45 protein-coding genes (2 of these 45 cut by a window edge) are annotated in these 57,671 nt (G+C 56.4%); 36 read left to right on the plus strand and 9 right to left on the minus strand.

All coding sequences use genetic code 11. From position 1 onward, the window contains the following. From V8J88_RS01365 to V8J88_RS01375, 3 genes are all read left to right on the plus strand, one after another. Window positions 1-9,671 carry the 3' portion of a calcium-binding protein gene (locus tag V8J88_RS01365; protein WP_338847350.1) on the plus strand. 1,318 nt of this gene lie to the left of the window's left edge, so the window shows 9,671 of its 10,989 coding nt (coding positions 1,319-10,989); the start codon falls outside the window, past its left edge; its stop codon occupies window positions 9,669-9,671. Window positions 9,672-10,213: 542 nt separating this feature from the next. After that, window positions 10,214-16,966 (plus strand): calcium-binding protein, encoded by a 6,753-nt coding sequence (locus tag V8J88_RS01370; protein WP_338847351.1) that lies wholly within the window; start codon window positions 10,214-10,216, stop codon window positions 16,964-16,966. A 110-nt stretch (window positions 16,967-17,076) separates the two neighbouring features. Further along, complete coding sequence (locus tag V8J88_RS01375; protein WP_338847352.1) at window positions 17,077-18,348, plus strand: hypothetical protein; 1,272 nt, start codon at window positions 17,077-17,079, stop codon at window positions 18,346-18,348. A 53-nt stretch (window positions 18,349-18,401) separates the two neighbouring features. Here the strand turns inward: V8J88_RS01375 and V8J88_RS01380 are convergent, their stop codons facing one another. Both V8J88_RS01380 and V8J88_RS01385 read right to left on the minus strand, forming a co-directional pair. Further along, window positions 18,402-19,601 carry an acyl-CoA dehydrogenase gene (locus V8J88_RS01380; protein WP_338847353.1) on the minus strand — a complete coding sequence of 400 codons (1,200 nt, stop codon included), beginning with the start codon at window positions 19,599-19,601 and terminating at the stop codon, window positions 18,402-18,404. 63 nt (window positions 19,602-19,664) lie between these two features. Beyond that, on the minus strand, window positions 19,665-20,186 hold the full coding sequence (locus V8J88_RS01385; RefSeq protein ID WP_338847354.1) for a flavin reductase family protein: 522 nt from the start codon (window positions 20,184-20,186) through the stop codon (window positions 19,665-19,667). A gap of 191 nt (window positions 20,187-20,377) precedes the next feature. On the opposite strand from V8J88_RS01385, the gene msrA reads away from it, so the two are divergent. The 3 genes from msrA to V8J88_RS01400 are packed head-to-tail and all read left to right on the plus strand — an operon-like array spanning window position 20,378 to window position 25,454. Beyond that, window positions 20,378-20,908, plus strand: a complete 531-nt coding sequence (gene msrA, locus V8J88_RS01390) for a peptide-methionine (S)-S-oxide reductase MsrA (RefSeq protein ID WP_338847355.1) — start codon at window positions 20,378-20,380, stop codon at window positions 20,906-20,908. A gap of 31 nt (window positions 20,909-20,939) precedes the next feature. After that, on the plus strand, window positions 20,940-21,980 hold the full coding sequence (locus tag V8J88_RS01395; protein WP_338847356.1) for an HD domain-containing phosphohydrolase: 1,041 nt from the start codon (window positions 20,940-20,942) through the stop codon (window positions 21,978-21,980). Between the two features lie 9 nt (window positions 21,981-21,989). Next, window positions 21,990-25,454, plus strand: coding sequence for a PAS domain S-box protein (locus V8J88_RS01400; protein WP_338847357.1), 3,465 nt, complete (start codon window positions 21,990-21,992; stop codon window positions 25,452-25,454). Between the two features lie 334 nt (window positions 25,455-25,788). Here V8J88_RS01400 and V8J88_RS01405 read toward each other — a convergent pair whose 3' ends face one another. Continuing rightward, entirely contained in the window at window positions 25,789-26,151 is a 363-nt protein-coding gene (locus V8J88_RS01405) for a hypothetical protein (protein WP_338847358.1), read from the minus strand. A 6-nt stretch (window positions 26,152-26,157) separates the two neighbouring features. Here V8J88_RS01405 and V8J88_RS01410 point away from each other — a divergent pair, with 6 nt between their 5' ends. The 5 genes from V8J88_RS01410 to V8J88_RS01430 all read left to right on the plus strand — a co-directional run bounded on the left by V8J88_RS01410 (window position 26,158) and on the right by V8J88_RS01430 (window position 29,315). Further along, a complete protein-coding gene (locus V8J88_RS01410; protein WP_338847359.1) occupies window positions 26,158-26,859 on the plus strand; it encodes a hypothetical protein in 702 nt (233 codons plus the stop codon). A 13-nt stretch (window positions 26,860-26,872) separates the two neighbouring features. Next, the gene (locus V8J88_RS01415; protein ID WP_338847360.1) at window positions 26,873-27,673 is read left to right on the plus strand and encodes a hypothetical protein; all 801 of its coding nucleotides are present in this window, start codon (window positions 26,873-26,875) and stop codon (window positions 27,671-27,673) included. 48 nt (window positions 27,674-27,721) lie between these two features. After that, window positions 27,722-28,015, plus strand: coding sequence for a hypothetical protein (locus V8J88_RS01420; protein WP_338847361.1), 294 nt, complete (start codon window positions 27,722-27,724; stop codon window positions 28,013-28,015). A 194-nt stretch (window positions 28,016-28,209) separates the two neighbouring features. Then, window positions 28,210-28,800, plus strand: a complete 591-nt coding sequence (locus V8J88_RS01425) for a hypothetical protein (RefSeq protein ID WP_338847362.1) — start codon at window positions 28,210-28,212, stop codon at window positions 28,798-28,800. A 20-nt stretch (window positions 28,801-28,820) separates the two neighbouring features. Beyond that, on the plus strand, window positions 28,821-29,315 hold the full coding sequence (locus V8J88_RS01430) for a hypothetical protein (RefSeq protein WP_338847363.1): 495 nt from the start codon (window positions 28,821-28,823) through the stop codon (window positions 29,313-29,315). Between the two features lie 115 nt (window positions 29,316-29,430). Here V8J88_RS01430 and V8J88_RS01435 read toward each other — a convergent pair whose 3' ends face one another. Then, a complete protein-coding gene (locus V8J88_RS01435; protein WP_338847364.1) occupies window positions 29,431-29,826 on the minus strand; it encodes a YciI family protein in 396 nt (131 codons plus the stop codon). A gap of 230 nt (window positions 29,827-30,056) precedes the next feature. Here V8J88_RS01435 and V8J88_RS01440 point away from each other — a divergent pair, with 230 nt between their 5' ends. The 11 genes from V8J88_RS01440 to V8J88_RS01490 all read left to right on the plus strand — a co-directional run bounded on the left by V8J88_RS01440 (window position 30,057) and on the right by V8J88_RS01490 (window position 41,047). After that, the gene (locus V8J88_RS01440; RefSeq protein WP_338847365.1) at window positions 30,057-31,037 is read left to right on the plus strand and encodes a DUF4214 domain-containing protein; all 981 of its coding nucleotides are present in this window, start codon (window positions 30,057-30,059) and stop codon (window positions 31,035-31,037) included. Next, the gene (locus tag V8J88_RS01445; protein ID WP_338847366.1) at window positions 31,037-31,534 is read left to right on the plus strand and encodes a TlpA disulfide reductase family protein; all 498 of its coding nucleotides are present in this window, start codon (window positions 31,037-31,039) and stop codon (window positions 31,532-31,534) included. The genes V8J88_RS01440 and V8J88_RS01445 overlap by 1 nt, the downstream gene beginning before the upstream one ends. Then, the gene (locus V8J88_RS01450; protein ID WP_338847367.1) at window positions 31,531-31,740 is read left to right on the plus strand and encodes a DUF4266 domain-containing protein; all 210 of its coding nucleotides are present in this window, start codon (window positions 31,531-31,533) and stop codon (window positions 31,738-31,740) included. The genes V8J88_RS01445 and V8J88_RS01450 overlap by 4 nt, the downstream gene beginning before the upstream one ends. Continuing rightward, window positions 31,727-32,887 (plus strand): DUF3570 domain-containing protein, encoded by a 1,161-nt coding sequence (locus tag V8J88_RS01455; RefSeq protein ID WP_338847368.1) that lies wholly within the window; start codon window positions 31,727-31,729, stop codon window positions 32,885-32,887. The genes V8J88_RS01450 and V8J88_RS01455 overlap by 14 nt, the downstream gene beginning before the upstream one ends. Further along, complete coding sequence (locus tag V8J88_RS01460; RefSeq protein ID WP_338847369.1) at window positions 32,887-33,906, plus strand: FAD:protein FMN transferase; 1,020 nt, start codon at window positions 32,887-32,889, stop codon at window positions 33,904-33,906. The genes V8J88_RS01455 and V8J88_RS01460 overlap by 1 nt, the downstream gene beginning before the upstream one ends. Window positions 33,907-33,951: 45 nt before the next feature. Further along, complete coding sequence (creB, locus tag V8J88_RS01465; protein ID WP_338847370.1) at window positions 33,952-34,650, plus strand: two-component system response regulator CreB; 699 nt, start codon at window positions 33,952-33,954, stop codon at window positions 34,648-34,650. A 15-nt stretch (window positions 34,651-34,665) separates the two neighbouring features. Then, on the plus strand, window positions 34,666-36,126 hold the full coding sequence (gene creC, locus V8J88_RS01470; protein ID WP_338847371.1) for a two-component system sensor histidine kinase CreC: 1,461 nt from the start codon (window positions 34,666-34,668) through the stop codon (window positions 36,124-36,126). 153 nt (window positions 36,127-36,279) lie between these two features. Further along, window positions 36,280-37,656 (plus strand): cell envelope integrity protein CreD, encoded by a 1,377-nt coding sequence (gene creD, locus V8J88_RS01475; protein WP_338847372.1) that lies wholly within the window; start codon window positions 36,280-36,282, stop codon window positions 37,654-37,656. 159 nt (window positions 37,657-37,815) lie between these two features. After that, the gene (locus V8J88_RS01480) at window positions 37,816-38,727 is read left to right on the plus strand and encodes a DMT family transporter (RefSeq protein ID WP_338847373.1); all 912 of its coding nucleotides are present in this window, start codon (window positions 37,816-37,818) and stop codon (window positions 38,725-38,727) included. Between the two features lie 7 nt (window positions 38,728-38,734). Further along, window positions 38,735-39,664: a helix-turn-helix domain-containing protein gene (locus V8J88_RS01485; protein ID WP_338847374.1), complete on the plus strand. Its 930-nt coding sequence runs from the start codon at window positions 38,735-38,737 to the stop codon at window positions 39,662-39,664. Between the two features lie 63 nt (window positions 39,665-39,727). Beyond that, window positions 39,728-41,047: a M48 family metallopeptidase gene (locus tag V8J88_RS01490; protein WP_338847375.1), complete on the plus strand. Its 1,320-nt coding sequence runs from the start codon at window positions 39,728-39,730 to the stop codon at window positions 41,045-41,047. 16 nt (window positions 41,048-41,063) lie between these two features. Here V8J88_RS01490 and V8J88_RS01495 read toward each other — a convergent pair whose 3' ends face one another. Beyond that, window positions 41,064-41,654: a putative adhesin gene (locus V8J88_RS01495; RefSeq protein WP_338847376.1), complete on the minus strand. Its 591-nt coding sequence runs from the start codon at window positions 41,652-41,654 to the stop codon at window positions 41,064-41,066. A gap of 452 nt (window positions 41,655-42,106) precedes the next feature. On the opposite strand from V8J88_RS01495, the gene V8J88_RS01500 reads away from it, so the two are divergent. The 4 genes from V8J88_RS01500 to V8J88_RS01515 all read left to right on the plus strand — a co-directional run bounded on the left by V8J88_RS01500 (window position 42,107) and on the right by V8J88_RS01515 (window position 47,361). After that, a complete protein-coding gene (locus tag V8J88_RS01500; protein WP_338847377.1) occupies window positions 42,107-43,315 on the plus strand; it encodes a ferritin-like protein in 1,209 nt (402 codons plus the stop codon). A 21-nt stretch (window positions 43,316-43,336) separates the two neighbouring features. After that, on the plus strand, window positions 43,337-45,226 hold the full coding sequence (locus V8J88_RS01505; RefSeq protein ID WP_338847378.1) for a LodA/GoxA family CTQ-dependent oxidase: 1,890 nt from the start codon (window positions 43,337-43,339) through the stop codon (window positions 45,224-45,226). A gap of 1 nt (window position 45,227) precedes the next feature. Beyond that, complete coding sequence (locus V8J88_RS01510) at window positions 45,228-46,376, plus strand: FAD-dependent monooxygenase (RefSeq protein ID WP_338847379.1); 1,149 nt, start codon at window positions 45,228-45,230, stop codon at window positions 46,374-46,376. 88 nt (window positions 46,377-46,464) lie between these two features. Next, window positions 46,465-47,361 carry a heme-binding protein gene (locus V8J88_RS01515; protein WP_338847380.1) on the plus strand — a complete coding sequence of 299 codons (897 nt, stop codon included), beginning with the start codon at window positions 46,465-46,467 and terminating at the stop codon, window positions 47,359-47,361. On the opposite strand, the gene V8J88_RS01520 is transcribed toward V8J88_RS01515, so the two are convergent. Next, entirely contained in the window at window positions 47,294-47,866 is a 573-nt protein-coding gene (locus tag V8J88_RS01520; protein WP_338847381.1) for a hypothetical protein, read from the minus strand. The genes V8J88_RS01515 and V8J88_RS01520 overlap by 68 nt on opposite strands. On the opposite strand from V8J88_RS01520, the gene V8J88_RS01525 reads away from it, so the two are divergent. Continuing rightward, entirely contained in the window at window positions 47,849-48,505 is a 657-nt protein-coding gene (locus V8J88_RS01525; RefSeq protein WP_338847382.1) for a hypothetical protein, read from the plus strand. The genes V8J88_RS01520 and V8J88_RS01525 overlap by 18 nt on opposite strands. A 167-nt stretch (window positions 48,506-48,672) precedes the next feature. On the opposite strand, the gene V8J88_RS01530 is transcribed toward V8J88_RS01525, so the two are convergent. The 3 genes from V8J88_RS01530 to V8J88_RS01540 are packed head-to-tail and all read right to left on the minus strand — an operon-like array spanning window position 48,673 to window position 49,593. Continuing rightward, the gene (locus V8J88_RS01530; protein WP_338847383.1) at window positions 48,673-48,852 is read right to left on the minus strand and encodes a hypothetical protein; all 180 of its coding nucleotides are present in this window, start codon (window positions 48,850-48,852) and stop codon (window positions 48,673-48,675) included. A 1-nt stretch (window position 48,853) separates the two neighbouring features. Then, a complete protein-coding gene (locus V8J88_RS01535) occupies window positions 48,854-49,078 on the minus strand; it encodes a hypothetical protein (protein WP_338847384.1) in 225 nt (74 codons plus the stop codon). A 2-nt stretch (window positions 49,079-49,080) separates the two neighbouring features. Next, complete coding sequence (locus tag V8J88_RS01540) at window positions 49,081-49,593, minus strand: hypothetical protein (protein ID WP_338847385.1); 513 nt, start codon at window positions 49,591-49,593, stop codon at window positions 49,081-49,083. Window positions 49,594-49,952: 359 nt separating this feature from the next. Here V8J88_RS01540 and V8J88_RS01545 point away from each other — a divergent pair, with 359 nt between their 5' ends. From V8J88_RS01545 to V8J88_RS01585, 9 genes are all read left to right on the plus strand, one after another. Beyond that, on the plus strand, window positions 49,953-51,212 hold the full coding sequence (locus V8J88_RS01545; RefSeq protein ID WP_338847386.1) for an acetylornithine/succinyldiaminopimelate transaminase: 1,260 nt from the start codon (window positions 49,953-49,955) through the stop codon (window positions 51,210-51,212). Window positions 51,213-51,327: 115 nt separating this feature from the next. Further along, entirely contained in the window at window positions 51,328-52,344 is a 1,017-nt protein-coding gene (locus V8J88_RS01550; protein ID WP_338847387.1) for an arginine N-succinyltransferase, read from the plus strand. Window positions 52,345-52,374: 30 nt separating this feature from the next. Continuing rightward, window positions 52,375-53,415: an arginine N-succinyltransferase gene (gene astA, locus V8J88_RS01555; RefSeq protein ID WP_338847388.1), complete on the plus strand. Its 1,041-nt coding sequence runs from the start codon at window positions 52,375-52,377 to the stop codon at window positions 53,413-53,415. Further along, window positions 53,408-54,877: a succinylglutamate-semialdehyde dehydrogenase gene (gene astD / locus V8J88_RS01560; RefSeq protein ID WP_338847389.1), complete on the plus strand. Its 1,470-nt coding sequence runs from the start codon at window positions 53,408-53,410 to the stop codon at window positions 54,875-54,877. Before astA ends, astD begins: the two co-directional genes overlap by 8 nt. A 27-nt stretch (window positions 54,878-54,904) precedes the next feature. Continuing rightward, entirely contained in the window at window positions 54,905-55,387 is a 483-nt protein-coding gene (locus tag V8J88_RS01565; RefSeq protein WP_338847390.1) for a hypothetical protein, read from the plus strand. Between the two features lie 8 nt (window positions 55,388-55,395). Then, on the plus strand, window positions 55,396-55,581 hold the full coding sequence (locus V8J88_RS01570; RefSeq protein WP_338847391.1) for a hypothetical protein: 186 nt from the start codon (window positions 55,396-55,398) through the stop codon (window positions 55,579-55,581). A gap of 128 nt (window positions 55,582-55,709) precedes the next feature. Next, window positions 55,710-55,940 (plus strand): hypothetical protein, encoded by a 231-nt coding sequence (locus V8J88_RS01575; RefSeq protein WP_338847392.1) that lies wholly within the window; start codon window positions 55,710-55,712, stop codon window positions 55,938-55,940. 172 nt (window positions 55,941-56,112) lie between these two features. Then, window positions 56,113-56,880: an ABC transporter substrate-binding protein gene (locus V8J88_RS01580; protein WP_338847393.1), complete on the plus strand. Its 768-nt coding sequence runs from the start codon at window positions 56,113-56,115 to the stop codon at window positions 56,878-56,880. A 24-nt stretch (window positions 56,881-56,904) separates the two neighbouring features. Beyond that, window positions 56,905-57,671 carry the 5' portion of an amino acid ABC transporter permease gene (locus tag V8J88_RS01585; RefSeq protein ID WP_338849980.1) on the plus strand. Its footprint extends 7 nt past the window's final position, so 767 of the gene's 774 nt are visible here — the first part of the coding sequence; it begins with the start codon at window positions 56,905-56,907; the stop codon falls past the right edge of the window.

Genomic DNA, 57,671 nt, shown 5'->3' on the forward strand with positions numbered 1-57,671 from the left:
CTTCAAGCATGAGCAGTTTGCGCGCACAGGCGCAAAGCTTGAGCGCGAATGGCGTCACCCTCACGTATCAGCTGGATGGCATGACGGCGGGTTCAGACGCCGCCAACGCCTTCCTGCGTAAGTTGGGCGTGCTGGAACGTTTCATGGGCTTTACCTATGCCGGCCCGGAAGGCGAAATGCGCCTCACGCCTTTGGACGCCAATGCTGGCCTTTTGAATGTGCATTTATCCGCCGCCCAAATCAAAAATATTGAAGAAGCGTATACCCTGCTCAAATCCGATGTGCATGAAGGCTTGTTCAGCGCCGGGCGCATGCACACCTATCTTGATCTGATCCGTTCAGACATGGTGGATGGCAAGTTGAAGCATGATTTCAGCGCTATGGAGCAGGCCCTGAGCGACGCCTTGCATTTCAACCCGCGCGAAGCAGCGCTGGACGTGACAGAGCTGGTCAGTGTGCTCGGCGTTCAAAATCCATTGTTGGGCTGGGATGGCAAGAGCTTTCTGGCGCAGCAGTTGAGCAGCGTGCCGGCGCTGGAGCCGGGCCGGCAAATCTTCAGCGCCTGGGACATGTCATTTGTCGCGCAAAAAGAAAATCAGTCCATCAATGGTAATTATCTCAGCGAAATCCTGATGGGCAATGACGCTGCCGGTTATATCAACGGCGGCGCCGGCGATGATATGTTGTACGGCTTGGGTGGCGACGACAATTTGCAAGGCGGGGCCGGGAATGATTGGCTGGACGGCGGGCGTGGCAATGACAACATGAACGGCGGTAGCGGCCACAATCAATACCTTTTCTATCGTGGTGCGGGACGGGACACCATCGTCAGCGGCAACCAGCCGGACTCCTCGCAAACGGTGCGCATGGCAAACGATATCAAGGCCAGCGACCTGCGCTTCTTCCAAGTGGATGATTCATCCTTGCGCATGGTGCTGAAAGACAGTGGCGACAGCCTCACCATCAGCAGCTTTTTTTTCGATAACGTCAACAGCCAGTTCAAGATCGTGGCAGGCGATGGCCATGTCTTTGGCTTGCAGGAAATTTACGCATTGGCGTTGCAAGAAACCAGCACGGGTAAAGACAGATTGTTTGGCAGCAGCGCCGATGATACTTTAGCCGGTCTGGCTGGCAACGACATGCTCGATGGCAAGGCAGGTAATGACCAGATCAGCGGCGACGAAGGCAATGACAGCTTGCTTGGCGGCGAAGGCAATGACAGTTTGCACGGCGGCGCGGGCGATGATGACTTGAGCGGTGGCGATGGCGCTGATGTGTTGCAGGGCGGCGGCGGCAAGGATGTGTTGCGTGGCGAAAAAGGCTCGGATACTTACCTGGTGTCCAAGGACTGGGGGACGCTGACCATTCAAAATGTCGATGTGGACGGATTTGGCGTCAACCCGGACGGCATTGTTTTCACTGACCTGGCCAGCACCGACGCCAGCTTTACGCGCAACGATAATACCTTGCTCGTAACCAGCATGACCGGCAATGATGTGCTGCGGGTAGAGAATTTCTTTACGGACGATAAGCGCGCCGCCGTGGAAAACTTCATTTTTGCCGACAAACAGAAGTGGACGTTTGAGGATGTGCGGCTAAAAGTGCTGCAAACCAGCGCCGGCGCGGATTATGTGGTGGGCTATGAGACTGCGCAAAACATGGATGGCGGCGGCGGCGATGACTCCTTGCATGGCTTGGCTGGCAATGACACCCTGTCCGGCGGCAGTGGCAATGACAGCCTGTATAGCGGCGACGGCGATGATGTGCTGAGCGGCGGGGCGGGCGACGATGCCTTGCTGGGCGGCCCAGGCGCCGATATCTTTAAATTCGGCATCGGCTATGGGCAGGACAGCATATTCATCATTGGCAATACTGAAGACGCAGTAAACGACGTAATTCAGCTTGAAGCAGGCATCAGCAGTGCGGATGTCACCATGTCCAACTTCAATGGCGGCATCTTGCTGCAGCTGAAAACAGGTGACATCTTGACCGCGAGTGGCGCATTGGGCGCCCCCCCGCCAGTCATCTCCGGCCTGCGCTATGCTGATAACAGCTTCATATCGTGGCAAGACATGCTCAAGCAAGCGCTGCTGCCAAGCAATGAGCGCAGCGCGCTGCCTGGCACGAATTTTGCCGACAATATTAGCGGCCAACAGGAAAATGACGGAATTTATGCTTACGGTGGCAATGACATTGTGCAAGGCAATCTGGGCAATGACACCATCGACGGTGGTGCGGGCAATGACACCTTATATGGCGGCGCCGGGAATGACAGAATCACCGGGGAATTGGACCAAAATTATGGTGTGGCGGAGCGCAATGATTTGATTGATGGCGGCGCCGGCAATGATACGCTGTATGGTAATTGGGGTGACGACACATTGGACGGCGGCGCTGGCGATGACAGCCTGGTCGGTGGCGATGGCAACGACGTCTATCTGTTTGGCTTGGGTTCCGGGCGCGACTATGTGGATAATTATGGTGGCGGGACAGACACTATCCAGCTTGGCGTTGGCGTTACGCCCGCCAACCTGCTCATCTATAAATCCTACGATACTCTCATTTTTGGCATAAATGGCGCGACTGACACCCTGCGCACGAAATTTTACGACTCATTTTTCGGCAACGTGCTGGGGGAGGCGATCAAGCAACTGAAGTTTGCCGATGGCACAGTGTGGGACCAGGCTGCAATCCAGTCGCACATACAGGCCTATCCTGATGCGCAATCGCAGACCGGCACGAATGCAGCGGACACCATTCTTGGCGGCGCCGGTAATGACGTCTTAAATGGCCAGGATGGCGCGGATGTGTTGCAAGGCAAGGCTGGCAATGATTATTTGTATGGCGGCGCCGGCAATGATGTGTTTGTGTATGAGCTTGGCGATGGCGACGATTACATTGCCGCCGATGATAGTGCGCAGGGCAGAGTTGATGAATTGCGCTTGGGGGCGGGCATTGCGCCGGCGGATGTGCGCTTGAGCATGCAAGATGGCTCCAATGCGCTGCTCAGCCTGAATAACGGCGCGCGCATTAACCTGGACATGTATTTCAGCAGCGGCGAGGCGGCGGTGCAACGCATCCGTTTTGCCGACAATACCGTGTGGGACAGCGCCACCATCAAAACCAAATTGATGCAGGCAAGCGAAACCGATGATGTTATTTTCGGGACGGATATTGCAGACAACCTGAACGGCATGGCGGGTTCCGACCGGATCAACGGCAAAAACGGCGCCGACACCCTGGCAGGTGGGGCAGGCGCTGACAGCCTGAATGGCGGCGAAGGCAACGACCTGCTGGATGGCGGCTCGGGGCACGACGTATTGTCCGGCGGCGATGGCAATGACAGCCTGCAAGGCCAGAGTGGCGACGATCAGCTGATAGGCGAAGCTGGCAATGACACAATTGAGGGCGGCAGCGGCAGGGATACGCTGATTGGACATGATGGGGCAGACGTGCTGCGTGGCGGCTACGGCGACGATTCTTTGCTGGGTGGTCTGGGCGATGATGTGTATGTATATGAGCTGAATGAAGGCAAAGATACGATTGACAACCTGGGCGCCAGCAATGCCGATGTGGATACCTTGCGCCTGGGCGCCGGCATCAGCACTGGCGATGTGCTGCTCAAGCGCGATGGCTTTGATTTCCTGCTGCAAATCAAAAACAGTGACGGGCTGGTGTTGGTCAAGGATTATTTCAGTGGCGCGGACGGCGCGCAAGCCATTCAGAAAATCCAGTTTGCCGATAACACCGTGTGGGACAAAGCCGGCATTGCCGCGAAATTAAACGCTGATAAGTGGCAGAATGAAAACCTTACCGGCTTGCGCTATAGCAGCAATCAACTGTCCGGTTTGGGCGGCAATGACTCCATCAGCGGTGGCGACATGGCCGACACGCTGGACGGCGGCGATGGCAACGACACTATGTTCGGCGCCGGCGGGCAGGATAAATTGCTGGGTGGCGCGGGCGCAGATTACCTGTGGGGCGGGGATGATAGCGACACCCTGGACGGCGGCGCTGGAAATGACACCATGCAGGGTGGCGTCGGCCAGGACATCTATATGTTCAATATCGGCAGTGGCGACGATTACATCCAAAGCAATGGTTACGACATCCTGCAATTTGGCCCGGGCATTACGCCTGCCGATATCACCTTGACCGATTTGTTTTCATCCAACCTGGTGCTGCAACTCAATAACAGCAAAGATCGGGTTGCCGTCTCGGGGTATAACAACCATTACGGCCAATTTGAAGTCCGTTTTGCTGACAGCACGGTGTGGAACCTGAAAGCGATTGGCGACATGCTGACGCAGGCCAAGACCAAGCAAATCGGCGGTCCTGGCAATGACAATTTGATGGCGATTGATACGCCCAGCTTGTTGCAAGGCGGCGCTGGCGACGACACTTTGCGTGGCGGCAGTGCGAATGACACATTGCAGGGCGGCGCCGGTTTCGACAGCCTGAACGGTGGCTCTGGCAACGATGAATTGATTGGCGGCGACAATAACGACTGGTTGGATGGCTATTACGGCAATGACTTGCTGCAAGGCGGCGAGGGGTCAGACACCATGACAGGTTTTGTCGGCAATGATACCTTTATCGGCGGCCCCGGCGATGACTGGTTATCAGACTACAGCGGCAATAATGTCTATATTTTCGGGCATGGCGACGGTGTGGATTATGTCAGCCCGGCATCGATTGATGGCGCGCAGGATACCGTGCAATTCAAAGCCGATGTCAAACCGGAAGATCTTGTGCTGCGCATGGTGAATAATGATTTGCTGATCCAATACCGGGACAGCGCCGACCAGATCAAAGTCACCTCATTCTTCGGGGATTGGTACAACGTCAGCCTGCGCTTTGACGATGGTCAGATCTGGAATCGCGCACAAGTGCAATCCAAACTGATCGACAATGACCCGAATTATGGCGACAATCTGCGCTATGGCGACGGCGCGAATAACAGCCTGGACGGTGGCGTAGGCAACGATACATTGAATGGCGCGGCGGGCGATGACAGCCTGATCGCAGGCCCCGGCTCTGATTGGCTGGATGGCGGCGCAGGCAATGACGTGGCGATTTTCAGCGGCAAACTGGCGGACTATCAGCTGGCCGGGCGGGATAACGTGATCCGCGTCAGCGCCAAGGGCGAGACTGACCATTTGACCCGCATCGAACAACTGCAGTTCGCCGACCGCACTCTGGCGGTGAGGGTGGGGACAGAGCAAAATGATACGCTGCAAGTCGTCAGTAATCAGTTCATGCTGGGCGGTGCGGGCGACGATAAAGCGCTCTTCAGCGGCAAGCATGGCGACTATAGCTTCAACTACAGCAATGGCGTCATCACCGCCACCAACGCCAATGGCGTCAGCTATTTGAACAGCATTGAAAGCCTGCAATTTACCGACCGCAACATCACCATGGTCGATGGCTTGCGCTACCTGGCCAGCAATGTCGATTTGCTGCAGCTCTACAAAACAGATGTGAACGCCGCACTGACGCACTATCTGAATACCGGCGCACTGGAAAATCGCAGCGCGACTTTTGACGCGGCAGTGTATGTGAATAAATATGCCGACGTGCGCGCGGCGGTGGGCGGCGACATGCAAGCCGCCACCCTGCATTTCATTAACACCGGCTTTGGCCAGGGCCGCAGCGATAGCAAAACCAGCGCCGATACTTTGTATGGCACAGCGGGGGCTGACAGCATTCTGGCGTATGGCGGCAATGACACCCTGTGGGGCGGCATGAGCAATGACGTGCTGGATGGCGGCGACGGCGCGGACATCGTGCTGTATGAAGGTAAGAGCACGGAATATCTGTTCAGTGTCAAAGCGGGTGTCATCAGCGTCGGCGACCTCAACGGCGACAATGGCAATGAAGGCGCAGACATTGTGCGCAATGTGGAAACGCTGCGCTTTGCCGACCGCGACATGAGCGCCACCACCTTGACCGCCCTGCGCTATGTGGCCTCGCACGCTGATCTGATCGGCGCCTTTGGTGTGAACACCGACAATGCTTTGTCGCATTACCTGAACAGCTCGGTCAAGGAAAAACGCGCGGTCACGTTTGAGCCGCAGGTGTATATCGACAAATACGCTGATGTGCGGGCGGCGGTTGGCAGCGATCTGGAAGCGGCCACGCGCCATTTCATCACCACCGGCTTTGGCCTGGGGCGCAGCGACAGCAAACTCAGTGCGGATAATCTGAGCGGGGCTGATGGCAATGACAGCGTGCTGTCCTACGGCGGCAATGACACCCTGTATGGCGGCCTGGGCAATGACGTGCTGGATGGCGGTGACGGTGTGGACATCGTGCGCTACGACGGCAAGCAGGGCGAATATTTATACAGCGTGAAAGCCGGCGTCATCAGCGTCACCGACAACAACGGCGCCAACGGCAACGAAGGCGTGGATGCCGTGCGCAACGTGGAAACCTTGCGCTTTGCAGATCGGGACATGAATGTCTCCACCTTGCACACCTTGCGCTATGTGGCTTCGTATGCTGATTTGATCGGCGCGTTTGGCGTGAATGCAGATAAGGGCATGGAGCACTATTTGAACACTGCGAAGAGTGAAAACCGCCCCGCCACGTTTGATCCGCAAGTCTATATCGACAAATACGCCGATGTGCGGGCTGCAGTCGGCAGCGACCTGGAAGCCGCCACCCGTCATTTCATCAGCACTGGATTTGGCCAGGGCCGCAATGACAGCAAACTCAGCGCGGACAATTTGAGTGGCACGAGCGGCAATGACAGTATGTTGTCATATGGCGGCAATGACACCCTGTATGGCGGCCTGGGCAATGACGTGCTGGAGGGCGGCGACGGTGTGGATATCGCACGTTATGACGGCAAACAAAGCGAGTATTTATACAGCGTGAAAGCCGGCGTCATCAGCGTCACTGACAACAATGGCGCGAACGGCAATGAAGGCGTGGACGCGCTGCGCAATATCGAAACCCTGCGTTTCTCAGACCGCGACATGAGTGTCACGACTTTGAACGCCTTGCGCTATGTCGCTTCGCATGCTGACTTGATCGGCGCGTTTGGCGTGAACACCGATAGCGCCACCGCACATTACCTGAACAGCTCGGTGAAAGAAAACCGGGGCGTCACGTTTGATGCGCAAACCTATATCGACAAATACGCCGATGTGCGCGCAGCGGTTGGCGGCGATCTGGAAGCGGCCACGCGCCACTTCATTACCACCGGTTTTGGGCAAGGCCGCAATGACAGCAAACTCAGCGCCGATAATTTGAGTGGAACCACCGGCAATGACAGCGTGCTCTCCTACGGCGGCAATGACACGCTGTGGGGTGGTTTGGGCAATGATGTGGTGGACGGCGGCGACGGGACGGACATCGCGCGCTATGACGGCAAACAGGGCGAATATTTGTACAGCGTGAAAGCCGGCGTCATCAGCATCACCGACAACAACGGCGCGAACGGCAATGAAGGCGTGGACACGCTGCGCAATATCGAAACCCTGCGTTTCTCAGACCGCGACATGAGTGTCACGACTTTGAACGCCTTGCGCTATGTCGCTTCGCATGCCGACTTGATCGGCGCGTTTGGCGTGAACACCGATAGCGCCACCGCACATTACCTGAACAGCTCGGTGAAAGAAAACCGGGGCGTCACGTTTGATGCGCAGGTGTATATCGACAAATACGCCGATGTGCGTGCAGCGGTGGGCGGCGATCTGGAAGCGGCCACGCGCCATTTCATCAGCACCGGTTTTGGCCAGGGGCGCAATGACAGCAAACTCAGCGCGGACAATTTGAGTGGCACGAGCGGCAACGACAGCGTGCTGTCCTATGGCGGCAATGACACGCTGTGGGGTGGTTTGGGCAATGACGTGCTGGACGGCGGCGACGGCGCAGACATTGCGCGTTATGACGGCAAGCAGGGCGAATATTTGTACAGCGTGAAAGCCGGCGTCATCAGCATCAGCGACAACAACGGCGCGAACGGCAATGAAGGTGTGGATGCTCTGCGCAATATGGAAACCCTGCGTTTCATTGATCGAGACATGAATGTCACGACTTTGAACGCCTTGCGTTACGTCGCGTCGCATGCTGACTTGATCGGCGCGTTTGGCGTGAACACCGACAACGGCATGGCGCATTACCTGAACAGCTCGGTGAAAGAAAACCGGGGCGTCACGTTTGACCCGCAAACTTACATCGACAAATACGCCGATGTGCGTGCAGCGGTGGGCGGCGATCTGGAAGCGGCCACGCTCCATTTCATCAGCACCGGCTTTGGTCAGGGCCGCAATGACAGCAAACTCAGCGCGGACAATTTGAGTGGCACGAGCGGCAACGACAGCGTGCTGTCTTTTGGCGGCAATGACACCCTGTATGGCGGCCTGGGCAATGACGTGCTGGACGGTGGCGACGGGGCAGATATCGCACGTTATGACGGCAAACAGGGCGAATATTTATACAGCGTGAAAGCCGGCGTCATCAGCATCAGCGACAACAACGGCGCCAACGGCAATGAAGGCGTGGATGCTTTGCGCAATATGGAAACCCTGCGCTTTGCTGATCGCGACATGAGTGTCACGACTTTGAACGTGTTGCGCTATGTGGCCTCGCATGCCGACTTGATCGGCGCCTTTGGCGTAAACACCGACAATGGTATGGCGCATTACCTGAACAGCTCGGTGAAAGAAAACCGCGCCGTGGTGTTTGATCCGCAAACCTATATCGACAAATACGCCGATGTGCGCGCGGCAGTCGGCAGCGACCTGGAAGCGGCTACGCGCCACTTCATCAGCACCGGCTTTGGCCAGGGCCGCAGCGACAATAAATTCAGCGCGGATAATCTCACCGGCACGAGCGGCAATGACAGCGTGTTGTCGTATGGCGGCAATGACACCTTGTGGGGCGGCCTGGGCAATGACGTGCTGGACGGCGGCGACGGCACAGACATTGCGCGTTATGACGGCAAGCAGGGCGAATATTTATACAGTGTGAAATCCGGTGTCATCAGCATCACCGACAACAACGGCGCCAACGGCAATGAAGGTGTGGACAGTTTGCGCAACATCGAAACCTTGCGTTTCGCCGACCGTGACATGAGCGCCACCAGCTTGCAAGGCTTGCGCTACATCGCCTCGCATGCTGACTTGATCGGCGCCTTTGGCGTGAACGCCGACTCTGGCCTCACGCACTATCTGAACAATGCAGTGCGCGAAGGGCGCGGCGTGACGTTTGACCCGGATATTTATCTGGCCAAATACGCCGATGTGCGCAGCGCGCATGGCGTGGATCAGGAAGCGGCGACGAAGCACTTCATCAGCACCGGCTTTGCCGCAGGGCGTAATCTGAACCTGAATGGGAATGATGTGTTGGGCGGCAGCGCGCTGGCTGATACGCTGGACGGCGGGGTTGGCAATGACACCATCACAGGCGCCGGAGGCGCGGATATCTTCCGCTTCAATGCCGCCTCAGGTCAAGATGTGTTGACCGACTTCAATCGCGCGCAGGGCGACAAGATCTGGCTCAAGAGCAATCTGAACAGTTCCGGCATTGTGAACGCGGCGGATGTCTTAAGCCGCGCCAGTGGCGTCACGAATGCCGTGATTGATCTGGGCGGCGGCCACACCATCACCCTGACCGGGGTGGCGGCGGGCAGTTTGATCGCGAGTGATTTTGTGATTTTCTGATCTGAAAATCTGTAGGCGCTTTTTTTCCAGGCCGGCATGTAAATGCCGGCTTTTTTATTGATTAAACGGGCGAGGCGGCAACTTATTTGGGCTATGTTGCTACACCCCGGAATGCTGCTGTATGGCCTTGCGTTGGCCGCATGCATGGATCTGGAGCTTGGCATTATCCCCGGCCGGCTATGCAACATCAGTCTGAGCGGAAGAGTGGAGACGCGCACATGAAGGCGGCAATGAAAGCACGCCATCTTTCTGCTCATGCATGAGGTTGAAATAATATGTTTCAAAATAGAGATTGCATGCAACTTTAAAATTGCCATTTTGGCATGATATAATAATATAAATGCTTTGCATTTTTGGCGTTGTATTATAATTTTGCATGGCATTTTTCTTCTGTGTCGCCTCACGTCCCTTAAGGTGCTGGCGACCCTCTTCCTTTATTTCTTGCTTACTTCAGGCCGAGTCAGATGACGACAACAATCTCCAGCATTCATCAGTCACAGATCAGCAGCATGCAGGCATTTGCACAAGCGCCCGCACACACAATGAACGCAACCGCTGTGCTTGCCTCAACGCCAAGCACATGGAGCGGCTATATCCAAAGCAAAATCGTGGATGGCAAGGTGGTGACGGATTACAGTCAAATGGAACGCGCAATCAGCGAGGATGTACGCTTGGATCCGGTGCAAACGCTGCCTTTGCTATTGCAACATCTTGACAGCATGGGCGTTACGCCTGGCAAGGTGGGCAGTTGGGATGGGCGCAATTTCATCAGTCAAACTCTGGCGCAGCTGCCTGATATGGATGCCAGTGTGTTGAGTACGCCTAATTGGCATGTGAAACTGTTTGCCCATTGGGCGAAAGGGGATGATGGAAAAGTCAGCAGTGATTTGATGATTGGTGAAGGTCAGAGTGATGCACTCTCAGGCTTATCTTCGCACGACTGGCTGCTGGGGCGTGGCGGCAATGATTATCTGTATGGCGGGGCAGGCAATGATTGGATAGATGGCGGTGCAGGGAATGACTATCTTGTTGGCGAAAGTGGGGCGGATGTGTATTTCTTCGGGCGCGGTGATGGGCGCGATGTGATCCCGAAACCGGCCAATGGGCAAGACTCCAGCGAGGATTGGGTGCAGTTTACTGCAGGTGTGCAGATACAAGATCTGGTGATGCTGCGCGATGATCGCGCCTTAACAGTCGGCATTCGTGGCAGCTTGGATCAACTCAGTATCGAAGAATTTTTCAGCGGTGGAGATAAAACCAATCCGGATTTTGCGATTGGGCGTGTGGCGGGTATTCGTCTTGCCGATGGCTTGACATTGAGCAATATACAGATCGAGGACTTGGTTACCAGGGAAGCGCAAATTAATGGCAAGTTTATCGGCCGGAATGTCGCTGATCAGATGCTGGGCGGGGCTGGTCATGACAGTATGGAAGGATATGACGGAGATGACTTTTTATCCGGCAGCAGTGGTGATGATACCCAGTCAGGCGGCAATGATAACGACACTTTGCTGGGCGGCAGTGGCGATGATTGGCTCTCAGGAGAGGATGGCAACGACAATGTCCAAGGTGGCGCAGGCGATGATCAGCTGGATGGCGGTGATGGCGAAAATCTCTTGGATGGCGGCAGCGGCAATGACACGATTTACGCCAGTGGTGTGAACGACACAGTGTATTTCAATCAGGGCTGGGGGACTGACTATTTAACGCCTTCTGCAAGCACCAGCTTGGTGATGGGAGACGGCATCAGTCCGGAAGACATACAAATCAAACGAGTCAGCGCAAGCACCGTGATTTTTTCCACCCTGGATCAAAAGAATCAAATTGTAATAGATCGATTTTACAATTATGAGGATTACAGCCAGCCTTTACATGCGTTTGGCAGCATGCAGTTTGCTAATGGCGTAGTGTGGAATCAAAGCGAAATTTTGCAAAAATTGGCCCAGGGCAGCAGCGCTGCGGATCTGATCTATGGCCCGGCGCAAGGGGCGCAGTTGAATGGCAATGCAGGCAATGACGGACTGTATGGCGGCGCCGGCAACGATACATTGCAAGGCGGGCAAGGCAATGATTCATTAAATGGCGGCGCTGGCGCCGATCTTTTTCTGTTTGGACGTGGAGATGGTCAAGATCAGATTTCTCTGAATTGGGATCAGACTGATCAGCGCGGTGAAGACATCTTGCAATTGGCGGCAGGGATTGAAACTGCTGATGTGTCATTGCAGCTTGTGAACTTTTCTCATCGTGACTTGCTTGTGAAAATTGCGAATAGCGATGATCAAGTATATCTGCAGAATTATTTTGAAGGAAGTCCCTTAATCAAAGGCATCCGCTTTGCTGACGGCGCATTTTGGGATGATGCGAAGGTGCGCGAGAAATTATTTCAAGGCGGCGCTTCGCATGAGAGGATTCATGGGCTGGTGATGGGCGACGATTTCTTGCAAGGCGCTGCCGGGGATGACATTTTGATTGGCTATGATGGGGCGGATACCCTGGATGGCGGTTCAGGTTCTGATTTATTGGATGGCGGTGGTGGCGCCGATGTGTTTTTGTTTGGACGAGGTTCCGGGCAAGACTGGATTCCTTCCGGATGGCGTGATTCGACTGGCGTTCGTGGCACAGTTGTACTGCAGACGGGCATCGCTGAAAGCGATGTCTCATTGTGGAAAGAAGGCAATGATTTATGGCTGGAGCTGGCTGGAGGCGCGGATCGGCTGCGTATTCAACAATTTTATGTTGAAAACGCGCGGCAAGCTGACCAGGTCAAATTCGCTAATGGCGTGATCTGGTCGGCCAGTGATATGAGTGCGAAAGCAAAAGTGCTGTCCTACCAAGATGTGGTTGGCGATCTGCAGGGGGAGGCGCTGGTCGGCGGCAGTGGCCATGACAGGATGTCGGTGAATGGCGGCAAGCATTACCTCAAAGGCTTGGCTGGCAACGATCTCTTGTACGGCGATAGCGGAGATGACACTTTGGAGGGCGGCCAGGGTAGCGACCAATTGCAGGGCGGCGCAGGCAAAAATGTTTACCGCTATGTTGCCGGGGATGGTTTTGATGAGATCCGCGTTGCCGATGGCGCACAGGATGCGGTCGAATTTGGCGCGGGCATCAAAGCAGATCAACTGCGCATCTGGCAAACCGAAGATGATCACCTGGTATTGAGCATTAATGGCGATAAGGGACGGGTGACGCTGCGCAGCTTTTTCCAGCAGAGCTGGTCCGATTCGCAGACCTTGTTGCGCTTCGCCGATGGCGGCAGTCTTACTGTGGGACAGATTAAAAATAATCTGATGCAAACCACTGAAAGCCGGGATGCAGTGATTGGCGGCAATCTTGCCGATTTGATCAATGGCAAGGGCGGTGATGACGTTTTGGATGGTCGCGGCGGTAATGACAGCGTGCAAGGCGGGGTTGGCAATGATCAAATTCTGGGCGGGCTGGGGGATGACCTCTTATCGGGACAGACTGGTGATGATACCTTGGAAAGCGGCGGCGGCAATGATACCTTGGAAGGCGGCTCTGGTAATGATTTGTTGATTTTGGATAAGGGCAAGCCCATCTATCGTTTCGCGCCAGGCGATGGCAGAGATGCGATTCAATTACAAGCCGGCGTCGGCGCTGAAGATGTGCAAGCCGTGCTGCAACTGGCGGCAGGGTTCAAGACTGAAGACGTGATTATTGTGGCGGATGGGTCAAATTTGCGCCTCACCTTTAAAGGCGGCAATGACAGCATCAGCTTGAAAAACTACCTCTACCCGGATAATAAAGGCAGCTATGCCTATCAAGGCATGCTGCAATCTTTGCGCTTTGCTGATGGACAGATCTGGAGTGCAGCGCAGATCAGGGAAAAGGCCTTGCAAGGCGGAGTCGGGGACGATATTTTTGACTTCCATTATGGCCCGGCCATGACCATCAATGGCGGCGCCGGGAATGATTCGATTTCAGGTTCCTACTTTGATGACCGTTTGCTGGGCGGCGAAGGGAGCGACACGCTGGCGGGAGGCGTGGGAGATGACAATCTGTCCGGCGCTGCAGGCAATGATGTGCTGTACGGCGGGGCCGGCAATGACACCCTGTCCGGAGGCGCCGGGAATGATATTTTGGGAGGCGAGGCAGGCAGCGACAGCTTTGAATTTGGCGCGGGTTTCGGGCGCGACACGATTGATAATGCGGATGCGCTGGACAGCATTATTCTGGGCGCGGCAGTGACGCCTGACGTCGTCCATCTCAAGCTTAATAACGGCAGCTTGCTTATTTCCTTTGAAGGCAATGATCGTGATGTGCTGTACTTCAATGGCGGGCAGAATACTTTGCCACAGGAAATGCGCTTTGCCGATGGCAAGGTGTGGCAGCGCACTGAGATCGTGCAAGCGATTTTGCAGGCGGGCAATGGCGGCAAGTTCACGCTGACCGAGCAAAACGATCAGATCAGCGCGGGCGCCGGAGCTGATACGCTGTTTGGCGCTGGCGGCGACGATACGCTCAGCGGCGGCGCCGGCAATGACCAGTTGGATGGCGGGGACGGTAATGACAGCTATCTGTTTCAAACCGGGTTTGGCCAAGATGAAATCAAACACAGCCTGACGCAAGGCTTGAATGAGCAGGATGTCTTGCAATTCGGCGCAGGCATCATCCCGTCCCGGATGGTGTTGCAAAGAAGCGGACAGGATTTGCAGATCAGTCTGCGCAACAGCAGTGACAGCATTTTGTTGCGCGATTATTTCAACTTTGAAAGCAATCCGGCTTACCGCCCTGAGTTATTGCGCTTTGAACGCGGGTTTACCTTGGATAAGCAAGCGGTGCTGGCGCGCTTGCAAGGCACCGGCAAGAACGGTAATGACATTCTGTATGGCACGGATGGAGCGGATCTGCTCGACGCCGGCGGCGGCTTGAATGTTGTCAATGGCGGCGGGGGTAACGATACCCTGGTTTCCGGCTTTGAGGATGACGCCATGGATGGCGGCGCCGGTCTGGATCGCGCGATTTTCCATGGAAAGTTGAACGATTACAACTTTGACTGGTGGCGCGATGTGTTGACGGTCAACAGCGATGCGAATGGCAAAGACATTTTGCGTGGCATCGAAACGTTGCAATTCACAGACCGCAGCGTGATGGTGGTGGATGGTTTGCGTTATATCGCTTCCTACGGTGATTTAATTCATGCATATAAAGGCAATGCCCAAGCCGGCTTGACGCACTATTGGACATGGGGGGTGTTCGAGGGGCGCACGGAAAGCTTCAATCCGCAAGTTTATCTGGACAAATACGCAGACGTGCGCGCAGCCGGAGGCAATGATCTGCAAGCGGCAACCTTGCATTTCATTAACAGCGGTTTTGCGCTTGGCCGTAATGACAGCATGAGCAGCGCGGATAATCTGAATGGCACGGCAGGCAATGACAGCATCCTCTCGTATGGCGGCAATGACACGATCCGGGGCGCTGGCGGCAATGATGTGCTGGATGGCGGCGCAGGCGTGGATCTGGTGCGCTTTGATGGCAAGCTGGGCGAATACAGTTTTAACGTTAAGGCAGGTCTGATCAGCAGCCGCGATATCACGCTCAGCAATGGCGATGAAGGGGCTGACAGCCTCAGTAATATCGAGATTTTGCGCTTTACGGATCGTGATGTGACGGTCAATATGCTGAATCACTTGCGCTATATCGCTTCGTATGGCGATTTGATCAATGCGTTTAAAACCGATGTGGATGCCGGCTTTACTCATTACTTGAATAATAGCGTCAAGGAGGGGCGCAGCATCACCTTTGATCCGCAAACCTATTTGGAAAAATATGCGGATGTGCGCGCCCTGGCCGGGAATGATTTGGAACTAGCGACCCGGCATTTCATCAGCGCGGGCTTTGCTTTGAATCGTAATGACAGCAAAACCAGCAACGATGATTTGCGTGGCACAGACGGAAGCGACAATATCCTTGCATACGGGGGTAATGACACCGTACAAGCCGGCGCCGGCAACGACAGTATCACCGGCGGTTTGGGGAATGACCAGATTCATGGCGGGACAGGGGTTGACACTGCGGTTTATCAAGATCATTTGAGCGACTACAGCTTCAGCGTCAGCAAAGGCGTGATCAGCGTGACTGATAACTACCTCAAAAATGGCGATGAAGGGACGGACAGTGTGAGCAGTGTCGAATTCCTGAAATTCGGCGACCGCACAATGGATGTCAGCGCCTATAACACGCTGCGCTATGTGGCTTCATATAGCGATTTGATCAGTGGCTTTGGCGTCAATACGGACGCCGGCCTGCAGCATTATCTGGGCAGGTCGGTCAAAGAAGCGCGCAGCATAAGCTTTGATACCCAGGTGTATATCGATAAATATGCCGATGTGCGTGCGGCAGTGGGGGCGGATCTTGAAGCTGCCGTGCGCCACTTTATCGCGCTTGGCTACAATCAAAACCGCAATGCCAGTATGAACAGTGCGGATAGTTTGAGCGGCACAGCCGGCAATGACAGCATCCTCTCGTATGGCGGCAATGACACGATCAACGCCGGCCTGGGCAATGACGTGATTGATGGCGGCGCCGGTATCGATACGGCAGTGTATAAGGATAATTTGCTGGATTATTCGATCAGCGTCAGCAAAGGGGTGATCAGCATCAGCGATAATTATTTGCCGAATGGGAATGAAGGACTGGACAGCGTCAGCAATGTGGAGCGCTTGCAATTCGGCGACCGCACCATGGATGTCACCAATCTGAACGCCTTGCGCTATGTCGCTTCGTATGGTGATTTGATCAATGGAATCGGGGTGAATACGGACGCTGCACTAACCCACTACCTGGGCCGTTCCTTGAAAGAAGGGCGCACAATCAGCTTTGACCCGGATATTTATCTGGCCAAATACGCCGATGTGCGCAGCGCGCATGGCGTGGATCAGGAAGCGGCGACGAAGCACTTCATCAGCACCGGCTTTGCCGCAGGGCGTAATCTGAACCTGAATGGGAATGATGTGTTGGGCGGCAGCGCGCTGGCTGATACGCTGGACGGCGGGGCTGGCAATGACACCATCACAGGCGCCGGAGGCGCGGATATCTTCCGCTTCAATGCCGCATCAGGGCAGGACGTGTTGACCGACTTCAACCGCGCGCAGGGCGACAAGATCTGGTTGAAGAGCAATCTGAACAGTTCCGGCATTGTGAACGCGGCGGATGTCTTAAGCCGCGCCAGCGGCGCCACGAATGCCGTGATTGATCTGGGCGGCGGTCATACCATCACCCTGACCGGGGTGGCTGCTGGCAGTTTGATTGCGAGTGATTTTGTGATTTTCTAAAGCGCCATGCCATACGCCAGCTGTCAGCTGTGACAGCTGGCGCACTCCCGCAATTTTCATAGAATGCCCGGCAACCCGGCCATGTTGGCCGGCTTTTTCCGGGAGTTCACATGGCTGATACGTATGATCTGGCGCAGACGGTTGAGTTATTGAATTTTGCCGCGAATGGCGCATCCAGTATTTCCGCCACACAAAGCCAGTTGCAAGGCTATTTGCAAACTTATTTAAATGGCGGCACGACACCGATTAACACCCCATTTGCCGGTTTTTTCCCGCAGATGAACAGCCAATTGGCCGGCGGCGACTGGCGCGTGGTGTGGGGGCCGGTGGTGTATTCCACCAAGCCGGACAGCGAGGCGGAAGCCGCGAATGCGATGTATGTGGCCTACAGCGCGAATCTGGCCATGTATGTGGTGGCGATTGCCGCCACCAATCCGGCTTCGATTTACGATTGGGTGGCGGAAGACGGCGATGTCAGCCCGCTGCGCATGGCGGAATGGCCGCCCAGCCTGCCATTCAGTGTCAGCACCCACTTGCCGCCACTGGGTTTCAAGCCCTATATCTCCGCCGCCACCGCGCGCGGTTTGAGCAATCTGCTCACGCAAATGAGCGATCCTGCCAATCAAGGCACATTGCAAAGCTTCCTCAAGAGCAAAACCGACGCCAACGCCACCCTGGTGTTTACCGGACACAGCCTGGCGGGCGCACTCTCGCCCACGCTGGCTTTGTATCTGTACCCTGATCCGCCTTCCAGCGGCTGGAAAAATGTGTTTGTGCTGCCGACGGCTGGCGCCTCGCCCGGCAACGCCAAATTTGCGCAATTATTCGTCAGCGCGTATCCGCAAACCGCGATTGAGGGCGTGAATCAGCCTTACGGCTTCTGGAATGTGGACTTTGCCAATCAGAATGATGTCGTGCCGCATGCCTGGAACCAATTGAGCAATGTGGTGCAGCCGCAGGACGAAGCCGGCAATTACCCCTCTTTCTTTGGCGTCTTGAGTCAAGCGATCGGCAGTAAATTGCGCGATGCGGTGATTGCGGCAGAAGCCTTGTCCGGCGGCAGTCTGGAATATCAAAATCTGACGCAAAGCGTGTTTGCGCCGCAATGGGGAACCTGGCAAAACACCTGGGACGCGACGACGCAGCAATACCAATATCCGGCAGAATGGGTCAGCTTCCCGGTGTACACCGATCAAAATCCGCTGAGCACGGTGGAAGAATTGGGCGCGGCCCTGGAAGCCACCCATATCTCGCAATACTTCCGCTTTTTCAATATGGCGCCGCCGCCCAAGATGGCGACCAAACAGCCGCAAGCGCAAGATGGCGCGATGAGTTTGCAAAAACGTCTGCTGCTGGCGGCAGCGGCAATTTCGCACGCCTGAAATAAAAAAGCCGCATGCGTGTTTGGCGCATGCGGCTTTTTTGAGGGCGTCAATCAGAAGGCGGCGATGCCGGTCTGCGCACGGCCCAGAATCAGGGCGTGAATATCATGCGTGCCTTCATAGGTGTTGACCACTTCCAGATTCACCATATGGCGGGCGATGCCGAATTCATCGGAAATGCCGTTGCCGCCCAGCATATCGCGCGCCATGCGCGCCACATCCAGCGCCTTGCCGCAGGAATTGCGCTTCATCATCGAGGTGATTTCGACAGCGGCGGTGCCGGCGTCTTTCATGCGGCCCAGTTGCAGACAGCCTTGCAGGCCGAGCGTGATCTCGGTTTGCATATCGGCCAGCTTCTTTTGAATCAGCTGATTGGCCGCCAGCGGCTTGCCGAATTGCTTGCGGTCAAGCGTGTATTGGCGTGCGGTATGCCAGCAGGCAGTGGCGGCGCCCAGTGCGCCCCAGGCGATGCCGTAACGCGCCGAATTCAGGCAGGTGAACGGGCCTTTCAAACCGCGCACATCAGGGAAGGCGTTTTCTTCCGGCACAAACACATTATCCATCACGATTTCGCCGGTGATCGAGGCGCGCAGACCCACTTTGCCGTGAATCGCCGGCGCGCTCAGGCCAGGCATGCCTTTTTCCAGCACAAAGCCGCGAATCGCGCCTTCATCGTCCTTGGCCCACACCACAAACACATCCGCCACCGGCGAATTGGTAATCCACATCTTGCTGCCGGTCAGGCTGTAGCCGCCATCGACTTTGCGCGCGCGCGACACCATCGAGGCCGGGTCGGAGCCATGATTCGGCTCGGTCAGACCAAAGCAGCCAATCCATTCGCCAGTGGCTAATTTGGGCAGATATTTTTGTTTTTGCTGCTCTGTGCCGAATTCATAAATCGGCACCATCACCAGAGAAGACTGCACGCTCATCATGGAGCGGTAGCCGGAGTCGATTTTTTCCACTTCATAGGCAATCAAGCCATAGCTGACATAGTTCAGACCAGGGCCGCCATATTGCTCGGGAATGGTGGGGCCGAGCAAGCCCAGCTCACCCATTTCGCGGAAAATTTCCAGATCGGTCTGCTCATTGCGGAACGCGTTCAACACGCGCGGCGCCAGGCGGTCCTGACAGTAGGCGGCGGCGGCGTCGCGCACCATGCGCTCGTCTTCGCTCAATTGCTGCGACAACAGCAGCGGATCTTCCCAGTGAAATGGAATTTTGCCTACGGGGGTGTTATGCAAGTTCGACATGTCTATCTCTTTCTGTTTTCCTGATACGGGGGGAACAGCTCAAAAGCGGCTGCTTAGCGTTTGCTAGGGTTGCTCAAGGTTGCATTGGGTGCTGCTGAATTGGCCGCCATGATATATCAGAGCCGGCTGCGGCGAAACGGCAAAATTCTCAACTTCGCCGACAAAAATCACATGATCGCCTTCCGGGTAACGCGAACGGTTATGGCACTCAAACCAGGCCGCCACGCCATCAAGCACCGGAATCCCGGAACGGGAGAGGGAATACGGCACGCCTTCAAAACGGTTTTCAATCCGGGCGGCAAAGCGTCGCGCCAATTCCTGCTGATGCCCGGCCAGAATATTGATGACATAGTGCGAATTGCCGGAAAACACCGGGAAGCTGTTGGCGCTGTTGGCCAGACTCCACAACACCAGCGGCGGGTCCAGGGACAGGGAATTGAAAGAATTGGCGGTCAGGCCGAGAAATTTTTCATCGCTGGTGCGGGTGGTGATGATGGTGACGCCGGTGGCGAATTGCGACAGCGCATGGCGGAAGGCTTGGGAATCGGGATTGAGCGCGGGCGCGCGCGGCAGGCGGATATTCATGGGATATACAACAAAGCAGATCGGCTGATCGCACATTATCCCGCAAATCAGGGCCGGCGTGCGGTTTTGCATGTGATTGCGTATTCTATTGAGTCAGGCCGCCGCCAGGCGCACCGAGCCGGATTCCGGGGCGGGCTTGGGTTTTTGCCTATGTGCTAGAATTGTAACAATTCGGCGAAGGGGGATAACTGATGGCAATCGAAGAAGTGGTATTGGGCGGCGGCTGCTTTTGGTGCCTGGAAGCCATTTTTCAGGAAACCCGTGGCGTGCTTGACGTGCAGTCCGGTTATAGCGGCGGCGCCTTGGACAATCCGGATTATCACAGCGTCTGCAGCGGCGCCAGCGGCCACGCTGAAGTGGTGAAACTGCGCTTTGATAATGAGTTGATTACTTTGCGCGAGTTATTGGAAATCTTTTTCACCATGCACGATCCGACCACCTTGAACCGCCAGGGCAATGATGTCGGCACGCAATACCGTTCCGTGGTGTATTACTGCCAGGCCTCGCAATTGGCCCAGGTGCAAGCGGTGATGGCGGCCATGGCCGGCGTATGGGATGCGCCGCTGGTGACCGAAGTCAAAGCGCTGGAGAACTGGTATCCGGCAGAGGCGCACCACCAGAATTACTTCCGCCGTCATGCGGAGCAGGGATATTGTGCGATTGTGATTGCGCCCAAGGTCGCCAAATTCCGTCAAATCTTCGCTGCCAGAAGCAAGGTTTGAGCAGGCTTGTCAAACAGAATCCGGGGCCATCATGCATACCGTAGTCGTCGTCGATGATACCCATATCAACCTGGTGCTGATGTCGCGCCTGGTCAGCCAGCTCGAAGATGTGCGGGTGGTGGCCTTCCAGCATGCGCGCGAAGCGCTCGAATTTTGCCGCAAAGAGCGCTACGACCTCTTGATCCTGGACTATATGATGCCGGATCTGAACGGACTGGACTTCATCGCCGAATTGCACTATCCCGGCGACGATCCGAACTTGCCGCCGGTCTTGATGGTGACCGCCAGCCAGGATATCGAAGTGCGCCACCGCGCGCTGGAGAGCGGGGCCAATGATTTCCTCATCAAACCCATCGATAAAGTCGAATTTTTGGCGCGCACCCGCAATATGCTGCAATTGCGGCGCGCCAATCTGGGCTTGCAAAGCCGCGCCAGCTGGCTGACCGAAGAAGTGCGCAAAGCGACCCAGGAACTGCGCGAGCGCGAGCAGGAAACCATCATGCTCTTATGCCGCGCTTCGGAATACCGCGATCCCGAAACCGGCGCCCATATTCAGCGCATGGCGCATTACTCCGCCCTGATCGCGCGTGAACTCGGGCTCTCCGAGCAAGAGCAGGAAATGGTGTTAAACGCCGCGCCGATGCACGATATCGGCAAAGTCGGCACGCCAGACCATATTCTGCTCAAACCGGGACGCTTGACCGATGAAGAACTGGTGATCATGCGCCAGCATGCGCAAATCGGCTATGAACTCTTGAAAAGCAGCCGCGCCGATATGCTGCAGCAAGCCGCCATCATCGCGCGGGCGCACCACGAACGCTTCGACGGCCAAGGCTATCCGCAAGGACTGGCGGGGGAAGCGATTCCGCTGGTCGGGCGCATCGTCGCCGTGGCCGATGTGTTTGACGCCCTGACTTCCGCGCGCCCCTACAAACAAGCCTGGAGCTTGCAGGCGGCGCGCGATTATCTGGAGCAGAACCGGGGCAGCCATTTTTGCCCGCGTTGTGTGGATGCGATGCTGGGTTGCTGGGATGAAGTGCAGCAAATCCGCCAGCGTTTCCAGGATGAATGAGCGCAGCCGATGTCTTTCCCTCCGCAACTGCCGGCGCAACCGATACAGCATCCTTTATTGCTGCAGCATTTGCGCACCGCCCTGGGCATCCAGGGGCATGCCCAATTACAGCAAAAACTGAATCAATTACGTCTAAAAGGCGAGGGCGGCCTGGCCGATGGCCTGCAGTCGCTGCTGCTGGTGATGGAGCAATCGCTGCATCTGTTTGAGCGCCAACTGCAGGCGCAGCAACGGCGCGCCGACAGCCTGCAAGCCGAACTCGACGCCGGCATGCAGCAATTAGCGCATCTGGCGCGCAGCCTGGGTGAACAAAATTTGCAGGGCGACTGCCAGCACCGCATCAGCCAGCTCGAACACGGCTTGCTCAAGCGCGAAACCGAGCAATTGGCCCTGCTCGCAGCCGAAGCGCGCAACCGGCGCATGCTGGAAGGCTTGCGCGAAATCGTCTTTCAAGCCAATGCGCGCGGCCATTGGACTTATCTGAACCCATCCTGGTTTGACATCACCGGCTTCACCATCAAAGAAAGCCTGGGCCAGCGCGCGCTTTCCTTTGTCCATCCGGAAGACCGCAAATCGCATCAAGCGCATTTGCAAGCACTGTTCCAGCGCGAAACCGACATGATGCGGCTGCACGTCCGCTTCGTCACCTACAAAGGCGATTACCGCTGGCTTGAAGTCTCGGCGCGCAGAATTGAAGATGAACGGGGCCGCATCACCGGCTTCACCGGCTCGCTTGTCGATATCACCGAGCAAAAAATGGCGCAAGACCAGCTCAAAGAAAGCGAAGAGCGCTTGCACCAGGCTCTGCTGGCCACCAACAGCTGCTTATGGGATTGGGATTTGGCGCAAGACGCGCCGTATGTCGATCCGCGCTGGTGGAAAAACCTGGGATACAACGCCCAGCATGCGGCGGAATTGCACTGGCGCACCCAGATTCACCCGGAAGATTGGCCGCGCTGGCAACAGCATCTGGATGAACACTTGAAGCGCCAGCGCAGCGAGCTGGATCTCGAATTGCGCTTCGCCAGCCGCGATGGCGGCTGGCGCCATGCCTCCCTGCGCGGCAAAGTGGTGCAATGGCGCGCCCGGCGCGCCTTGCGCCTGGCCGGCACCCTGCTCGATATCACCAGCCGCAAACAGGCGGAAGAGGCGGCCCAGCGGCAGCGCGAATTATCTGAACAGATTCTGGATCAATTGCCGATTTCGGTCTTTTTGAAAGACCGCGAAGGGCGCTTCGTGCGCATCAACCGCGCCTTTGCCGAACTCTCCAAATTGCAACGCGAAGAGATTCTCGGCAAACAGATAGATGAATTCAGCGCCCCGGCCTGGGCCAGCGCCTCACGCGATGAAGATGAGCAAGCCTGGCGCACGCGCCAACTGGTGACCACCGAGCGGCGCTTCCGCAATACCGAGCCGCCGCTGGATTTGCAAATCAACCGCATCGTGATCGATATTGCGCCGGGCGAATCGTATCTGCTGGGCTTTTCGATTGATGTCACGGAACAGCGCGCGGTGCGCGAAGCGCTGCAGCGCGCAGTCGAAAACGCCCAGGCCGCCAGCCACGCCAAGAGCGAATTTCTGGCGAATATGAGCCATGAGATCCGCACCCCGATGAATGGCATCATCGGCATGACCGAGCTGGCGCTGGAAACCACCCTGACGCGCGAAGTGCGCGAATATCTGACCCTGGTCAAAGGCTCCGCCGACGCCTTGCTGATCATCATCAACGACATTCTGGATTTCTCCAAAATCGAAGCCGGCAAACTCGATATCGAAGACGTCGCCTTTGATTTAAAAAAGCTGGTGATGGAAAGCGCCAAAACCATGTCTTTGCGCGCGCACGAAAAAGAACTCGAATTGCTGTGCGAATTTCCCGACACCCTGCCCAGCCATGTGCGCGGCGATCCGGGCCGCTTGCGCCAGGTCTTGTTAAACCTGCTCGGCAATGCGGTGAAATTCACCCATCGCGGCGAGATCGTCCTGTCACTGCGCCCGGCCCTGAGCGCAGATGGACGCAACTTGATCGAATTTGAAGTGCGCGACAGCGGCATCGGCATCGCCCACGATAAACAGGAATTGATCTTTGAAGCGTTTTCCCAGGTGGACGGCTCCACCACCCGGCAATACGGAGGCACCGGGCTGGGGCTGACCATTTGCAAACGCCTGGTCAAACTGATGCAAGGCAATATCGAAGTTGAAAGCGAACCGGGCGCAGGCAGTATTTTCCGCTTCACGATTCCGCTGCACTATGTGGGCGAAGCCGGCGGCATGCTGCCTTTGGAGCAGCTGCAGGGACAGGCCGTGCTCATCATCGATAGCGACAGCAAACAACGCCGCTTTGCCGCCGACACCCTGACCGATGCCGGGCTGGTGGTGTCGGAATGCGCCAATATCGCCGCCGGCCTGACCTGGCTGTCGAGCCAGCCGCCGCCCGCCTTCATCCTGCTGGGACACAGCGAAGGGCAGGATGGGATTGCCCATGCGCAGCAAATTTTGCGCAGCAATCACCCGCCGCCGCTGATGATTGAGCTGCCGGACTCTGAAGAATACGACCGCGCCGAACTGGCCGGGATCGATATGATTTTGGTGCGCCCGCTGCAAGGCGGCGAATTGCTGGAAGGCGTGCGCCAATTGCTGGGCCGCGTCAACCAGGCCAACGCCGCCGGCGCAGGCCATAGCGCGCAGCTGGAAAACGCCGCGCATCAGGGCGCCAGCATGCAAATTTTGCTGGCTGAAGATAATCTGGTGAATCAGCGCCTGGCCTTGCGCCTGATCGAGCGGCTGGGCCACCATGCGACCCTGGTTGATAATGGGCTGGCGGTGGTGCAGCGCGCCACCAGCGAACGCTATGACGTGATTTTGATGGATTTGCAAATGCCCGGGCTGGATGGTTTGGCGGCGACGCGCCAGATCCGCGCCTGGGAAGCGCAACATGGCGGCCATGTGCCCATCATCGCCATGACCGCGCGCGCCATGCAGGGCGACCGCGAACGCTGCTTCGCCGCCGGCATGGATGACTATCTGTCCAAACCGGTGCACAGCGCGCGCCTGCGCCAGATGCTGGAACACTATCAGGGACAGGCGCAGCGCTGCGCCCCGGATCAGGTGCTGCAATGGCGCCATGCTTTGCAAAGGTTGGATGGCGAAGCCGAATTATTGCTCGAATTAGCCGCGATCTTTTTAAAAGACGGCCCGCAACTCTTGCTGCGCTTGCAGGAAGCCCTGATGCGCGGCGAACACGCCACCGTCTCCGCAGAAGTGCACAGCCTGCGCGGCGCACTGGTGAATTTCGGCGCCCAGCAAGCGCTGGCGCAAACCGACCGCCTGGGACAGGCCATCAAGCACGGCGAAAATATCGACGATTTGCTGGAAATCACCGATGAATTGGAAGTCGCCCTGCACGATGTGTACAGCGCCTTGCAAAGCCTGATCGAAAGCGGGGCGCAAGCGCTGTTGCGCGATGTGCGTCACTGAGAAGAATCGGCAGGTAACAGGCCTATTTCAGCACTTGTTTGAGTGCATTGACGCTGTTTCGTTGACAAAAGCTATCCGGCCCCTGCAGTTTTTTCGCGGCAAATCTCTAAGTAAAGCAAGTTGCTGGCAAGCGATTGCCGAGGCGGGGATGAATGCGCCATTTCCATACGGAAAGTTTAAAAATACAAATAACCGCGCTGTTTGATTATGTTATGATGCCCGCTTTCATGGCATTTTATTCATTTTTTCAAGCCATAACTTGTCTTTTAATCCCTTCCACATAGACGCCTGTTTGGAGCGTGTTATGCAAGCAGATTTTCATGCAGATTCCATATTAACCCGCAGTTTTTCCCAGGAAATGAGCGACGCCGCCGCCTGTTTGAAAGCCGGCGGTTTTGATCCCGGCCAACAAGACCTCATCAAGCGCCTGGCCAAAGCGCTCGCTGATGACGGCCCCCACCCTGCCTACGCCGGCGCATTCGACGATTGGCGCAAGCGTAAGCATTACCACTACAAACGGAATTTTTTGCTGCGTTATCAACCGCATTTGGCGCATGGGGCAGATGGCGTGTTGATCGCAACGGGCGAGCTGAAATCTGGCAAAGCGCCGAAAGATGACCGCAAGTTCCGCCGAAAAATCGCTGCGCTGTGCTTTGCCCAGCATTTTTTTCTGGAAGCGCGCTATGGCGATCATCATATTTGGGTGTTGGATTTGCCTTTCATTTACAAAGACTGGCCCAGCATACAAATTGCAAAAGCAAATCCCGGACAAATTGATACCTTGATCAAGTTAAGCGAGGGGCGTCTGGAAGAAAAACACCGTGAGCAACTCGGCCAAGCTGTCACCCATGCCGCCGCCTATACCGAAAAAGCACACGCCATGTTGTCACAAGCCCAGCCCGGCAATCGGGCATGGGAAATCCTCAAGTGCTGGTTTGCCGATGAAGAAACCAGCGACGCCATGTTGCAAAAATTCATTGGCGAGATGATGAGCGGCTTGCGTAAGTTCATTAATGTCTTGCGCTCGAACAAGATTGTGTTGTTGGATCATCCACGTTTACGCGGTGAGGTGCAGACTGAATATGATCAGCAATTTTTTAATGCGGAAGCCTTTGTTTTTAAGGGCAATGATCCGGTATCAGCTATCTACATCCAACAAGTGTTGTTTAAAGAAAACCCAATCGTCAAAGGGCCGCGCAACTTCGCCCGTTTGCTGATTCATGAAATCGCTCACCGGGAGTTAAAAACTGCAGACCATAAATCCGCAGTAGATGGCATCAAACCGACGAAAAGCCGCTTGCCATTTGTAAAAACCAGCACCAATAGTGACAGCTGGGCCTATTGTGTGATGAATTTAGCGGATATGCTCACGCCACTGGAAATCGCCCGGGCGCGGATTAATTGAGAAGGGAAAAGATATGGTGAGCCGAATCAGCCGGGAAATCGCTCCTTTGGAGAAGGACGGGATACGTTATGAAGAAATCCGCATTGAGTCCTATGAGCCGCTTGAGCGACGCAGCGGCTGGATGCGCGCCAGAGACATCGCCAGCGACAATGTGCTGTGGGAAGTGCAGGTTTATGCCGTCTCATATGATGAAACATTGAGCGAAGCTTTAGGGCTTCCCACAGGGCCGGCCATCCACGATTGCTTCTTTGAGCGCTTTCGCTGGATGACGGATCAACAACACATCTTGATTGAAAACCAATTCCATCGCCGCTATCTGGTCAACATCCACACACGCGCAGTGCGCCCGGCGACGGATGATGATTTTGCGCCAGAGCAAATTTATCAGCGCCGCAAACCAACGTGGGTTGCACCGGTTATTTGCAGAAATACAATGTATTACCACGACTTGCAGATGTTTTTTTACGACTATCCGGCGCCTGACTATAGTGTTTTAATAGGCATAGATATTAAAACTAATAAGCGCGTTGTATATGAAAAAATATACACCATCCCTTTGCGGGACGACCTCGAACATCACGTCCCTGAATCGTATTTTGTTGCACTGGATGTCATGCCAGGAGGACGTGATTTGTACATCAAAAACCAAGACAATGAAGCGTACTTCTTCGATGTTCGCGAACGCCGTGTGTGGGCTTGCCCTTCCGATGTTTTACCTAGCTTTTATTACGATCAAGTGCGCCGCCACTGGCGCGCACGCCTGCGCTTTTTCTTCATCGACATCTGGGATTGGATCACGCGGCGGCGCTATTGATTTGAGCGCCAAGTCCTGGAAGGCGTTTACTTATTCACCCCTGAAAACATGATGCGTGCGTTCCGCGATCAACGTGACGCAATACCGGTCATGCATGCGAGCGAAGTGAAGATTTTGGATCTCTTGATGCGTGAGCCGGATATGGAAAACAGCGAACTGGCGCCGCGCGTGAAGCTTTCTTACGGACGGGTGAAAAATGTGATGACGGGCTTGCTCAATAAGTTTGGCGTCAGTAACCGGCATCAATTGGTGTATGAGGCAAAGCGGCGCGGTTACTTCCCCGGCATGCCGCTTGAAAAATTGTACCAATATACCGGCGTGCAGCGCACCAGGCAGGCATGAAGGAGCAAATCCAGTATGGCAGATGGGGGAGAGCAGTACAGCAGCCACTGTACTGCTCTCCCCACATCACTTGTAGCCAGGTGTAATCATCTGTATTGGCCGGTAATGGCAATACAGTTTGCGGCTGATGATAATGGCAACACTTCGCAAGCGCCTATGGCTTGTGAGCAATAGCCCAAACTGGAGAAGCATAGATGACAACCCTCGCCTCACGACAAACCGCACTTGGTGATTATGTGTATTTTTTTACCAGCCCGCAGGAGAATACGCGCGATTGCGCGATTCTGGCGCATGCCGCCTGTGTGCAGGGGCGTTATTTCGATTTGCCAGTCGGGGTGACGATGAAATTCGCCGTGGCTGCAGGCCAAAAGAATGGCATGCCTCAGGGGCCGATTGGCAGTGCGATGGGCATCACGCCATCGCCATTCACGAAAGACCGGCTCAATCTTACCGCTGGCGGTCACCGCTGCCTGGATCAGGTGCTGGGCAAAATTCTGGGTTCGCACTGGTCTGATGAAAAAACCCGCGCAGATGGGGAATATTATGAGTTGCTGCAAGACCAAATGATGGACAACGCCAGGCAGGGCAAATTTTGGACGCCGCATATTGTCGTCATCCGCAATCGCAAAAAACTCTTCAGCAATGACTATATCTGGCTGAGCAAAGTCATCAGCCTGGTGCGGGCGCATGACGCCAACGTCTCCCAATTCTATTCCCTGGGTTGCCGGGGCTATGAAGGGGGGCGCACGGCGCGTCAGGCGGGGGCGCAAGCCTATCAGGGTTAAGGCAAGCACAGGAGCCAGTCATGGAATGCAATCTCATCAATGCGTGGACGGCGTTGGGCAATGGCGTCTTGTTTTGTGCAAGCCCGCAAGCGCAGGTGGAGTCTTGCGTCATCATGGCGCATGGCGTCAGTCTGGCCGGCCACAGTTTTCATGTGCCAGCCGGCATCCGCCTGCAATTGCCGGATGGCGCCGGCGGGGCTTCCGGTCTGTGTCCCGATTTGATCTTGTCCGGCGGAATTGGCAATGCGCGCGCAGCATTGCCATCGTATGCCAGCCTGCTGCAATTATTTCGCGCACTGAATTTGTGTGCGCAAGATGAATTGCCGCATCTGGTGCTGCTGCGTCCGGTTGACAGCGAATATGGCAGGGAATATGTCTGGCTCAGTGAATTGCTGCGCCGCCTGCGCACCCAGGCGCTGCAGATCCATCGCATCAGCGCTTTGCTGTGCGACGATTTGCCCGCCTCCAAGGCGCTGGCGCATTACGCCGGGCGGCAGGCGTATCAAGCGGCATGAGCCGGTCAGCATGGGCGCGGCAAGCGCAGTTGCCGCCGCCACCATGCAAGCGGCGGCGGGCAATGCATGGTTTGCCCGGCGGCTCAAGCGCTATGATTCTCTGCGCGGCAAAGATTTATGCGCCATCCTGCATACCGATCAGCCATTGCTTGACTTCAAAGGTCAGCAAACCGCTTTGCACAGCCGGATCTGCGGCGGCAAACGCCTTCATTTCGGCCTCATTCGCGCCACGCCGCGCAATCATCATGCCGCCGCTGCCATCCAAAAACGGGCCGCCTTGCGCCAGCTTGCCTTGTTGCAACAGCTGGCGGTAATGCTGCACATGAGCGCCAATCCCCGTTTGTTCAAACACACTCTTGCCGGCAACCCAGGCCGGGCCGGGGCGATGCAGAATCACCATGCGCACATCTTTGACCTCTTTGGCCGGCGTTGGCGCGCCTTCTGCCGCATGGGCCGCGCAACTGCAGGCCACAGCCAGCGCGACAAGCGCGCCCGGAAAAAAATTCATCATCAGCTTATCTCCCCAATCAGATGCACGGCGCAGGCGTGCGCATGCGGCTCTGACCGGGGCCGGCGGGGCAGGTTCCACCTGTGCCAAATTCCGCAGCGCGGACGTGTAACCCGCACTTTTCTTGTGCTTTGTCGTCCCTGCGCGACATGCAGGAACAGATTCCGCCGCCGCTGCGCCAGCCCGCACTATACTGAGTGACGCAATATCAAAAATACAAAAGGAGGCGGGGGATGAAGCAAAAACAGTATATTGTGCGGCGCGCTGCACAACTTGGCGTATTGTCAGCAGTGTTTGCCTTAAGCGCCTGTGGCGGCGCCAGTCCTGAGAGCCAGCCGGGGCCAAAGCTGGCGGCAAAAAGCGTCAGTCTGGCGGCCCAATCCGGCACGCAGTTATCGGATTACCAGGATGCTGTGCAGCGTATTTTTGTGGCGTATTTTGGCCGTCCGGCGGACACCTCCGGCCTGCCATTTTTTGAACAGCAACTCTTGAATGCCGGCGCCCCGACCACCGTGCAAGGCATTAATCAAGCGTATCTCACCAATCCCAATGTCAAAGCCCTGATCGATTTTTTCGGCACAAGCGCAGAGTCGCAAGCGCTGTATCCCGGCACGACAGAAGAATTTTTGACGGCGGTGTATCAAAACCTGTACAACCGCGCGCCGGATGCCGGCGGTCTGGCCTACTGGTCAGCCAAAATCAACAGCGGTGAGTTGACGCGCCCGAATGCGGCAGTGTCCATCATGGCCGGCGCGCAATCGACTGATATCGACATCATCAGCAAGAAAACCGCAGTCGCCACCAGTTTCACCAATTCGCTCGACAGCGCCGCCAAGATCGAAGCATATGGCGGCTTGAGCGCTAACGCCACCGTGCGCAGCATGCTCAATCAGGTCAGCAACAGCACCGATTTGCAGGCCTTTCAAGCCACCCTGACCGCCACCATCACCTCGCTGGTCAACAGCAAATTATCGACGCAGGCGCAAAGCATCGTCACAGCGCGCTGCACACCCTGCCATTCCGCCTCGCCCACCATCAGCGGTTTTCCGGCGGCGCGCATCATCAAATATGACAGCGCGAGCGATATCAAAAACGGCGCCAGCGGCATTGCCCTCACTGTTTCGCTGCAATCCATGCCGCAAAATAATATGACCGGCATGACCGATGCCGAACGCGCCACGATTGCCGCCTGGTTTGCGGCGGGGGCGCCGTGATGCGGCGGCTGTTGAGTTGCGCTGCGCTGTGCGTCGCACTGCTGCCCGCTGCGGTGATGGCGCAAAGCGTGGGCGACGCCGCGCCGGCGTTTGATTTGCCGGCCTTGAGCGGCGGCGAGCAAACGCACAGCCTGGCGCAATATCGCGGCCAATGGCTGTATCTGGATTTCTGGGCTTCCTGGTGCGGCCCTTGCCGCCGCTCCTTTCCCTTCATGAACAGCTTGCGCGACAAATGGCCGCAATTGCAGATTCTGGCGGTCAGCGTGGACGCCAACGCCAGCGCCGCGCAAGAATTTTTGCAAAGCAATCCGGCGAAATTCGCTCTGGCCCTCGACGCCGGCGGCAAGCTGGCGGCGCAATACAAATTGCCCGGCATGCCGACTTCATTTTTGATCGACCCGCAAGGGCGCATCGTGCAGCGTCATGCCGGCTTCAATGAAGCGCATGCGAGCAAGCTGGAAGCGCAATTGCAGCAAATTTTCCCCAAAGGCCCATGATGAAAAAAATCCTTGGTCTGGCCCTGTTATTGAGTTTGGGCGCGTGCGCCGATGTGCAGCCCTGGCAAAAAGGCATGCTGGCGCGCCAAGCCATGCAGCTTGAACAAGACGGCATGCGCAGCCGCCTGCAGCAGCATGTGTATGTCAGCAAAGAAGCCGCCGCCGGCGGCGGCGCGGTGGGAGGAGGCGGCTGTGGTTGCAACTGAAGGCGCGGCTGCGCGTTTATTGGCGGCGGCCCTGGCGCTGCCCGGGATTGCTGCGCCGGTGCAGGCGGAAGAGGCGCCAGAGCAAGCCAGCATGTCCCTGCATTGGCTGGATTACCGCGACCGCCAGCCGGGTTTCTCGCGCGTGCATGTGCGCGTGCCGGCCATCAATCTGACCCTGCCGCTGGGCAGCGCCTGGTCTTTGCAAGCGAATGTGATGCAAGACGCCGTGTCAGGCGCGTCGCCGCGTTATCACACCGCAGTTTCATCGGCTTCGCATTTTGAAGAAGAGCGGCGCGCCGCTGACCTGACTATCACGCGGCATTTTGCGCGCGGCAGCCTGGCGCTGCAGCTGGGGCGTTCCGGTGAAAACGATTATGTCTCTCGCTTTGCCGCCATCCAGGGCAAATGGGCGAATGAAAACCAAAACCGCACCTTGCTGTTTGGAACTTCGCTGGCGCTGGATGAAATCAACCCTGTGAACGGGGTGGCGAAAAATCAGAGCAAGCGACAGCAGGATTTTTTGCTGGGCCTGACCCAGATCATGACGGAGCGCGACCTGCTGCAAGTCAGCTTCACCCGCAGCTTGGGACAGGGCTATTACTCGGATCCGTATAAGCGGCTGGACTTTCGCCCGCGCACGCGCAATGCCTCGATTCTGATGCTGCGCTGGAACCACCAATTCGGCGCGCCGGACGATAAGCTGGCGCCCACCTTGCGCACCTCCTGGCGTTATTTCGGCGACAGCTTTGGCGTGCGTTCGCACACCTTGCATGCGGAATGGGTGCAGCCGCTTGGGGCCGGCTGGCAAATCACCCCCAGCTTGCGCTATTACAACCAGGGCGCGGCGGAGTTTTACGCCGACGCGGTGTACGACCCCAAGCTCAAAGCGCCATTCCCGCTTGGCTTGCCGGTGTTGGATCTGCTGGCCGGCAAATTGAATATCTCGCTGGATCAGCGCCTGGCCGCGTTTGGCGCGCTGGGCGCCGGCCTGCTGGTGGAAAAAGAATTGCCCGGCAATTGGCATCTGCAAGCCGGTGTTGAATATTATCGCCAGCGCAGCGACTGGGCCTGGTTCAATCATGGCAGCGTGAACCTGGATCCATTTTCCTCCCTCACCTGGCAATTCGGCGTGCGCAAGAGCTGGTGATGGCGGCTGTGTCACTGGAACAGATCCAGCCCTTGCCGGCGAATGGCGCGCAAGCGCAGTTTTGCTACGCCTTTGCCGCCATGGCCTGCCGCTGTGAAGTGGTGTTGGCCGCGCCATCCGCTGCGCAAGGATTACAGCTGGCGCAGCTGGCGCAGGCCGAAGTGCAGCGCATCGAAGCCAAATATTCGCGCTACCGCGCTGACAGCGTCTTATCCGGCCTCAACGCCAGCGCCGGCGGCGCGCCCTGCGCACTGGATGCGGAAAGCGCCGCCTTGCTGGATTATGCCGCTGCGCTGTATCAGGAAAGCGGCGGTTTATTTGACATCAGCGCCGGCGTGTTGCGGCGCGCCTGGGATTTTCGCAGCGGCCGCAGGCCGTCGCCGGACGCTTTGCAAGCGCTGCTGCCCTTGGTGGGGTGGCCGCGCATCCAGCGTTTTGTTGAACAGGGACAGCATTGGCTGCAATTGCCGGCGGGGATGGAAGTGGACTTTGGCGGTTTTGGCAAGGAGTACGCCGCCGACCGCGCCGCCGCCATCCTGCAGCAAGCCGGGGTGGCGCATGGCTATCTGAATCTGGGCGGCGATATGCGCATCCTCGGCCCGCAAAGCGATGGCCAGCCCTGGCGCATCGCCATCCAACACCCGCGCCAGCCGCAGCAAAGCATCGCCAGCCTGGCGCTGGCCGGCGGCGCCTTGACCACCAGCGGCGATTACGAACGCTTTTTGATCGAAGACGGGCAGCGCCATTGCCACATTCTGCTGCCGCACAGCGGGCAAAGTGTGCGTTATTTTCAATCCGTGTCAGTCATCGCCCCCTTGGCGATAGTGGCCGGCAGCGCCTGCACCCTGGCCATGTTGATGCAGCAGGACGGCGAGGCGTATTTACAAAACAGCGGCCTGGCCTGGCTCACGGTGGGGCCGTCAGGGGAGGTTAAGCGCTGTGATTTGCCGGGGGAAGGGGCTGGTGTGATAGGCGCGACACACACAAAATCTGATAAGCTCAACGCCTGCGCGTCTTGATAAGCTATAAACACAGCCCGACCTCTGCTCTCGGCATCAATGTTCATGTCACAAAAAATACTTTTAGTAGAAGATGAAGTCGCCATCGCTGATAATTTGGCGTATGCCTTGGCTACCGATGGTTTTACCCCTCATCATGTGCCGCTAGGCCAAGCCGCACTCGATGCCTTGCAAGCGCCCGATCATCCTTACAGCTTGGTGGTGCTCGATGTTGGCTTGCCTGATCTCAATGGTTTTGAGGTTTGTCGTCGGCTGCGTCAACACAGTAATATTCCTGTGATTTTCTTAACTGCTCGAAGCGACGAGATTGACCGTATCGTCGGTCTCGAAATCGGCGCAGATGACTACGTCACCAAGCCCTTTTCCCCGCGTGAACTGGTGGCCCGGGTACGTGCAGTCTTACGTCGTCACATGGCGCCGGGCGCGACAATCAAACCTGAATGCCAAGACGTTCCAGAACGCTTTGACTTACGCGAAGAAGAAGGTCGCATTTTATATTACGGGCGTCTCTTGAACTTGACGCGCTATGAATACCTGCTGCTCAAGACTTTGATCCAGCGCCCTAATCAATTATTTTCACGCGCGCAGTTGATGGATAAAGTGTGGGCCGACGCTGCCAACACCATGGATCGCACCGTCGATACACACATTAAATCTTTGCGCGCCAAGCTCAAGGCGATCAACGACAAGGATGACCCTATCCAAACCCATCGTGGTATGGGCTATAGCATTGACGTAACCTAGAGATCGGAACAGGTAATGAAGATTGGCTTGCGCATCTTACTTGGCTATTTCTTGATCCTCGGTCTCGCTGCTTGGTTCGTGCTGAATGTATTTGTGATGGAAGTGCGCCCTGGCGTACGAGCGACTTTAGAAGATGCACTGGTTGATACCACACAGTTACTTGCCCGCATGGTAGCCGAAGATGTCAAACAAGGAGATTTAGTCCATGCCGAATTGCTTAAACGTATAGGACGCCATGCGCAAGGAAGCGCTGATGTAAAAAGTAGCGACGCACAAAAAATCAAATCGCAACTGGGTTACCGCATCTACATCACAGATGCCAGGGGGATTGTGATTTTTGACTCCGACAATAAGGACATCGGAAAAGATTACTCGCGTTGGAATGATGTGTATCTGACTTTGCGCGGCCAATACGGCGCGCGCAGCACGCGACTTGATCCTGAGGATGAAGGCAGTACCGTTATGCATGTGGCCGCACCCATTATGGACAATAGCAGCGACGGTAAGCCGCAACGTCTTCTCGGCGTGCTGACAATCGCCAAACCAATCTCAACCATCAAACCGTTTATTGAGCGCAGCCAAAAGAAAATTTTGCAACGCAGCTTCTGGGTTTTATTGATTTCATTATTGATCGGGATTGGATTTTCATGGTGGCTCAGTCGCTCACTGAAGCGCCTGCAGGACTATGCCAAGGCGGTCAGTGTTGATGCCAAAACAAGTCTGCCCAAACTGGGTAACAATGAAATCGGCGAGCTCGGTCAAGCACTCGAAAGCATGCGCGCTAAGCTCGATGGCAAGGAGTACGTTGAAACCTTGATGCATACCTTAACGCATGAATTGAAGAGCCCGATCGCTGCGATACAAGGTTCGGCGGAATTGCTTAAAGAAGACATGCCGGAATCGGACCGTCAACGTTTTTTGAACAATATCATCGAGCAAAATCAACGACAGAAAAATTTAATCGATCGTCTGCTACAACTGCTGCGCCTGGAAAAGCAGCAACGCTTGGATAATATTGAAAGCATAGATATCGCCCAACTTTTCAGAGAAATTGCGAAGGACAGCCAGACCGCATTACAAGCTAAGAGGATTCGGCTTGAAATCCATTGCGGCGATATCAAACTGCGCGGTGATCATCTTCTGCTGCGCCAAGCGTTCGGCAATTTAATCGATAACGCCATCGCTTTCAGTGCGCCAGAAAGCGCCATCTTGCTGTGTGCGGAAGTCGCCGAGGAAAAACTCTGCATCCGTATTGATGATCATGGCGTCGGCATTCCCGACTATGCCATCAATAAATTATTTGACCGCTTCTATTCCTTGCCTCGTCCTGACAGTGGCAAGAGTACCGGATTAGGCCTGCCTTTCGTCAAAGAAGTTGTGAGTTTACATGGCGGAACGGTGGAGTTAAGCAATCGTTACGCAGAAAATAATAAGAAACCTATTGGCGCCAGAGTGGAATTACGTTTGCCGATTTAGGCGACCAATCATCACTCTCGTGATGGCGATCAACTTCACATAAAACACACAAAACGTCAAAAAAGAGCTTAGCCCCTTCACACAGACCTCATTCAAGCCTCACACAGGCCGCTTACAGTGGATGCTCCTTAGAACTGATTCATGGAGCACTGCATGCAAAAAACCTTGCTACTCAAAGTGTTGAGTATTTTACTACTCGTCGCTTTGATTACGATTCCTCTCATGATGGTCGAGGGGATCATTACATCCCGTATCCATTACCGTGACGAAGCGGTGAGCAGCATTGCTGCGGATTCCGTGTCGAAACAGACTTTAGTCGGCCCTTTGCTCGTCATTCCTTACACGGAAACTTATCAAGAAGAACAGATCGATGACACCACCAAACAAAAGGTGGTACGTAATCTAAAACTCAATCGTCACGTATACATCTTCCCGAATGAACTGACACTTTCCGCCAATATGGAAACCGCGCAGCGCTATCGTGGCATGTACAAAATCTTAGTGTATAGCGGACAGCACAAGATTACTGGAGACTTCGACATTCCCGTGCTGGAACAAATTGCTCCTGAAAAACCGAATTCGCACATCGCGCTGGGACAGCCTTTCCTTAGTCTGGGCCTCAGTGATACCCGTGGCCTTAAAAACGTTCCGCATATTACGCTCGCAGGTGAGCGTTACGAATTCAAACAAAATAGCGGGCTTACTCAGCTCACTCAAGGTTTGCATGCACCTATCACGCTGGCCAAGCTTAAACAAGGCAGTAAAATGAGTTTTGATCTGAATCTCATGATCGACGGCATCGAGCAAATGGCTTTCGTCCCGATTGGCAAAAATAACCAATTCACGGTTCAATCGAAATGGCAACATCCACATTTTTTCGGCCGTTTTTTACCCTCGGCCAATCCGCAGGAACGTAAAATTGATGGCGACGGTTTCAATGTTGTATGGAAGATTTCCTCGCTCGCCAGCAATGCACAACAACAAATAACGGACGCCGAACTATCAGCAAAACAGGCTGCGCCGCAAATTGATAGCTTCGGTGTTGGCTTTATCGAGCCAGTCAACACCTATACGAAAACGCAACGCGCAGCAAAGTATGGCTTGCTGTTCGTCGCCTTGACATTCGCCGCCTTCTTCCTTTTTGAAGTCTTGAAGCAACTGCGGATTCATCCTGTGCAATACATTTTGGTTGGTTTGGCTCTGGTGATTTTCTTCCTGTTGCTGTTAAGCTTGTCCGAGCACATCGCCTTCATCAAAGCTTACTTAGTCGCCAGTGTTGCCTGTATCAGCCTGATTGCCTTCTATCTCGCCCATGTACTGCAAAATTGGAAACGCGGGCTGGGATTTGGTTTTGCATTGACGGTTCTGTACGCAGTGCTCTATGGCCTTTTACAGTCGGAAGATAACGCCTTGATTATGGGTAGCACCTTATTATTCGCAGTCCTCGCGGCCATCATGCTGGTCACCCGGAAAGTCGATTGGTACCAGATCGGAAAACACGTTGAAGTCAGCCCCGAGCCACAGAATTAGTGCTGCAATTGTCAAACTTAAGCCATCAGGCACTGCCGGCAGTGCCTGATGGCTTTGTTGATACGCTTCCCCAAACTTGCCAAACCACCCCGCCAGCGCATACCATTACCGCCTTTGCCCTGCAGCGGCAGCCCACCTCACAACTACCGGAAGTTATACATGTCCAAGCACATGCGCGGCATTTTCGCGCTTTTGTTCGTTACCCTGGCCTGGGGCACCACCTTCCCCGCCATGAAAGATCTGACCACCAGCATGACTCCGGTGTGGATTATTTTTTCCCGTTTTTTTTTGGCGGCCTTGCTGTTAATCCCTTTTCTGCGCGGCTTGCAGTGGCGCGATGTGAAGATAGGTTTGCTGATGGGCGGCATGCTGTTTCTCTGTTTTATTTTGCAAGTCGAAGGCTTGGCGCGCATCAGCTCCAACCGCAATGCCTTCATCACCGGTTTAAATGTCTTGATCGTGCCGCTGCTTGGCATCTTGCTGGGGGCGCTGCCGAATCGTCGCATCATGCTCGCGGTCGCTATGGCGATGCTGGGTTTATACCTCTTGTGCTGGGAAGATGCGGCCTGGTCGTTTGGCGACACCTTGACCTTGTTGTGCGCCTTGGCGTATGCGGTGTATATCAAAATGATGGAAATCTACAGCCGCAAAGTGGCCAGCCTGATGCGCTTCACCGCCACCCAGATCTGGGTCGTGATGCTGTCCGCCTTGCTGTATCTGTTAATCGTCGAAGCGCCCACGCTGGCGGTGGAAAAACATATCGACAGCCTGAATTATTTTCAACATCAATGGGCGGTGATTTTGCAAAACTGGCCGAATCTGCTGTACCTGGGCGCGTTTTGCACCGCCGCCGTGATTTCGGTGCAATCCTGGGGCCAGCAAAACACCAGCGCCAATGAAGCCGCCGTGATTTACGCCTTTGAACCGGCGGCGGCGGCGATTGTCGGTTTTTTCTGGTTGGGCGAAACCATGTCGCAAGCGGCGATTGCCGGCGCGCTCTTGATGATTGCGGGTATGATTGTCAGCCAATGGCAACGCACCCAAGCCAAGACTTTACTGACCCCGGATTGAGGCAAGCATGAGTTTTCCCCTGGCGCATCTGGCCGTCGCACCGCTTGCTCTGCATGTGATGGAATGCGGACAGGAAGCGGGCGCGGGTTTTGGCGCGCAAATGCTGGCCAGTTTGCTGCAGCAGGGCCAGCGTTTGCTCGGGCCGGGGCGTTTGCAAGTGCGCCTGGCGCATGCCGATGATGCGGCGGTGGAATATGCGCCCGCCACCCGCCTGCTGATTTTATGTGCGGATGCTGAAGCGGCCCCGGCTGCCGGCTTCGCTGCGCAACTGCAGCAGGCGCGCCAGACTGCGCCGTGGGGCGTGTGCGGCGGCGCTATCGCCTGGGCCGCGCACGCCGGCGCGCTGGAGCATTGCCGGGTGGCGCTGCCCTTGGCTTTGCATGCCGATTGGGAGGGCGAAGATGGCTTGCTCAGCGCCAATTTGTTTGAATATGAACACGGGGTGCTGAGTTGCTGCGGCGGCGTGGCCATGTTGGACTTTGGCCTGTGTTTATTGGAAAGCATCTACGGCCCCGCACTGGCGCTGCGCTTGCGCGAACAGCTGTGCATCGAACATGTGCGCGCCGCGCATACGCCGCAGGTGCAAATCCAGGGCAGCCGGCAATTGCCGCCCAAGCTGGTGGAAGTGTTGGAATTGATGCAGGCGAATATCGAAGAGCCGCTTTCATCCGACGATCTGGCGCAATTGGTCGATATCTCGCGCCGCCAACTCGAACGGCTGTTTAAACAATATCTCTCCAATCTGCCTTCACGTTACTACCTGGAAATGCGCTTAGCGCGCGCCCGCACTTTGCTGCTCGAATCGCATCATTCCATCGTGCAAGTGGGTTTGATGTGCGGCTTTTCTTCCGGCTCGCATTTTTCCACCGCCTTTTCCGCGCTGTATGGTCTGACCCCGCGCGAAGAACGGCAAAGAAAATTGCGGCAAAGCGCGTAAAAACATTCACCTGCATTCTTGCCATGTAGAATCGCCCTTCCATTAAAAAAAAGGGGGCATGTGGTGCAAAAAATTTTCTGGCCGTTTTTAATCCTGATGCTGCTGGCGGCGGCCTTGCTTGCCTGGTTCGCGCCGGCTGGCGACAATGCGCGCTTGATGGCGCAGATTCCCGCCGTCGATGATGCCTGGCGCGCCGCTTTGCCGCGCGACCCGGAACAGGCCACCGCCGCCTATCTGGCGCGCGTACCGGCGGCGGCGCTGGCGCGTTCGGATGCGTATTTTGAAGGCGGCTATTGGCTGCGGCTGTGGAATGTGCTGTCCACCATCGGCGCCTGTCTGCTCTTGCTTGGCGCGCAAATCCTGCCGCGCTTGCATGCGCGCCTGACGCGCCGCCTGCCGGGCGCCCTGGCCACCTTCATCGCCTCCTTTGTGTTTTTGATCTTACTGGCCTTGTTGCAAGCGCCGTTGACGGTGTACGAGGGGTTTTACCGCGAACATGCCTATGGCTTGTCAAATCAAAGCTTTGCCGCATGGCTGCATGAGGTGGCGATGGGCATGCTGATTTTCAGCATCATTGGCGCCATCCTGCTGGGCAGTTTGCTGTGGCTGATCAAGCGCAGCCCGCAGCAGTGGTGGCTGTGGGGCGCGGGCGCCTGTTTGCCTTTGCTGGCGTTTTTTATCTTGCTGGCGCCGGTGTATCTCGATCCGGTTTTCAATCAGTACAAGCCGCTGGCCGAAGGGCCATTGCGCAGCAAGATTTTAGCCATGGCGCGCGCCAACGGCGTGCCGGCGGATAATGTGCTGCAGTTTGACGCTTCGCGCCAATCGAATCGCATCAGCGCAAATGTCAGCGGCATCGGCAATACCGCCGCCATCCGCTTGAATGACAATCTGCTGAAACGCTGCTCCCACCCCGAAATCGAAGGCGTGATGGGCCATGAATTGGGACACTATGTCTTGAACCATGTGTACCGTGCGCTGCTGATTTTGTCGCTTTTGGCGTTGTTGGCGTTCGCCTTTGTGCATTGGCTGGCGCGCAGTCTGCTGATGCGTTATGGCGCAGCATGGAGCGTGCGCGAGATGGCGCAAATCGGCAGTTTGCCGCTGATCATGCTCTTGATATCCCTGTATGGCTTACTGACCACGCCGCTGCAAAGCAGCGCCATCCGCGTTGCGGAAATCGAAGCCGATCTGTTTGGTTTGAATGCCGCCGCCCAGCCGGACGGGGTTGCGGAAGTGCATTTGAAATTGCTGGAATACCGCAAAGCCAATCCGGGTTATTGGGAAGAAGTGTTTTTTTATGATCACCCGGCGCCGCGCCAAAGAATTTACGCGGCGATGCGCTGGAAGGCGGAACATTGGCCGCCTGCCGTCAAACCCTGAGACCTCAGCCCGGCAATCAGGTGGCGATATAGGCGCGATTGCCGGCGCGTCTGGCCAAGGCGCCGGAAGTATCGTAATTGCGGCAGCCATACGAATAGATATTGGTCACAGCAGGTTTGTGCGTCCTGAGTAAGCGCACCACCTCGCTGAGCCAGACAAATTCTTTGCTGAACAGGCCTTTGCGATTGCGAATGGAGATAAAATGCGGCGCCCAATTGCCCAAACCGTGTCCGGTAGTCATGGCCTGTTGTACGAAGCGGTAGTAGTCATTGCCATCGCGCTGACCCGGATCATCCCAATGCTGGCCCAAGGCCTTGCCCAGGATTTGGTCTGGACATCTGGCGCCGCCCTGATAACGGTTGCGGTGAGGGATTGCCGGCGCCTGGGGCAATCCCAGGCGGCTGCGGATCGAACCTTGATGATTGACCACCGCCTGCCCGGCGTCAGCCTCAAATAAAATCGTGACGTTGGCGGGCACGATAAAGGCGTTGCCGGCCACTGTGGCGCCATGCGCCATGATGATGCAATCCGCCGTATTGGGGGCGGGGCTTTCAAAAAAATACACATTGCTGCCAAGTTCGGTTTGATTGCTGGCTAAAGCGGGCATTTGATTCTCCAGAAAAAGTGGGGCGTTCCTGTGTGCAGATATTGCTGCTGATCAAGAACCGATGCGATATTATTGTGGATTACCCAAGGCTGGCCAATTACAGAGAATTACTTGGCATTACATGCTTGCCGCCACAGCCGTTTTCATTTCTAGTACTGTCCCGGAAAATAAGGTTGAATTCGCCGTGCCGTTTTTCCCTGGTGTAATCAATTGCCGCTTTTTAGCCACGCAAAACAGCAAATCAATATATTTATGCAGCGCGCCGGGCTTTGCTTTGCCGTCTGCTCTTACAATCCGAACGCCACCGCATCAGTACAAGCGGGAAGTAAGTGGATTGCAGAGACCAGCCGCAAGCGCATCGCCAGCACGCCGTTAGATCCATCTTCACCGCGCTGGCGGCTTTGCGTCCGTTCTCCGGCGTCCGCCATTTGGGTTTGCGCAAAGGAGAAATAATGGCTACACCGAACCACCGTGTGAGCGATTTGTTTGCACGCATACGCAGCACCACTGATGACCGTATCGCGCTGCAGGAAGCGGCGCAATTGGCGATTGAAGTTGAATTCACCACCATTCCCGCCTATCTGACTGCGCTGTATTCGATCAGCGATGTCAATTCCGAAGCCTACCGCCTGCTGCGCAGCGTGGTGATGGAAGAAATGTTCCATTTGAATCAGGCTGCCAACACTCTGATCGCTTTGGGCGGTCTGCCGCTTTTCACCGGCGCAGCGGCCCCCAGCTATCCTTGCTATCTGCCGCAAGCCAATCCGGCCACCACGCCGCTGGTCGGCTTGTATCGCGCCTCACCGGATGTATTTGAAAATGTGTTTGTGGCGATTGAAGAGCCGGCCCCGGCGCATGCCCCTGCGCAAGGTACGAATTACGACACGATTGCGCAATTGTATGAAGCGCTGATTGACGGCATGAAAGCCTATAACGGCAGCACGCCGCTGTTTGAAGCCAATCCCGCCGGTTTGCAACGCACCGATATTTATCTCGGCAAATTCGGCGGCACGCCGCTGCTGGTGACAGATATGGACAGCGCGCTGGCCGGCATCACGCAAATCATGCAGCAAGGCGAGGGCAGTGTGCCGCCGGGACAGTCACTGGTTCCGGTGGAAAGCTTTGGCGCGTACAACCATTATGGCCAGCGCAGCGACGGCACTTACGGCCCGATCATCGGCACGCCGCTGGAAATGTCGCACTTTGTCAAATTCCGTAAAGTGGCGCTGGATACGGCGAACTTCCCTGCCACCTATCCGATTATTTCCAACCCGCTGCGCGCGGATTTCACTTCACCCACTGCGCTGGCGCTGGTGTCAGCGTTTGACTGCGCTTACAGCATCATGCTGGATGCGCTGGAAGCCGCGTTCCACAATACGCCGGAAGCGCCAAATGACAGCTTCTTCTCGCTGGTCTTGCCGCTCATGCATGCCGTGCTGCCGGATCTGGCGCGCATGATGATGCAAACCCCGGCGCGCGCCCAGGGAGATGCCAGCATCGGCCCGAATGCGGCCCCGACCTATCTGTATACCCCGGGCCAAACCATGGCGGATTTGCGCAATCAATTGGCGGCGCTCGGCGCCGGCGATCTGCTCGGCGGACAAGACCGCAGCGTCATGCTGGCGCTGGAGCGCCGCATTCAACAAATCGTCAAGGTCTAAGCGAAATCATTGGGAGGCAGTATGACGCAATACAAAATTTTCCCCGCGATCGGAGTGGCGCGGGTAGGCAATGCGCCGGCCAAGTTTTATATCGGGCCTGAGGTTTATCGCGGTTTGCCGACAAATCCAGATGGCTCGCCTTTCACCGAAGCCGATTTGCGCGATGAAAACGGCAAGCTGTGCCGCCAGGCGGCGCAATTCACGATTTATGCAGTCGATGACGCCGGCAATCAAAGCGAAGTCACGCTTGACAGCAGCAATATCAAAAGCATTACCTGGGAAGTGCATCTGGCGAATAAAAAAGCCAGCTGGTATATCTTCCAAACCTCGCTGGGGGAAAACGGCTATGCCTCCAACCACGCGCTGCGCAATGCGGCGGAAGTCAATCGCAATCAGTTGATGATAGACGCCGGGCCGCGCAATATCAGCGGACGCCAGCAAAGCGGGGTGCAGTTCAATGCCGCCAGCGCGCCAGCCGGCTATGCCGGGCTGAATTTTCCGCCGGCTCCGCTGTACCCGGCAGAACCGGATATCGTGGCCTGTCAAACCGTGCCGCCGGGCCAGCAAAAAGCCATCACCACTCTGGGCGAATTGCAAACCGATGGGGCAGGGCGCTTGTGGGTGCTGGGCGGCTTTGGCATTTCCGGCAGCGCTGACCCGAACGCCACGATTGGCGAATACGCCAATAATGACGGCTGGTGGGATGACACCTCGGATGGCCCGGTGTGCGCCACCATCGAATTCGCCGACGGCAGCACGGTGCAAGCCGCCGCCGCCACCGTGATGGTGGGGCCGCCGTCGTATGCGCCGCAAATTCCGAATCTGGTCACCTTGTACGACACCATTTTTGATGGCGCAGTGCGCGCCGGGGCTTATCCGGCGATTTATCAAAGCGGATTTTGGCATGCCGGGCAACAAGGCTATTGGCCTGACTTTGACGGCGAAATCAAACCTTTGCTGGAGCGCGGAATTTTATATCCCTGGGTCGCAGCGATTCCGCCCAAGCCGCATAAATTTGATTTCGAGATGCTGGGCAAGACTGTCACCCTGCCGAATGGCGTGGTGCAGGGCGATCCGGCGCTGGCCGGTTTGCGCCAGTATATTCTGGACTTCCTGCGCCCGCCGAATGCGGAAAATGAGATCGTCAACAACCTCAAGGACGCCGGCGCAACCGGCCCGCGCGCAGGCGTCGGCGCCACCATGATGCCGTATCTGGCGGGCGACAATGCCCTGATTTTAGGCCATGCCCCGGCCAAATATCTGCGCCTGACCGACACCCAGTATTTCTTCCTGCAGCAATGGGCGCGCGGCTTTTTCACGCGCAACAGCGCTGTCAGCCAGCCGGGCGACGCCATTACGCGCGGGGTGTTGGAAAACTGTGTCGGCGGCGCATTCTCGCCGGGGATTGAAATGACCTGGATTTCGCGCAATCCGGCGATTTATCAAGAGCCATTCCGCATCCGCCATCAGTTTGTCGCAGTTGGCCCGCTGGGCATGGGCTTCGATCCGGCCATCGGTTTGCAACCGGGCGATGTGACACGCTATATGGCGGTGCCATGGCAGGCGGACTTCAATGAATGCTCATCGCAGCCGATAGATGGGCGGATTTTGTGGTGGTGGCCGGCGCAGCGTCCGGAATATGTCTATCTCGATCCGCAAGCCAGCGTCAAAGCCGGCCCGGATGCTGATGCGGATGTGCCGAATCCGCCGTCATTGGGGACGGGCATGCAAGTGCCGTGGCTGGGTACCGACTTTGATCAGATGGCTTCCACCTACATCATGTTTGCCGACGATGTGGATATGGTGCGCTATTGGGCCGGACTGGGCTTTGTGCTGGAGCGCGGCGAAGGCGAGCAGCAACGCTTCGTCGAAGTTGAACGCGCTTTGCCGCGCCCGTTCAGCCCAAGCTGAGATGGCGGACTGTGAAGTCTTGATCGTCGGCGCCGGCGTGGCCGGCTGCGCCGCTGCGCTCGGCTTATTGCAAGCCGGCGTGCGGCGCGTGCTGCTGGTCGAGCGTGCGCCGGATAGCGCAGCGCGCGCAGTGGGTGAATCGCTGACGCCGGATGTGATCCCGGCGTTGCGCGCGCTGGGCGTATTGCCGCCAGCCGGCGCGGCCTTGCCGGCTTGGTGCTGGCCGTATCACGCCAATTTATCCGCCTGGGGCAGTGCGCAACTAAGCCGGCATGCATTCAGCGCGCGCGCGCTGGCCTGGCGCCAGACTGATGCGCAGGGCGGCGCGCCGCATGGCTTGCATGTGGCGCGCGCTGCCATGAACACGGCTTTGCGCGCGCAGGCGCAAGCGGCAGGCGCGCAGCTGTTGCAAGCGGCGCATGTGACGGGGCTGCAAGCGCCGGGCGCGCCGGGGCAGCCGTGGCGTGTGCAGGTGGCGGATGTGAATGGCTTGCAAGAAATCCAGGCCGCTTTTTTACTCGACGCCGGCGGCCGCCGCGCGCCGCTGGTGCGTCATCTGGGATTGCAGCCGCAGCGCTTGGATAATCTGGTGGCGCGGGTGTGGCGCCTGGACTGCGCGCATGATTTGGATGGCTGCTCGCTGGTGGAAAGCCGGCCTGAAGGCTGGTGGTATGCCGCGCCGCAAGCAGAGGGCGGCTGCATCGCCATGTTGATGAGCGATGCGGACTTGATGGAGTCGATTGATGTGCCGCAAGCCTGGCGCGCCACCCGGCATCTGGCGCGCCTGCTGCCAGCTGTCCCAGTGGCAGGCGACACTATGACGGTGGCTGCGCACAGCGCATTTTTACCGCACAGCTGCGGCCCGGGCTGGGCCGCGCTTGGCGACGCCGCGATGGCGTTTGATCCCTTGACCTCTTCCGGCGTGGCGGCGGCGTTGGCCGATGCGCGCCGCATGACGCCGGCCATCCTGTCCTGGCTGGCGCAAGATTTTCATCAGGCGCTGCAAATACAGCAACGATGCGCGCAGCAATTGCGCGCGGAATTACAGCGCTATGTGGCCGGCTTGCGCCGGCAATATGGCGCGGAGCGGCGCTTTGCCGGCGCGCCGTTTTGGGCCAGACGTCATTTGTCGGCAGCGCAGGCGGCTTGAGCGCGGCTTGTGCGCACAGGCTTTGCCGCAATCGTCGTTGTTTGCGCCGTCGCCAACGCCGGCGCGTCTTTTCTGAGGAGAGCACAGTATGACTACGCCACCCGATATCAGCACGCCCTTGATCCCATATCCTAATCAGACTCCGGTGACAGGCCCGCAAAACCTGGGTTATTTGAATGATTTTATCGGTACCTGGAACAGTCCGACCGGCACAGCGGCGACTGGTTTTAATGTGATGCCGCTGCCGCAAACCACGGCCCCAGGCGGCTATATTTTAAAAAATTTCCCGTATTACGAGGAAATCACGTTTTCGCCGATCGCAGGCGGCGCCCCTAACCGCGCGGGCAGTTTCACGCAGTCTTCCGGTGTGCTGTTTTATGAGCAGCGCGTATTTTTTGCGCCCGGCCCGGGCGTGCCTGCGAGCGCGGTGGATACCCTGATTCATGCAGAAAACGGCACATGGTTGTATCACAATATCGGCCCGCAATTGGATGGCCCCTTCGGCCCCGGCACTGTGCCGCCGCCGCCGGGCGGGATTCCGGCGCAAAATCCGGCGGATCAATATAACAAACAGGTTTCGGTGCCGCATGGCAATTCGCTATTGATGCTGGGACAGGCGTATGAATTGGGCGGCGGTATCCCCGGCTATCCGAATCCGCCGGCGATGCCGCCGTTCACCGGCGGCCACCAGCCCGTGCCCGATCCGGCAGACGCCTTGCGCCGGGCCGCGCAAGGCCTGGGTAATATCGTGCGCGCGGTGCGCATTGATGTCGGCACGCAAGGGCCGGGCGGGGTGTCGAATATCCCGTTTGAGCAGCAAAACGGGCAGGTGCTGTCGATGTGGACTTCCTGGTTTATTTTGTATTTGGATGATGGCACGACCCGCTTGCAGTACTGGCAAAACATCGTGCTGCAATTCATGATTGGCGGGCAGCCGGTGCAGTTTGCGCATGTGGATGCGAATACCTTGAGCAAGGTTGCATAATCATTTTGATGCGGTTTGAGATGGCGGCGCGATTGCATGGCGCCGCCATCTTGCTGCGCTTTCCGGCGGCGCGCTTGGAAGTGCTGCCCCGGTATGCTGTGTTTGCTGATGATTCGGCGGCGTATTCTGCTATTGTGCGATTTTTCCTCTGAAAACTGCACGCGCATTGCCATAACTGCGCGGAAAAATATCTGGCTTGGCCGATATAATCTTTATTCGATGAGCGTCGAAATTCAAAACCATAATGAATTACGCAAGGCTGTTTTAAGGCGGGCATGAGATGAGTTATCCGGATATTGCGCGACAAAAAGCGCTGCGCCTGGCGCGTTTTTTTGCCGCGCTTTGGCTCTGTATGGCCGTCACCGCCTGCGGCGGTGGCGCGGGCAGCGCGCCGCAAGCCAGTAACAGCAATAACGTTGCCAATAATAGTGGCAGCAATACCGGCAATAGCAATACGCCGCCAGTCAGTGCGGATATCAAGGTTCTCATGATGGGGAACAGTCATACCCACTTCAGCAGTTTGCCTGCGCGGCTTGAGGCGATGTTGCGCGCCAGTCATCCGGGCAAGACAGTGGCGGTGGTGGCGGCGCCGGCCAGCCTGTTTCTCGACGGGCATCTGAAAGATGCCCAGACCCTGGCCTTGCTCAAAGGCCAATCCTGGCATTATGTGATTTTGCAGGCGCAGAAATACAGCAGCTCAGGGGCGTTTTCTTACTCCATCGCTGAGGCGGTGAATCTGGTCAGAATGGCGCGGCAGGCCGGGGCTTTACCGGTGCTGTTTCCCGAATGGCCGCGCCGCGATATTGACGAAACCGGGCGTATCTTCACGCTCCATGTCTCTATCGCGCAGCAAGCCCCGGCTTGTATCGCACCCATCGGGCAGGCATGGGAGATTGCCTTGCAGCGCCATCCCGGCCTGGCTTTGTACGCCGCTGACGGCAACCATTCTGCCGCTGCGGGCGCACAACTGGCTGCCCTCATGCTGTATGCCACCGTATCGGGAAAATCGCCATCTGCCGTCCCCGATATTGCCTTCGCAGATGTCAGTCCCGAAGTTCAGCTGCAATTAAGGCTGGCGGCAGACGATGCGGTGAAGGCGCTCTCGCCGCGCAAGTATTGTCCGCAGGATGCGTCAATGCTATAGATGTCATCTTCGATGCCACGCTCGGCGGATATGCCCGCCTGAACGCATGCTTGCGCAGCGTCATTTGTAAAGCAGATTGCGCGAAAAATGGCAGTGCATGATCGTCAAGATGTGCTTATACCAACATATAAAATCCATCCCCATTATTGGATTGCTGGCCTGCTGTGCTACACGGATGTTTTTTTGCTGAGCAGTAAATGCTCTGTCGCTTGCGGAATTTTCAGACGTTGAGCATATTTGATCGCGATGCTTGGCAGCTTCTGTTGCGCCTGGCTTGGGGACATTTCATGCGCAAGTGCAATTTTCTGCTCAGCAGTTTCGGGTATGTGCAAAAATTTTTTTTGCATGTCATTCATCCTTGATGGCTTGGTCTGCTGATATGTCGTCTTCATCTTCTCTGATAAAACCGCCATCGGCAGCAGCTTTTCCAGATGCAATTGCAGGCGGCTCATCAGGCAGGCTGGCGATAAACTCAGGCAGACAAAAACGCCGGTAGGCTGCTTGCGCTGCTTCTTCAGTTGAGCGGGGTTTGCGCTTTTTTCTTTCAGCGCCAAAGTCCAGAATTTTTCCCATGATTATCCTAAGCGCATAAAGAGAAAGTCGCCTTTGCGCACGTACTGCATACCAAAGCCTTCATAGTATTTTCTCACGGTATCGTTGATGGGTTGCACCAAACGGATTTCCGTCGCACCCAATGACTCAGCATACACTGCCATTGCAAGTAATACGAATGGTACAACTTTCAAGTTGCGATTTTCCGGACTTCCCTCTAAGAAATCCAAGCGCAATCCAGCGGCATTCCGGGTCGGCCTGCCTAGAGAGAGGGAGGCAAGGTTGTTCTGATGCCATAAAGCCAATTCAAATCTCTTAGGGTGTCGGAATTTGAATGCAGGGTAACTGTACAGCCAGTCCCAATTGACTCTGCGTTCGCTGAAAGCGGACCAGGCTTTTGATGCCGCAAACGCATCATCATCAAACAAACGGAAGGACAAGCCCAGATTCGATGGTGTTTGCGCTTGAGCGGCTTTTAACGCCGTTAGACGCAGTTGCGCATATCGCGCCTCTGCATCAATGTGTGTCATTTGCATATTTCATCACCTGTGTAAGGGGGGAGGCAGGAGGGAAGCATGTTAACGAATCCACATGTGCATTGCTCCTGTAATAGTTGTCAGCTTGATTGTTTTTTTTCAATTTAAATTGCATAAAAAGCATTGTGTTTGATGCGCGAGTATGCGCCTCATGCATCTTTCCTGGGCTGAAGATGTGGCTCGAATCCGTGTGGCTGAGTGGAGGTCAGGTGGGGTGGTAAGCGGACGCTTGTCTCTGCAAGTCGCCTGCTGCGTTGCAGCAGGCGTAATTAATGAAATTTCTGTCGCAGATTTAAAAGAAATTGCGTCCCGCCTTTCCTATAATGCTTTCACATTTTTTTATCCAGATGGGGATTGCAATGACTACCGTATCGCACGCATCGACGCCGGCTTCCGCTTTGAACGCTCCTGTCACCCGCGCCACCTTTGATGAGGTGATCGTGCCCAGCTACGCTCCGGCGCAAATGGTGCTGGTGCGCGGCGCAGGCTTGGATGTGTGGGACCAAAATGGCCGTCAATTCCTTGATTTCACTTCCGGCATCGCCGTCAACAGCCTGGGCCACGCCCATCCGCAACTGGTGGCGGCGCTGACCGAGCAAGCCGGCAAGCTGTGGCATTTGAGCAATGCCTACACCAATGAACCGGTGCTGCGTCTGGGCAAGGCTTTAACCGACGCCACCTTCGCTGAACGCGTGTTCTTTTGCAATTCCGGCGCGGAAGCGAATGAAGCCGCGTTCAAACTGGCGCGCAAATATGCCCACAAAAAGAGCGAAGGCAAAAAATTCCGCATCATCGCCGCCCTGAATTCCTTCCATGGCCGCACCCTGTTCACCGTCTCGGTTGGCGGGCAGCCGAAATACACCGAAGGTTTCGCCCCGCTGCCGGGCGGCATCGACCATATTCCTTACAATGACCTGGAAGCTGCGCGCGCTGCGATTGGCGATGATGTGTGCGCGGTGGTGGTGGAGCCGGTGCAAGGCGAAGGCGGCGTGCTGCCGGCCACCAAGGAATACCTGCAAGGCTTGCGCGACATCTGTAATGAAAAAGGCGCGCTGCTGATTTTTGATGAAGTGCAAACCGGCGTGGGCCGCACCGGCCATTTGTACGCCTATCAGGGTTATGGCGTGACGCCGGACATCCTGACCACCGCCAAAGCCCTGGGCAATGGTTTCCCGATCGGCGCCATGCTGACCACGGCGGCAATCGGCGCTGAACTCAATATCGGCAGCCACGGCACCACTTACGGCGGCAACCCGCTGGCCGCCACGGTGGCCTTGAATGTGCTGGCCATCATCAATCAGGACAGCTTCCTGGCGCGCGTGCGTGAAGCCGGCGAAAAAATGCACGCTGTGTTGCAAAGCCTGATCGACGCTTTCCCGCAAGTGTTCAGCGCCACCCGTGGCGCCGGCTTGCTGCGCGGTCTCTTGATGGCCCCGGATTTCAAAGGCCGCTCGAAAGATTTCCAGAAAGCATGTGAGGCAAATGGTCTGATGATTTTGATCGCAGGGCCTGATGTGGTGCGCGTGGCGCCGGCTTTGACGGTGTCGGATGAACAGATCGCGCAAGCCTCTAAGATCATGCATGATACGGCTGCCGTGTTTGCGCAAGACAAGAAATAAAAGAATCGTAACAGTCGTCAGGCGGCCCGCTGCAAGGCGGGCTGGATCTCCCTAACGAATCATTCACCCCCGGCCGTGCGTAAGCGCGGCATTTTTCGTTGACAGGAGTAACAAGATGTCCGCCAGCTATGTCGTGCGCCCGGTGGCCTTGGACGATATCCCCGCGCTGGAAGCTCTGGCGCGGCAGGCTGCGCGTGGCGTGCATACGCTGCCGCGCACCCCGGAAAACCTGCTGCGCGCAGTGCGCCGCTCAATCGCCTCGTTTGCCGCACAGGTCGAGATTCCAAGTGAGGAATCGTATATGTTTGTGCTGCAGGATGCGGCGGGCGGTGTGGCTGGTTGCGCCACGATTTTCGCCACTGCCGGCAGCAATGGCACCTATTTTGCTTTCCGCAACGATGTGGTGCAGCAGGTCTCGCGCGATTTGAACATCAGCCACAATGTGCATGCGCTCTCGCTGTGTTCCGAATTGACCGCCTGCTCGCAATTGTCGAGCTTTTTCATTCATCCGCAAGCCCAGACCGAAGCCGCCTTGCTGTCGCGCGCCCGGCTGTTGTTTGCCGCAATGGCGCCGCAGCGCTTTGGCGACCGTTTCTTTGTTTCGCTGGCCGGGGTCTCGGATGCGAACGGCCAAAGCCCGTTTTGGGATGCGCTGGGACGCAAGTTTTTCCAGATGGATTTTCTGGATGCCGAGCATGCGGTCGAAGGCGCGCGCAACCGCACCCTGATCGTCGAGCTGATGCCGCATTATCCGGTGTATGTGCCGCTGTTGCCGGCGGCCGCGCAAGCCGTGCTGGGACAGAGCCACCCCGAAGCCGAATTACCGTTTTCGCTGTTGAGCGCGGAAGGCTTTGCGGCGGACGAATATATCGACATCTTTGACGGCGGGCCGATTTTGCAAGCGCACCGCGATTCTTTGCGCACCGTGCAGCAGGCGCGCCGCTATCAGGTGGCGGCGGGACAGGCCGACGCTGAGGCGGCTGACTGGCTGGTGGGCAGTGTGCGGCAGGCGGATTTCCGCGCCGCCCATCTGCGCGCCGCTTTGCGTGACGATGTCTTGCTGCTGGATGCGGCGCAAATGGCGGCCCTGCGCGTGCAGGCCGGTGATGAAGTTTTGTGCGTGCCGGCGTAAAGCCTGCGCGCTCTATCTTGCGAGATTCCCATGCTAGTTGTCAGAGCAATCAAACCCGACGATTTGGACCCCCTGCTGGAGATGGCGGCGCAAGTCGGCAGCGGCATGACCACCTTGAAGCCCGATCGCAAACTCCTGGGCGACCGGGTGGAGGTGGCGTGCGCCTCGTTTGCCGAAACCATTCCGCCTGAGCAGCGCGATTATCTGTTTGTGATGGAAGACACCAGCCGTGGCTGCATGGCCGGGGTGTGTGCGATCAAGGGCGCGGTCGGCCTGACCGAGCCGTTTTATAACTACCGCATCGGCACGCTGGTGCATTCCAGTCGCGAATTGAATATTTTCACGCGCATGGAAACGCTGTATCTGTCGAATGACCTGACCGGGCATTCCGAACTGTGCTCACTGTTTTTGCACCCGGATTACCGCAAAGGCACAAATGGCAAATTGCTGTCGAAGAGCCGTTTCTTATTCATCGCCCAATTCCCGCATTTGTTCACCGAAAAAATCATCGCTGAGATGCGCGGCTATCAATTGCCGCAGGGCGGTTCGCCGTTTTATGAGGCGCTGGGACGGCATTTCTTCAAGATGGAATTTGATAATTGCGATGAACTGACCGCCAAGGGACAGAAATCCTTTATTGCCGAATTGATGCCGCGTCAGCCGATTTATTGCGACTATCTGCCGCAGGATGCGCAAGAAGCAATCGGCAAGGTGCACGACAACACTGCGCCGGCGCGCCGTCTGCTGGAGCAGGAAGGCATGTATTTCGATGGCTATGTCGATATTTTTGATGCCGGCCCGGTGCTGCGTGCGCGCGTGCGCGAATTGCGCGCCATGCGTGAAAGCGCATTGTCGGTGATCGACGCCAGCCCGAATGTGGCCGAATACGGCGGCGAACCTTACCTGGTGTCCAACACCATCTTGCGCGACTTCCGCATGATTGTGGCGCATGTTTCACCGGATCATGGCCGTATCGCGCTTTCTGAAAGCGATCAGCGCCTGTTGCAATGTCACTCAGGCGAAGCGGTGCGTACGCTCTCACTCAATTTGAAAAGGACGAATAATGAATAAGCACAATCATTTGATCGACGGCGTTTGGGTGAACGGCAGCGGGAGCGCTTTCACCGCCATCAATCCGGCCAATGGCGCTGTGACCTGGGAAGGCAATCAAGCCAGCGCGGAAGAGGTCGATGCGGCTTGCCGCGCCGCCCGCGCCGCCTTCAAACCCTGGGCCAGAACCGCATTGGATGAGCGGATCGCGGTGTGCGTGCGTTTTCGCGATTTGCTCAAAGAAAACACCGAAGAATTGGCGCAGCTGATTGCGCAGGAAGTCGGCAAACCGATGTGGGAAGCGCGCACCGAAGTTGCGACTATGGCGAATAAGGTGGATATCTCGATCCAGTCCTATCATGCGCGCACCGGTTCGGTCAGCAATAAAGTGGCGGATGGCGATGCGGTGCTGCGCCACCGTCCGCACGGCGTGTTTGCCGTGTTCGGCCCTTACAACTTCCCCGGCCATTTGCCGAATGGCCATATCGTGCCGGCCTTGATCGCCGGCAACACGATTGTTTTCAAACCCTCGGAATATGCGCCGCAAAGCGCGATCAAGACCGTGCAGCTGTGGGAAATGGCCGGCTTGCCCAAGGGCGTTTTGAATTTGGTGAATGGCGCGCGCGATACCGGCGCGGCGCTGGTGCAAAACCCGGAAATCAATGGCATTTTATTCACCGGCAGCTGCCAGACCGGGATCGCCTTCCACAAAATGTTCGCCGGCCAGGTCGATAAGATGCTGGCGCTGGAAATGGGCGGCAATAATCCGCTGCTGGTGTGGGATGTCAAGAATGTGGACGCGGCAGTGCATCACACCATTCAATCGGCTTTTGTCAGCGCCGGTCAGCGCTGCACCTGCGCGCGCCGCCTGATTGTGCAAGACAATGCCGCCGGCGAAGCCTTTATTGCGCGTTTGGTGGAGGTGGCCAGCCGTCTGACGGTCGGCCCGCAAGATGCTGATCCGCAGCCTTTCATGGGGCCGGTGGTGTCGGCCAAAGTGGCGCAAAATCTGCTGGGCGCCTATCAATCGCTGCTGGACAAGGGCGGCAAATCGCTGCTGCAAATGCGCCATTTGCAAGAAGGCACGGGTTTTGTGTCCGCCGGCATCGTCGATGTCACCGGGGTGCAGGGGATTGCCGACGAGGAATGGTTCGGCCCCTTGCTGCAAATTTTCCGCGTCAAGGATTTCGCTGCAGCGATGCAAGTGGCGAACAACACCGAATTTGGCCTGGCCGCCGCACTGTTGTCGGATGACGCCGCGCTGTGGCAGGAATTCTTGCTGGAAGCGCAAGCCGGCATCGTCAATTGGAACCGCCCGACCACCGGCGCTGCCAGCACCGCGCCGTTTGGCGGCGTGGGCAAATCCGGCAACCACAAGCCTAGCGCCTACTATGCGGCGGATTACTGCGCCTATCCGGTGGCTTCGATTGAAAACAGCCAGTTGGAAATGCCGGCCAAGCTGTCGCCGGGTTTGCATTTTTAAGAAGCACTCCCCCGAATTGGAGCTTGTATGGCCGATGTGAAATTTCCAACTCCGGGAACAGTTTTATGGGCGATTGACATATCACTGGAGACTGATGTCTTCAGAGGCGGGGCGGCGGCAAAGCCAAATGTTGATTATCTAAGGTTTGCTGATTTGGATATGAAGCATTTGCCTGGCCGTATTGAGAGTGATGCTCAAGATGATTTTGTTGTCTCTCCAGGTCAGGGTGTGTCACTTTTCTTGGAGAAGTCACTACAAAACGGCATGGTTGTGCTTGATGACACCTTGCGAAAGGTCATTGAAAAAAGCAAGCAAAAGAAAGTTCATTGGTGGGGAATTGATCAGAATCACCCAATTCCGGCGGGGCTCAAATTGATTTATGACGGTCATCCTCCCGGGCATTGTACGCTGACGGTAGAACGGGAGATGACTGTTCGAGCATTTTTGTCGCTGGTTGCGATGGTCCCGTTCAGTCCCCGGGGGAGTGATGTGGTTGCTTTTCTTGAGTGAGGATTTGTATGAAAACCTATCACTATGATCTGAGTATAGGCGAAGTCGGAACGATTGTTGTGGCGCTTAATCAGTATGCAAAGAAGCTTTTTGAAGAAAGCGGTGAGGATCTAGAGGATGCCGGGAACGATATATTGTACGTTCAGGCTTTACTTAAAGCCTTACAGGATGGATGCCCCGATTTAAAAGGGTAAACCAGGCTTGGCGGAACGAAACGCCTACCCGGCATCCGACAGCGGTGGCATGGCAAAGGAATTGGAAAAGCAATATCAGCGCTGCGCGCAAAGTTGGCTTGCTGGATTCCCGATAAAAGCATTCGGGAATGACGGTCGAGTTGGGGCGTCGTGCTCATTGCAGTGATATGGATGCTAAAAAATACACAATAGAATTGACTGGATTGCAATTGGAGCATGCCATTGTGATGGCGATGAGTTATATGGATGCCCTGCTCAAGAGGTCTGAGCAGAATGCGCAAGGCGGCGAACATGAGGATTACCTGGTTGCTCAGAGCCTCTTAAAAAAACTGATTGCCGCAAAAGGGGGCCCCTTGTGATCCGGTTTGATGCACAAAAGAATCAGAGCAGCACAGAAACACAAGTTTTTCGCAGTTCAGCTTGTAAATCGTTGTAAAACCATAACAAAAGCAGCCTACGCATTAGTACGCATAGCGTGGCGGCGGCGCTTTACAGTACTATCCCGGGATTCCACTTTAGCCAGGAGACATCATGAAACGTTTGAAACATCTTGCGATTGCCTTAGCCGCTGTGTTTGCCTGCAGCGCCCCCCAGGTCATGGCGCGCACCCTGGATGAAATCAAGGCCGATGGCAAGATCATCCTCGCCACTGAAGGCTTGTATCCTCCATTCAACTATATGCAAGGCTCGAAACTGACCGGCTTTGAAGTTGAACTGGCAGAAGCCGTGGTGAAAAAGATGGGTTTGAAGTTCGAGTGGAAATCACTCTCGTTTGACGCCTTGCTGGCCGGCTTGCGGCAAGACCGCTGGGATCTGGTGATCGCGTCTTTCGGCATCACCGAAGAGCGTTCCAAAGCGGTGCTGTTCACCGCTCCGCACTATTGCAGCGGCGGTGTGATCGTGTCGCGCGATGGCTCGGTCAAAACCGTGGGCGATCTGAGCGGCAAAGTGGTGGCCGCACAAACCGGCACCACCTATTTTGAAAACGTCAAAAAAGTGCCGGGCATCAAAGAAGTCAAAAACTATCCGGCTGACACCGATGCGCGCGCCGCTTTGACTTCGGGCCGGGTGGATGCCTGGGTGTCTGACCGTTTCGTCGCCAAAACCGCGATGGAAGCCAATCCTGCCGGCATGAAACTGGGTGATTTCCTGTTCGTTGAGCGCGTCGCCTCCGCCGTGAAAAAAGGCAATACCTCGCTCGCTGGCGCCTGGGATAAAGCGCTGGCTGAAGTCATGGCTGACGGCACATATAAAGCGCTGTCGGAAAAGTACATGAAAGAAGACGTGCGCTGCAAATAACGGCATGACTGGAGAGAGGCTTTGATTCCCGCCAACATGTTCCCGCCCGGCTGGTCGCGCGAAAAAAAGAGCGCGGTCACAGTGGCGACCGCCATCATCCTGATGCTGCTGTTTCTGTGGCTGATGGCCACGCCCCTGTCCTGGCTGCCGGCGCCGATCGGCCCGGCGGCGCAGCAATTCGCCGAAGGCTCGCGTATGACGGTGCAACTCACCGTGGTCGCCGGCCTGGCCGGGGTTTTGCTGGGCGTGATCGCCGCCTTGGCCAAATTGTCCAGCATCTGGCCATTGCGCATGCTGGCTTCGTTTTACATCTGGGTGTTCCGTGGCACGCCGCTGTTGGTGCAAGTGATGTTTGCGTTTTCCATCACCCTGCCCAATGGCAGCAATTTCACCGAGTTCCAGGCCGCCGTGATTGCGCTGGCTTTGAATGTCGGCGCCTACAATGCCGAAGCGATCCGCGCCGGCATTCTGGCGGTGCCGCGCGGCCAGCATGAGGCGGCGCGCTCGCTCGGTTTGTCATCGTTTCAGACATTCATTGATGTGATTTTTCCGCAAGCCTTCCGTATCTCGCTGCCGGCCCTGGTCAACAACATTGTGTCACTGTTGAAAGACTCCAGTCTGGCGTATGTGATCGGGGTGGTGGAATTGTCGAATATCGGCAATCAGGTCAAATCCGCTTCCTTTGAACCGGTGCCGGTGTTTATCACGGTGGCCGCGATTTATCTGGTGCTGACCACGCTCATGACCCAGGTGTCAGACGCGATTGAGCGCCAATTGGATGTGGAGCGCCA

It is taken from the genome of Massilia sp. W12, assembly GCF_037300705.1.
In the GTDB taxonomy this organism is placed as follows: Bacteria; Pseudomonadota; Gammaproteobacteria; order Burkholderiales; family Burkholderiaceae_D; genus JACPVY01.

Coding starts and splice junctions, on each gene's coding strand:
- V8J88_RS01370 (WP_338847351.1), top strand. CDS start 10,214: ATGAACGCAACCGCTGTGCTTGCCTCAACGCCAAGCACATGGAGCGGC.
- V8J88_RS01375 (WP_338847352.1), top strand. CDS start 17,077: ATGGCTGATACGTATGATCTGGCGCAGACGGTTGAGTTATTGAATTTT.
- V8J88_RS01380 (WP_338847353.1), bottom strand. CDS start 19,601: ATGTCGAACTTGCATAACACCCCCGTAGGCAAAATTCCATTTCACTGG.
- V8J88_RS01385 (WP_338847354.1), bottom strand. CDS start 20,186: ATGAATATCCGCCTGCCGCGCGCGCCCGCGCTCAATCCCGATTCCCAA.
- msrA (WP_338847355.1), top strand. CDS start 20,378: ATGGCAATCGAAGAAGTGGTATTGGGCGGCGGCTGCTTTTGGTGCCTG.
- V8J88_RS01395 (WP_338847356.1), top strand. CDS start 20,940: ATGCATACCGTAGTCGTCGTCGATGATACCCATATCAACCTGGTGCTG.
- V8J88_RS01400 (WP_338847357.1), top strand. CDS start 21,990: ATGTCTTTCCCTCCGCAACTGCCGGCGCAACCGATACAGCATCCTTTA.
- V8J88_RS01405 (WP_338847358.1), bottom strand. CDS start 26,151: ATGATGATCGCCATAGCGCGCTTCCAGAAAAAAATGCTGGGCAAAGCA.
- V8J88_RS01415 (WP_338847360.1), top strand. CDS start 26,873: ATGGTGAGCCGAATCAGCCGGGAAATCGCTCCTTTGGAGAAGGACGGG.
- V8J88_RS01420 (WP_338847361.1), top strand. CDS start 27,722: ATGATGCGTGCGTTCCGCGATCAACGTGACGCAATACCGGTCATGCAT.
- V8J88_RS01425 (WP_338847362.1), top strand. CDS start 28,210: ATGACAACCCTCGCCTCACGACAAACCGCACTTGGTGATTATGTGTAT.
- V8J88_RS01430 (WP_338847363.1), top strand. CDS start 28,821: ATGGAATGCAATCTCATCAATGCGTGGACGGCGTTGGGCAATGGCGTC.
- V8J88_RS01435 (WP_338847364.1), bottom strand. CDS start 29,826: ATGATGAATTTTTTTCCGGGCGCGCTTGTCGCGCTGGCTGTGGCCTGC.
- V8J88_RS01440 (WP_338847365.1), top strand. CDS start 30,057: ATGAAGCAAAAACAGTATATTGTGCGGCGCGCTGCACAACTTGGCGTA.
- V8J88_RS01445 (WP_338847366.1), top strand. CDS start 31,037: ATGCGGCGGCTGTTGAGTTGCGCTGCGCTGTGCGTCGCACTGCTGCCC.
- V8J88_RS01450 (WP_338847367.1), top strand. CDS start 31,531: ATGATGAAAAAAATCCTTGGTCTGGCCCTGTTATTGAGTTTGGGCGCG.
- V8J88_RS01460 (WP_338847369.1), top strand. CDS start 32,887: ATGGCGGCTGTGTCACTGGAACAGATCCAGCCCTTGCCGGCGAATGGC.
- creB (WP_338847370.1), top strand. CDS start 33,952: ATGTCACAAAAAATACTTTTAGTAGAAGATGAAGTCGCCATCGCTGAT.
- creC (WP_338847371.1), top strand. CDS start 34,666: ATGAAGATTGGCTTGCGCATCTTACTTGGCTATTTCTTGATCCTCGGT.
- creD (WP_338847372.1), top strand. CDS start 36,280: ATGCAAAAAACCTTGCTACTCAAAGTGTTGAGTATTTTACTACTCGTC.
- V8J88_RS01480 (WP_338847373.1), top strand. CDS start 37,816: ATGTCCAAGCACATGCGCGGCATTTTCGCGCTTTTGTTCGTTACCCTG.
- V8J88_RS01485 (WP_338847374.1), top strand. CDS start 38,735: ATGAGTTTTCCCCTGGCGCATCTGGCCGTCGCACCGCTTGCTCTGCAT.
- V8J88_RS01495 (WP_338847376.1), bottom strand. CDS start 41,654: ATGCCCGCTTTAGCCAGCAATCAAACCGAACTTGGCAGCAATGTGTAT.
- V8J88_RS01500 (WP_338847377.1), top strand. CDS start 42,107: ATGGCTACACCGAACCACCGTGTGAGCGATTTGTTTGCACGCATACGC.
- V8J88_RS01505 (WP_338847378.1), top strand. CDS start 43,337: ATGACGCAATACAAAATTTTCCCCGCGATCGGAGTGGCGCGGGTAGGC.
- V8J88_RS01510 (WP_338847379.1), top strand. CDS start 45,228: ATGGCGGACTGTGAAGTCTTGATCGTCGGCGCCGGCGTGGCCGGCTGC.
- V8J88_RS01515 (WP_338847380.1), top strand. CDS start 46,465: ATGACTACGCCACCCGATATCAGCACGCCCTTGATCCCATATCCTAAT.
- V8J88_RS01525 (WP_338847382.1), top strand. CDS start 47,849: ATGATGGGGAACAGTCATACCCACTTCAGCAGTTTGCCTGCGCGGCTT.
- V8J88_RS01520 (WP_338847381.1), bottom strand. CDS start 47,866: ATGACTGTTCCCCATCATGAGAACCTTGATATCCGCACTGACTGGCGG.
- V8J88_RS01530 (WP_338847383.1), bottom strand. CDS start 48,852: ATGCAAAAAAAATTTTTGCACATACCCGAAACTGCTGAGCAGAAAATT.
- V8J88_RS01535 (WP_338847384.1), bottom strand. CDS start 49,078: ATGGGAAAAATTCTGGACTTTGGCGCTGAAAGAAAAAAGCGCAAACCC.
- V8J88_RS01540 (WP_338847385.1), bottom strand. CDS start 49,593: ATGCAAATGACACACATTGATGCAGAGGCGCGATATGCGCAACTGCGT.
- V8J88_RS01545 (WP_338847386.1), top strand. CDS start 49,953: ATGACTACCGTATCGCACGCATCGACGCCGGCTTCCGCTTTGAACGCT.
- V8J88_RS01550 (WP_338847387.1), top strand. CDS start 51,328: ATGTCCGCCAGCTATGTCGTGCGCCCGGTGGCCTTGGACGATATCCCC.
- astA (WP_338847388.1), top strand. CDS start 52,375: ATGCTAGTTGTCAGAGCAATCAAACCCGACGATTTGGACCCCCTGCTG.
- astD (WP_338847389.1), top strand. CDS start 53,408: ATGAATAAGCACAATCATTTGATCGACGGCGTTTGGGTGAACGGCAGC.
- V8J88_RS01565 (WP_338847390.1), top strand. CDS start 54,905: ATGGCCGATGTGAAATTTCCAACTCCGGGAACAGTTTTATGGGCGATT.
- V8J88_RS01570 (WP_338847391.1), top strand. CDS start 55,396: ATGAAAACCTATCACTATGATCTGAGTATAGGCGAAGTCGGAACGATT.
- V8J88_RS01575 (WP_338847392.1), top strand. CDS start 55,710: ATGACGGTCGAGTTGGGGCGTCGTGCTCATTGCAGTGATATGGATGCT.
- V8J88_RS01580 (WP_338847393.1), top strand. CDS start 56,113: ATGAAACGTTTGAAACATCTTGCGATTGCCTTAGCCGCTGTGTTTGCC.